Consider the following 57,465-nt stretch of genomic DNA (forward strand, 5'->3'; position numbering starts at 1 on the left):
GGCGAGGTCGACATCCTCGTGGGCACGCAGATGATCGCGAAGGGGCACGACTTCCAGCGCGTGTCGCTCGTTGGCGTGCTGAACGCCGACAATGCGCTCTTTTCACACGATTTCCGGGCGAGCGAGCGCCTGTTCGCGCAGCTGATGCAGGTGAGCGGGCGGGCGGGGCGCGCCGGGCTGGCCGGCGAGGTGCTCGTGCAGACGCGCTATCCGCGCCATGCGCTCTATCACGCGCTGGCGCGCCAGGACTATGTGGGGTTTGCGAATACGCAGGTCGCGGAGCGGCGCGACGCGCACCTGCCGCCGTTCGTCTATCAGGCAATATTGCGCGCCGAAGGGCGCACGCTCGAGGCGGCGCTGGCGTTTCTCGCCCAGGCCGCAGAGGCGCTCACGGCGATTCCAGGCGCCGAGCGTGTCATGGCTTACGACGCCGTGCCGCTCACCATCGTGAAGGTGATGAACGTGCATCGCGCGCAACTGCTAGTGGAAAGCCAGTCGCGTGCCGCGCTGCAGGCCACGCTGCGCGCATGGCAACCCGCGCTGCGCGCCTTGCGCGGCGTGCTGCGCTGGAATCTCGAAGTCGATCCGCTCGACATCTAGCCGCGGACAGCAGCCGGCATGGCCCCGTTGCCGCAACAGCGGGGCCACCGGCACCAACTTCCCGTTACTTCCTTACTGGCCGACCGTATCGGCCACTTCCCTGCGCGCCGCGCGCTTCAAGCTCATGCGGCGTTCATCCGGCGCCGTCGCGCCGCGCATGAACAGCACGGCACACATGGCGCACATCGTCCAGATCCCTGCGATTACCAGCAGCTTTTCCATTTTTCGGTCCCTACGCTCTTTCTTGTGATCAACAACCCCCGCTCTGTTTGTATAACGGCACGGCCGCGGAATCGATTAGGGTTGTCCAGCGTGTTGCTGGGCCAGGGAAAATACCGAGCGCAACCCGCGCGGCCCGGTGGACGGCCATCGGCCGCAAACCCAGGCTGCACAAGGCCTCAACCGTGGTGCAACCATTTTGAGAGAGTGGTTGCACCTTTTTATTGGTAGGGTTACGATTCGCCAACTTTTTGGTCACCGCCGGTGCGGGTCTGCCGGCATACGAAGGAAACATGGCTAGCACCACACTTGGCGTCAAAGTCGACGATCTCCTCCGCTCCCGTCTCAAGGACGCCGCCACGCGGCTCGAGCGCACGCCGCACTGGCTCATCAAGCAAGCCATCTTTGCCTATCTCGAGAAAATCGAGCACGGCCAGCTGCCTCCCGAACTTAACGGTCATGTCGGTGCGACCGATCTCGCGGAAGGTGCTACCGCTGACGACGACGAAGCCGCGTCGCACCCGTTCCTCGAATTCGCGCAGAACGTGCAACCGCAGTCGGTGCTGCGCGCGGCCATCACGGCCGCGTACCGCCGTCCGGAGCCGGAGTGCGTGCCGTTCCTGATCGGCGAAGCGCGCCTGCCGGCCAACCTCACGGGCGAGGTGACGAAGCTCGCCACGAAGCTCGTCGAAACGCTGCGCGCGAAGGGCACCGGCGGCGGCGTGGAAGGCCTGATCCACGAGTTTTCGCTGTCCAGCCAGGAAGGCGTGGCGCTGATGTGCCTCGCCGAAGCGCTGCTGCGCATTCCCGACCGCGCCACGCGCGACGCGCTCATCCGCGACAAGATCAGCAAGGGCGACTGGAAATCGCACGTCGGCCACGCGCCGTCGCTGTTCGTGAACGCCGCCACCTGGGGCCTCATGATCACCGGCAAGCTCGTCACGACGAACAGCGAAACCGGTCTGTCGTCGGCGCTCACGCGCATGATCGGCAAGGGCGGCGAGCCGCTGATCCGCAAGGGCGTGGACATGGCCATGCGCCTGATGGGCGAGCAGTTCGTCACGGGCGAGAACATCTCCGAAGCGCTGGCCAACAGCCGCAAGTTCGAAGCGCGCGGTTTCCGCTACTCGTACGACATGCTCGGCGAAGCCGCGACGACGGAAGCCGATGCCCAGCGCTACTACGCCTCGTACGAGCAGGCGATTCACGCCATCGGCAAGGCCGCGGGCGGCCGCGGCATCTACGAAGGCCCGGGCATCTCGATCAAGCTCTCCGCGCTGCACCCGCGCTATTCGCGCGCGCAGCAGGAACGCACGATGGGCGAGCTGCTGCCGCGCGTGCGCGCACTCGCCGTGCTCGCTCGCCGCTATGACATCGGCCTCAATATCGACGCCGAAGAAGCCGACCGCCTCGAACTCTCGCTCGACCTGCTCGAAGCGCTGTGCTTCGACCCGGAACTCGCGGGCTGGAACGGCATCGGCTTCGTGGTGCAGGCGTACCAGAAGCGCTGCCCGTTCGTGATCGACTACATCGTCGATCTCGCGCGCCGCAGCCGTCACCGCATCATGGTGCGCCTCGTGAAGGGCGCGTACTGGGATACGGAAATCAAGCGCGCCCAGGTGGACGGCCTCGAAGGCTACCCGGTGTACACGCGCAAGATCTACACGGACGTCTCGTACCTCGCCTGCGCGAAGAAGCTGCTCGGCGCGCCGGATGCCGTGTATCCGCAGTTCGCCACGCATAACGCGTACACGCTCTCGGCGATCTATCACCTCGCGGGCCAGAACTACTATCCCGGCCAGTACGAATTCCAGTGCCTGCACGGCATGGGCGAGCCGCTGTACGAAGAAGTCACGGGCCCGCTCTCGCAGGGCAAGCTCAACCGTCCGTGCCGCGTCTACGCGCCGGTCGGCACGCATGAAACGCTGCTCGCGTATCTCGTGCGCCGTCTGCTCGAAAACGGCGCGAACACCTCGTTCGTGAACCGCATCGCCGATGCCTCCGTGCCGGTCGCGGAGCTGGTCACGAACCCGATCGACGACGCCGCCAAGGTCGTGCCGCTCGGCGCGCCGCACGCGAAGATTCCGCTGCCGCGAGAGCTGTATGGCAACGAGCGTTTCAATTCGATGGGCCTCGATCTGTCGAACGAGCATCGTCTCGCGTCGCTGTCGTCGGCGCTGCTGGCGAGCGCGCATCATCCGTGGCGCGCCGCGCCGATGCTCGCCGACAGCGATATCGCCGATGGCGCCGCACGCGACGTGCGCAACCCCGCCGATCATCGCGATCTCGTCGGGACCGTGGTGGAAGCGACGAGCGAGCACGTGAGCGCCGCGCTCTCGCACGCCGTGGCCGCCGCGCCGATCTGGCAGGCCACGCCTGTCGAAGCGCGCGCCGATTGCCTCGCACGCGCCGCCGATCTGCTCGAAGCGCAAATGCATACGCTGATGGGCCTGATCGTGCGCGAAGCGGGCAAGTCGCTGCCGAACGCCGTGGCCGAAATCCGCGAAGCGATCGACTTCCTGCGCTACTACTCGACGCAGATCCGCGAAGAGTTCTCGAATGACACGCACCGTCCGCTCGGCCCCGTGGTGTGTATCAGCCCGTGGAACTTCCCGCTCGCGATCTTCATGGGCCAGGTGGCCGCCGCGCTCGCAGCCGGCAACACGGTGCTCGCGAAGCCCGCTGAACAAACGCCGCTGATCGCCGCGCAAGCCGTGCGCATCCTGCGCGAAGCCGGCGTGCCGGCGGGCGCGGTGCAACTGCTGCCGGGCAACGGCGAAACCGTGGGCGCGGCGCTCGTCGCCGATCACCGCACGCGTGCCGTGATGTTCACGGGCTCGACCGAAGTCGCGCGCCTCATCAACAAGACGCTGTCCGAGCGCCTCGACTCCGAAGGCCGCCCGATTCCGCTGATCGCCGAAACCGGCGGCCAGAACGCGATGATCGTCGATTCGTCGGCGCTCGCGGAGCAGGTCGTGGCCGACGTGCTGCAAAGCGCATTCGACTCGGCCGGCCAGCGTTGTTCCGCGCTGCGCGTGCTGTGCCTGCAGGACGACGTGGCGGATCGCACGCTCGAAATGCTCACGGGCGCGATGAAGGAACTCGCGGTGGGCAATCCCGATCGCCTCTCGACCGACGTCGGCCCCGTGATCGACATCGACGCGAAGCGCGGTATCGATACGCACGTCGCCGGCATGCGCGAAAAGGGCCGCAAGGTCCAGCAGATGCCGACGCCCGACACCTGCGCGCAAGGCACCTTCGTGCCGCCCACGCTCATCGAGCTCGACAGCCTCGACGAACTCAAGCGCGAAGTGTTCGGCCCGGTGCTGCACGTGGTGCGCTATCGCCGCAGCCAGCTCGACAAGCTGCTCGAGCAGATCCGCGCAACGGGCTACGGCCTCACGCTCGGCATTCACACGCGTATCGACGAAACGATCGCGCACGTGATCGGCCGTGCGCATGTGGGCAACATCTACGTGAACCGCAACGTGATCGGCGCGGTGGTGGGCGTGCAGCCGTTCGGCGGTGAAGGCCTCTCGGGCACGGGTCCGAAGGCAGGCGGCGCGCTGTATCTCTCGCGTCTGCTCGCGAAGCGTCCGGCCGGTTTGCCGAAGTCGCTCGCCGATGTGCTCGTCGTCGATGCGCCGCAAGGTGCCGAGGCCAACAACGGCGCGCCGCAATCGGCCCAGGCCGCGCTCACGACGCTGCGCGACTGGCTCATCGCCGAGCGCGAGCCCGCGCTCGCGGCACGCTGCGACGGCTACCTCGAATACGTGCTCGCGGGCGCCACGGCGGTTCTGCCGGGCCCGACGGGCGAGCGCAACACCTACACGCTTTCGGCGCGCGGCACGGTGCTGTGCGTGCCCTCGACGGCCACGGGCGCCCGCGCGCAACTCGCCGTTGCGCTCGCAACGGGCAACCGCGCGCTGTTCCAGGGCGCGGCGGGCGAAGCGCTGGTGAGCGCGTTGCCGGCGGCACTGAAGGCGCACGTAGCGATCAAGAAGACGGCCGACGCCGACTTCGATGCGGTCCTCTTCGAAGGCGACAGCGACGAGCTGCTCGCACTCGTGAAGGAAGTGGCCAAGCGTCCTGGCCCGATCGTCTCGGTGCAGGGCGTGGCAGCCCACGCGCTCGCCAACGGCGACGAAGATTACGCGCTCGAACGACTGCTCGCGGAACGTTCGGTCAGCGTAAATACGGCAGCAGCAGGCGGTAATGCGAATTTGATGACGATCGGTTAAGCACAAGCCATACTGTCGGTCGTCTCAAGACAAGGAAGCGGCAAGGCCCATTGAAATCCGAAGCCGCTCGTTTGATACCTGGTACCAAGGAGAAGCAATGCAACACACGATGAAGCAGCTGGCAGGCGCAACGCTTGTTGCCGCCCTGTCGCTGGCGGGGACTGCGCACGCACAACAAGCCGAAGACGTGAAGATCGGTTTCGCCGGTCCGATGACGGGCGCGCAGGCGCACTATGGCAAGGACTTCCAGAACGGCATCACGCTCGCAGTCGAAGACATCAACGCGACGAAGCCCGTGATCGGCGGCAAGCCGGTTCACTTCGTGCTCGACTCGGCCGACGATCAGGCCGACCCGCGCACGGGCACGACGGTCGCGCAGAAGCTCGTCGACGACGGCATCAAGGGCATGCTCGGTCACTTCAACTCGGGCACGACGATCCCGGCTTCGCGCATCTACGCGAACGCAGGCATCCCGCAGATCGCCATGGCGACGGCGCCCGAGTACACGCAGCAAGGCTTCAAGACGACGTTCCGCATGATGACCTCGGACACGCAGCAGGGTTCGGTCGCAGGCACGTTCGCAGTGAAGAACCTCGGCATGAAGAAGATCGTCGTGATCGACGACCGCACGGCTTACGGCCAGGGTCTCGCCGACGAATTCTCGAAGGCTGCGAAGGCGGCGGGCGGCACCATCATCGACCGTGAATACACCAACGACAAGGCCGTCGACTTCAAGTCGGTCCTGACGAAGGCGAAGGCGATGGCCCCCGACCTGGTCTACTTCGGCGGCGCGGATTCGCAAGCGGCACCGATGGTCAAGCAGATGAAGTCGCTGGGCATCAAGGCCCCGCTGATGGGCGGCGAAATGGTTCACACGCCGACCTTCCTGCAGATCGCGGGTGACGCGGCGAACGGCACGGTGGCGTCGCTCGCCGGCCTGCCGCTCGACCAGATGCCGGGTGGCAAGGACTACGTCACGAAGTACAAGAAGCGCTTCGGCGAAGACGTGCAGACGTACTCGCCGTACGCCTACGACGGCGCGATGGCGATGTTCGACGCGATGAAGAAGGCCAACTCGACGGATCCGGCGAAGTACCTGCCGTTCCTCGCGAAGACCAGCATGCCGGCGGTCACGACGGCGGACCTCGCGTACGACACGCGCGGCGACCTGAAGAACGGCGGCATCACGCTGTACAAGGTTGTCGACGGCAAGTGGACGACGCTGCAAAGCGTGGGCGGCAAGTAAGCGTTTGACGCCGCACCGTAGTTGTCAAAAAGCCCCGCAGGTGTTGAGCCTGCGGGGCTTTTGTTTGTGCGCTCACCTTTAAAGGTGAGCTTGTTCAGGATTCCTTCTCAGTCATTCTCCGCGCATTTTCCTGCCCGCTTCGCGAATCTGTTCGAGCGTCGCCGCAGGCGTGCACGCTTCCTTCGTCACGCGGATCTCGATCAGCGCGGGCTTGCCTGCCGTGAGCGCACGCTCCAGCGCGGGGGCGAATTGCGCCGTGCTCGTGACGACTTCGCCGTGCGCGCCGAACGACTGCGCAAACGCCGCGAAGTCGGGGTTCGTGAGCTGCGTGCCATGCACGCGGTTCGGATAGTGGCGCTCCTGATGCATGCGGATCGTGCCGTAGTGCGCGTTGTTCACCACGATGAACACGACATTCAGGCCGTACTGCATCGCCGTGGCGAGTTCCGACGACGCCATCATGAAGCAGCCGTCGCCCGCGAGGGCGACCACGGTGCGCGAGGGGTATTGCGACTTCGCGGCGATTGCGGCGGGCACGCCGTAGCCCATCGCGCCGCTCGTGGGCGCGAGCTGCGAGCGGAAATGGCGATACGCGAAATGGCGATGCAGCCACGTTGCGTAGTTGCCCGCGCCGTTCGTGACGATCGCGTCGTCGGGCAGGCGAGCGCGCAGCTGCTGCATGACTTCGCCGAGCTGCACGTCGCCGGGCATCGGCAGCGGCTTGCGCCATGCGTGCCACGCCTCGTGCGCTTCGGCGGCGCTGCCGGCCCACGCGGGTTGCGCGGGCGCCGGAAGGTCTGCGAGCAGCGCGGCGATTTCCGCGAGGCCCGAAACGATCGGCAGATCCGCTGCATAGACGCGGCCGAGTTCCTCCGCGCCCTGATGCACATGAATGAGCGTTTGCTTCGTTTTGGGAATATCGAAGAGCGTGTAGCCGCCCGTCGTCGATTCGCCCAGGCGCGGACCGAGTGCGAGCAGCACGTCGGCTTCGCGGATGCGCTTGGCAAGCGCCGGATTCACGCCGAGGCCCACGTCGCCCGCATAGTTCGGGTGATCGTTGTTGAGCGTGTCCTGAAAGCGGAACGCGAGGCCGACCGGCAGTTGCCAGTTCTCGACGAAGCGCTGGAAGTCCGCACAAGCCTGCGGGTTCCAGCCATGGCCGCCCGCGATCACGAACGGCTTCTTCGCGCCCGCGAGCAACTCGCGCACGCGCTCCATCTGCGCAGCGGAAGGCGACGCCTGCACGCGCTGCGCGGGCGGCGCGATGGGCTGCGCTTCGGATGCGGGAATCGCGCCGCTCAGCATGTCTTCGGGCAGCGCGAGCACGACCGGACCCGGCCGTCCCGACATCGCGACATGGAACGCGTGGCTCAGGTATTCGGGCACGCGGCGCGCGTCGTCGATCTGCGCGACCCACTTTGCCATCTGGCCGAACATGCGTCGATAGTCGATTTCCTGGAACGCCTCGCGGTCCATCTGCTCGCGCGCGACCTGGCCGATCAGGAGGATCATCGGCGTGGAGTCCTGGAACGCCGTGTGCACGCCAATCGAGGCGTGCGTAGCGCCCGGCCCGCGCGTGACAAGCGCGACGCCGGGCCTGCCCGTGAGCTTGCCGATCGCTTCCGCCATGTTCGCCGCCGCCGCCTCGTGACGGCACACCACGGTTTCGATCTGCGCGGTTTCGTCGGACAACGAATCGAGCACCGCAAGATAGCTCTCGCCCGGCACGCAGAACACGCGCTCGACGCCATTGGCGACGAGCGCATCGACGACGAGGCGAGCCCCGGTGGTAGTGGCTTCGGTGGTAGCGGATGCGTTCGGCTGCTGCATGGCGGTCAAGTCTCCTTCAATCGTTACGTGATGACGTTCAGATGCTTCAGGCAAGGCGACAGCGCTTCAGCGAATCAGCACTCGACGATGTTCACCGCGAGGCCGCCGCGCGAGGTCTCCTTGTACTTCGTCTTCATGTCGGCGCCGGTTTCGCGCATCGTCTTGATCACCGAGTCGAGCGAGACGTAATGCGCGCCGTCGCCGCGCAGCGCCATGCGCGCCGCGTTCACCGCTTTCACGGAGGCCATGGCGTTGCGTTCGATGCAGGGAATCTGCACCATGCCGCCCACGGGGTCGCAGGTGAGGCCGAGGTTGTGCTCCATGCCGATTTCGGCGGCGTTTTCCACTTGCAGCGGCGTGCCGCCCAGCACGGCGGCGAGCGCGCCCGCGGCCATCGAGCAGGCCACGCCCACTTCGCCCTGGCAGCCCACTTCGGCGCCCGAAATCGACGCGTTGAGCTTGTAGAGAATGCCGATGGCGGCCGCGGTGAGCAGGAAGTCGATCACGCCCTGTTCGTTCGCGCCCGGCGTGAAGCGCACGTAGTAGTGCAGCACGGCCGGGATGATGCCCGCTGCGCCGTTGGTCGGCGCGGTCACCACGCGCCCGCCCGCGGCGTTTTCCTCGTTCACGGCGATCGCGTACAGATTGATCCAGTCGATCATCGAGAGCGGGTCTTGCAGCGCGCGCTCGGGGTTGCTGGTCAGCGCGCGATAAAGCTGCGACGCGCGGCGCTTCACGGCGAAGGGGCCGGGCAGCGTACCGTCGGCGTCGGGATTGTTGATGCCGCAACCGCGCGACACACACGACTGCATCACGTTCCAGATGTGCAGGAGACCTGAGCGGATCTGCTCGTCGCTATGCCAGACGCGCTCGTTTTCGAGCATCAGCTGCGCGATGCTCTTGCCCGTCGAGGCGCACAGCGCGAGCATCTCCGCGCCCGTGGTGAACGGATTCGGCAACTGCTGGGCGGCGGCGAGCACCTTCGTGTTCGGCGCGCCGGCCGTGACGACGAAGCCGCCGCCCACCGAGAGGTAGGTGCTTTCGCGCAGCGTGTCGCCGTTCGCGTCGAGCGCGCGCAGCTTCATGCCGTTCGGGTGCTCGGGCAGCGCCTGGCGGTAGAACGCCACGTGCTCCTTCGCAACGAACGCGATGGGATGGCGGCCGAGCAGCGCGAGCTGGCGCGAGGTGCGCACGGCTTCGAGACGCTCGCCGATGGTGTCGGGATCGACGGTGTCGGGCGCGTCGCCCATGAGGCCCAGCATGACGCCGCGGTCGGTGCCGTGGCCCTTGCCGGTGGCGCCGAGCGAGCCGTACAGCTCGACCTTCACGGCGGCGGTGCTCGCAAGCAGACCGTCGCGCTCGAGTCCTTCGGCGAACATCAGCGCCGCGCGCATCGGCCCGACCGTGTGCGAGCTGGAGGGCCCGATGCCGACTTTGAAGAGATCGAAAACGCTCACTGCCATGGGTACTGCTCCTGCTTGTCTGACTTTGGTTTGTGGGGATGCGGCGTGATTCGCGGCATCGTCCGTGCCGCCGCAACCCGCGCGCGTTTTACCGCGCCGGCAACGGCAGACAGACGGCGAGCCACGCGGGCGGCGTGGGCGCGAGTTTCAGCGCGACTGGCGCAAAGCGGCCGTCGAGTCGCGCCGCGAGATGAAACAGTTCGGCGGCGTTTTTCGGGTCCCACTGGCCGGTGTAGCCCGGCAGGCCCGCTTCGCGCCGCTTCGCGTCGAACGGTACGTTCGAATGCACGAATTCCTCGTGCGTTTTCTGGCCGAGCGCATACGGCGTGAGCCAGTCGAGCGCGCCCGCGAGCGTCGCGCCGTTGGCCGCGCGCTCGGTCAGCCAGTTGCGGTTGTGACGGCGCGCGGCGAGCGCGGCGGTCACGAGCGGCTGCAGATCGTAGGTCACGTAGTGCAGTGCGTCGCGCTCGGAGAAGTCGAGTGTCGAGCCGTCGGGCGCGACGTTGTCGCCGAGATGCTCCACGAAGAGCCGCTGCGCCGTCGCGATCATCTTCCGGTTGTCGAGCGTGAACGCGATCATCGCTATCAGTTTGACCCGATGGCTCTGCCAGTTGTTCGCGAAATTTCCCTTGAGCGGGCGCGGTTGCGCGTCGATCTGCGCGATATAGCCGGTCGCGAAGCTGTTCAGGAACTGCATGGTCGCGTTGCGCGTTTTCACGGGCAGCGCGCTCGCGGTCATGTCGTAGGCGAGTATCAGCCCCTCGAAACGCGTTTCGTCGATGGGATTGAAGCTCGGCTTGTACGTGGTGACCCAGGCGAGCAGAAAGCGGTCCACGAGCTTCAGGAAGCGCTCGTCGCTCGTCGCGCGCCACGCGAGCGCGGCGTTGCGCATGAGGTCGAGTTCCTTCGCGGCCTCGACGCTCTGGTCGTAGATGCCCTCGTGCGGCAGCGTGCCCTCGGTGTGCAGGCGCGGCAGCGGACGCGGCGTGTCGTTCACGTGCGTCAGCACCTCGGCCACGAGCGCCTTGACGCCCGGGTCGGAGTTGGTGCGCTCGCTCGATTGCAGCGCGGGGGCCGCGCAGAAGTTCATGGCCGCATGGGCCGTGCCGGCGAAGGTGCCGGTGAAGGTGGCGCAGGCCAGCGCCAGCGCGGCGGCAAGGCGCTGCGGGCGGCGTTGCAGCGCACCGCGCGCGTGCCGGGTCTGCCGGACCGAATTCCGCGTTGCGGCATGCGGTAAGTCCCGCACCGAGTCCCGCAATGGAACCATTCGCACCTTCCGCGCCATGCGCGACTCCCTGATTCAAGGCTGACAGGTGTGTGATGTTAGCGGTTTGCGGCGGCAAATGTGAGGGGGATGACCGCCGCTGCATTAACCGAAGATAACGCAGCGGCTTCGCAGCGGCTTATTCGCCGGCGGTCGCGTCGGCATGTTCGCCCGCATATTCGCTAAGCGGCACGCACGAGCAGAACAGGTTGCGGTCGCCGTAAGCGTTGTCGGCGCGGCCGACCGGAGGCCAGTACTTGCGCGCGACGAGCGACGCGACCGGGTAGGCGGCCTGCTCGCGCGAGTAGGCGTGCTGCCAGTCGTCGGCGACCACCACGGCGGCCGTGTGCGGCGCGTGGCGCAGCGGGTTGTCCTCCTTGTCCGCGCGGCCGTCTTCCACGGCGCGGATTTCCTCGCGGATCGCAACCATCGCGTCGATGAAGCGGTCGAGTTCTTCCTTCGACTCCGACTCGGTCGGCTCGACCATTAGCGTGCCCGGCACCGGGAAGCTCATGGTCGGGGCGTGGAAGCCGTAGTCCATCAGGCGCTTGGCGACGTCGTCCACGGTGATGCCGCTTGCATCCTTGATGGGGCGCAGGTCGAGAATGCACTCGTGCGCGACGAGCCCGCCCGGGCCGCTGTAGAGCACTGGGAAGTGCGGCGCGAGCTTGTTCGCGACGTAGTTGGCGTTGAGGATCGCGTTTTCGGTCGCAGCGGTCAGGTTGGCCGCGCCCATCATGGCGATGTACATCCACGAGATCGGCAGGATCGAGGCCGAGCCGTAAGGCGCCGCGCTCACCGCGCCGATGCCGTGATCGTCGCGCTTATAGCCCGACGAAAGCTGGTTCGGCAGGAACTGCGCGAGGTGCGCACCCACTGCGACCGGACCGACGCCCGGGCCGCCACCGCCGTGCGGAATGCAGAAGGTCTTGTGCAGGTTCAGGTGCGAGACGTCGCCGCCGAACTGGCCCGGCGCCGCCAGACCCACCATGGCGTTCATGTTCGCGCCGTCCACGTACACCTGGCCGCCCGCCGCGTGCACGATCTCGCAGACTTCGCGCACGTTCTCTTCGAACACGCCGTGCGTGGACGGATACGTGATCATGATCGCCGCGAGCTTCGCCGCGTGCTGTTCGGCCTTGGCCTTGAGGTCGGCGACATCGATGTTGCCTTGCGCGTCGCACGCGACCACGACCACCTGCATGCCGGCCATCTGCGCCGATGCGGGGTTCGTGCCGTGCGCCGAAGCGGGAATCAGACAGACGTTGCGATGCGCTTCGCCGCGCGAGGCGTGGTATGCCTGAATGATGAGCAGACCCGCGTACTCGCCCTGCGAGCCGGCGTTCGGCTGCAGCGAGACGGCGGCGTAGCCCGTTGCGGCCACGAGCATCTGTTCGAGCTGATCGACCATCTCGCGATAGCCCACCGTCTGCTCGGCCGGCGCGAACGGGTGGATGCGGCCGAACTCGGGCCACGTGACCGGCAGCATTTCCGAGGTCGCGTTGAGCTTCATCGTGCACGAGCCGAGCGGGATCATCGAGCGGTCGAGCGCGAGGTCCTTGTCGGAGAGGCTGCGCAGGTAGCGCAGCATTTCCGTTTCCGAATGGTGACGGTTGAACACCGGATGCGTGAGGTACGCGCTTTCGCGAGCCAGCGCGGCCGGGAACGTCAACGCGGCGGCTTGCGTGAGTTCGGCGTCGAGCTTGTCGACCGAGGGCGCTTCGCCGGCGAACGCGGCTTGCGCGAACACGGCGAGCAGGTCGGCCAGATCGGCGCGCGAGGTGGTTTCGTCGACGGACACGCCCACACGCGTCTCGCTCACGTGGCGCAGGTTCATGCCGCGTGCGAGCGCTGCGTCGTGCAGCGCCTGGGTGCGCGGGCCGGCTTCGAACGTGAGCGTGTCGAAGAACGCTTCGGTCACGAGCGTGTAGCCGAGCTGCTTTGCGCCCGCGGCGAGGATCGCGGCGACGCGGTTCACGCGCTGCGCAATGCGCTTCAAGCCTTGCGGGCCGTGGTAGACGGCGTACATGCTCGCCATGATCGCGAGCAGCGCCTGCGCCGTGCAGACGTTCGAGGTCGCCTTTTCGCGGCGGATGTGCTGTTCGCGCGTTTGCAGCGCGAGGCGCAGCGCCGGGTTGCCTTGCGCGTCGACGGTCACGCCGACGAGACGGCCCGGCATCTGGCGCTTGAATTCGTCCTTCACCGCGAGGTAGGCAGCGTGCGGGCCGCCGAAGCCCATCGGCACGCCGAAGCGCTGCGAGTTGCCCACGGCCACGTCCGCGCCCCATTCGCCCGGCGGCGTGAGCATGGTCAGCGCGAGCAGGTCGGCGGCGGCGATCACCGCGCCGCCGGCTGCGTGCACGGCTTGCGCGAGCGCGCGGTAGTCGCGCACGTCGCCGTTGACGCCCGGATATTGCAGCAACACGCCGAAGGCGCCTGCATTTGCTGCCTCAGCGGCTGGGCCGACCTTCACTTCGATGCCGATCGGCTTCGCGCGCGTCTTCACGACTTCGACGGTCTGCGCCAGCACGTCGTCGGCGACGAAGAACACGTTCGACTTCGACTTGCCCACGCGCTGCACGAGCGTCATGGCTTCGGCGGCGGCGGTGGCTTCGTCGAGCAGCGACGCGTTCGAGATCGCGAGGCCGGTCAGGTCGGTGATCATCTGCTGGAAGTTCAAGAGGGCTTCGAGGCGGCCCTGCGAGATTTCCGGCTGGTACGGCGTGTACGCGGTGTACCACGCCGGGTTTTCGAGCACGTTGCGCAGGATGACGGCCGGCGTGTGCGTGTCGTAGTAGCCCTGCCCGATATACGAGCGGAACACCTGGTTCTTGTCCGCGAGCGCGCGCAGGGCGGCGAGCGCCTCGGCTTCCGAGCGCGGCTGCGAGAACGGCCCGAGCGGCAGCGTCTCGTTGCGGCGGATCTTCGCCGGAATCACCGCATCGATCAGCGCGGCGCGCGAGGCGAAGCCGAGCGCGTCGAGCATCGCCTGCTGGTCGGCCGTGTCGGGGCCGATGTGGCGGGCGGCGAAGGCGTCGTGCGCTTCAAGTGCAGCAAGCGAGAGCGGGGAGTTCATCAGACGATCCGGGTGTTCGAGCTTCATAGGGATTCCTGCGGGCGCGGGCGGCGTTCTGGGCGCGCCGCCGCGCCGTGGCGGTTAAGGCAAGGTTGCGATTTAAGCGCCGATCGCCTTTTCGTAGGCGGCGGCGTCGATCAGCGAGTCGAGCTTGGCGTCGGCGGCGGGCTTGATCTTGAAGAGCCACGACTCGTACGGCGCGCCGTTGACCTGGTCGGGCGTGTCGACGAGCGACGTGTTCGCTTCGATGATTTCGCCTGCGACCGGCGCGTAGATGTCCGAGGCGGCCTTGACCGACTCGATCACGGCGACGGCGTCGCCGGCGGTGACCGCGCGGCCCGCTTCGGGCAGTTCGAGGAAGACGATGTCACCGAGTGCTTCCTGCGCGTGGTCGGTGATGCCGATGGTCAGCGTGCCGTCGGCTTCGGTGCGGATCCACTCGTGCGATTCGGTGTATTTCAGATCGGCCGGGATGCTCATGGTTGCTCCAGTGCGTGGTTCGGTTTTTGTTGCTTAAAAGGGGGAGGGCGTACGCGCTAGCAGGACCCTCGCGGATCAGGCGGCGAGCACCTGGCCGTTGCGCACGAACGGCAGTTTTACCACGCTTGCGGGAAGGGCTTTGTCACGGATCTGCACCTGCACGACATCGCCCGGCTGCACGCCCTGCGGCACGCGCGCGAAGGCGATCGATTCCTGCATGCTCGGCGAGAACGTGCCGCTCGTGATCTCGCCCTCGCCGTGCGGCGTGAGCACTTTCTGGTGGGCGCGCAGCACGCCGCCGGCCTTGCCGTTTTCCTTCTGCAGGATCAGGCCGACGAAGGCCGAACGCGAACCGTTCGCCTCGAGCGCCGGGCGGCCGACGAAGTCGCGCGGCTCCTTCATGTCGACAGTCCAGGCGAGGCCGGCGTCGAGCGGCGAGACGCCGTCGTCCATGTCCTGGCCGTAGAGGTTCATGCCCGCTTCGAGGCGCAGCGTGTCGCGCGCGCCGAGGCCGCAGGGCTTCACGCCCTGGCGCTGCAGGGCGTCCCAAAGTTCGCAAACGGCGGCGGCGGGCACCACGATTTCGAAGCCGTCTTCGCCGGTGTAGCCCGTGCGCGCGATCATCAGCTCGCCGAACGGCGTGGCCTCGACCTTCGCGGCGTTGAAGGGTTTGAGAACTTCGGTGGCGCTGCGCGACGAGGGCGCGACCTGCCAGACCTTTTCGCGCGCGTTCGGGCCCTGCACGGCGACGATCGCGAGATCGCGGCGCGGCGTGATGGTGAGGCCGAAGCCGCCTTCGGCGTTGAGCTTCTCGAACCAGGCGATGTCTTTCTCGGCCGTGCCGGCGTTGACGACGGTGCGGAACTGGTCGTCGGCGAAGAAGTAGACGATCAGATCGTCGATCACGCCGCCTTCGGGGTTCAGCATGCACGAGTAGAGTGCCTTGCCCGGCGTGGTGAGCTTGGCGACGTTGTTGGCGAGCGCGCGGGAGAAGAACTCGCGCGCCTTCGGGCCCGAAAAGTCGACGACGCACATGTGCGAAACGTCGAACATGCCGGCGTCGGTGCGCACGGCGCGATGCTCGTCGATCTGCGAGCCGTAGTTGACGGGCATGTCCCAGCCGCCGAAGTCGACCATGCGGGCGTTCAGCGCGCGGTGCGTGTCGTTCAGCGGGGTGCGTTTGAGTTCGGTCATGGGGCCTCAGGCGATCGCGAAAATTCGCGCGAAAACGAAAAAGGCCATGCAGGAAGCGCCGCAGGCACGATGCCCGTGGTCGGTTCTTGCATGGCCCCTCTGTCCTCGGTACCTGAGAGATTGCGCCCTGTTGCGGTTGGCGCGCGCCCCTTCGGTGGGCAGCCTGAACGCGTGGGGGTTACGATCCGCCGCCGCCCGTTCTACTGCCGCTCTCCAGAGTTGCGGACTGTGTGCCGCTTCGCGTCATCTCGCGCAAAAAGCGCAAATGCAGCGAATCAGCGGTCCGGCGCGCACGGTCCTTTTGCCTGAGAGTTTGTGGGTTGCCCCTTCGGCGGCGCCGGTTGCACTAGCGAAAGCAAGCTAAAGCAAACGGCGCGCTCTCCCGGCGCGCGCAGCGATTGTGCGCGACGCCTCGGGGCTATGTCAATGCGGAAAAATTCTGCGCGCGGCGCCAGCAAAGGGGCGTGAGGCTTGCTGGTATTGGCTTGCGCGGATCGGCAGCGCGCCAACCATCGCACAGGGGGAAAAACGGGGGCGGTTCGGATCGGTGGGAAGGCGCGGCACGAACCGCGAGCGCGCGGTCCGTGCCGACAGGCCAAGGCGCGTGGCGCTTACTCGCCGATGGCGCGAGCGGCCGTGTCGAGTTCCTCGTTCAGCACGCGTTGCTCGTCGGGCGAGATGCCGCCGCCGTGCTGCGCGGCCATGTCGTGCGCTTCGCCGCGGATCGTGTCGAGGCGGTGATGGAGCGCGCTGCCCTGGGGCGGCGGGTAGTACCCCTGGCTCACGCGCATGTCGATGCGATGGCCCAGGTTGTCGATGCGGCTGTCGACCTGATGCAGGCGATCGACGGCGACCTCGTGCGGATTCGGGCCGGGCGGGGGCGGCGCAGCAGGGTGGTGCGCCGGCTGCTGGTTGACCACGCACGCTGCAAGGGTCGAGACGAGTGCGCCAGCGGCGATCAGGCTTAGAGCGCGGGTGTAGCGGGTCATTCAGACTCTCCGTTGTCTTGTCGTTGCTGCTTTTTTGGTCTTGCATGTCCACAAACGTCTGGCGATTGCCGCGTGATGACCCTACCGCGGCAACCAGATGTAACCATTTGTATGGACCTTTCAGCGGCGTCGGCGCAATGCAAGGTCGACACCGCAGCCGAAAGCGCGCGCCGGTGCGCTCAGGACTGGCGCACGAACGCGAGCGTGCGGCCTTCTTGCGCGCTTTGCATGGCGAGTTCGATGAGCGTCATGACGTCGATGGCGTCCTGCGGGCTCACGGGGAACGGCTTGCCCTCGCGGATCGCTGCGGCCAGCGCGCGGTACAGATCGGCGTAATTGCCCGCGGCGTTGGGCACGTCGAGATCGGCTTCCTGGCCGTCGTCGCGCAGCACGTGCAGGCGGCCCGTCTCGTTGCCCGCGCCGAAACCGGGCTGACCCGGGCGCAGGCCGTCCTTGAGCTGATCTTCCTGGGTGTCGAGCCCGTTCTTCAGATAGCTGCCGCGCGTGCCGTGAATCGCGAAGCGCGGCGCGTAGGCGGCGAGCGCGCTGGCGTGCAGCACGGCGTCGTGGTGCGGGTAGCGCAGCACGAGGTGCGCGTAATCCGGTGCGCTCGCGTTTTCGCGGCGCGTGTGAACGAACGCGGTGATCGACTCGGGCGCGCCGAACAGCGCGAGCGTCTGGTCGATCAGGTGCGGGCCGAGATCGTAGAGCAGGCCGCCGCCGCGCGTGGCGTCTTCGCGCCAGCGCTGCTTCACTTGCGGGCGGAAGCGGTCGAAATGCGATTCGTAGTGCGTGATGCGCCCGAGTTCGCCGCGCTCGATCAGCTCGCGCACGGTGAGGAAATCGCCGTCCCAGCGGCGGTTGTGGAACGGCGCGAACACGAGGCCGCGCTGCTTTGCGATGGCCGCGAGCGTGCGCGCTTCCTCGGCCGTGAGCGTGACGGGCTTGTCGACCAGCACGTGCTTGCCGCGCTCGAGCGTGCGGCGCGCGAGGTCGTAGTGCGTGTCGTTGGGCGTGGCGATCACGACGCATTCGATGGCGTCGATCGAGAGCAGCGCGTCGAGGTCGGGCACGATCGCGGCATCGGGGTAGTCAGCCTGGGCGCGTCCGGCCTGGCTCGTGGCGATGGCGGCGAGCTGCGCGGCGCCGCTATGCGCGATCACGGGGGCGTGGAAAGTCTGGCCGGCGAAGCCGTAGCCCATCAGGCCGATTTGCAGCGGTTGCGGTGCAGTCATTTAGCGCGTCCTCTTTCCAGCGAGTGCGGGTGGCGGGAGCCCGTTATTGTGGCACGGCGCGTAGAACGAGCGGAACGCGGCGAGGGACGGATGACCGGCGGAAAGGAACATCGGGGGCGCCATCGGCGTATCGCTGTGCCGTGTTAACATCGCACCTCCCGCGTGAGAGGCCGCTGCGACGTTCGCACGCCTCGCGCCGTGCGGCGTCACGAAAGGCCAGGCGCCTCGTCCGCACGCCTCCCAGCCGTACCACCCGTTTTTCCAATCCAGCCAACGATGTCCGCAGGCCTCAATTCCGCCCAGAACGAAGCGGTGCGCTATCTCGACGGTCCCTGTCTCGTGCTCGCCGGCGCGGGCAGCGGCAAGACGCGTGTCATCACGCAGAAGATCGCGCACCTCATCGAAGCGAAAGGCTTCGAGCCGCGCCATATCGCCGCCGTCACCTTCACGAACAAGGCCGCCGCCGAAATGCGCGAGCGCGTGGGCAAACTGCTCGAAGGCAAGACGCTCACCACGCCCGGCAAGGAAGGCCGCAAGGTGCCGACCAACCAGCTGACGGTCTGCACATTCCACTCGCTCGGCGTGCAGATCCTGCGCCAGGAGGCGGAGCACCTGGGCCTCAAGCCCCAGTTCTCGATCATGGACGCCGACGACTGCTTCGCCATGATCCAGGAGCAGGTGGGCTCGACGGACAAAGGCTTCATCCGCAAGATCCAGTCGATCGTCTCGCTCTGGAAGAACGGTCTCGTGATGCCCGAGCAGGCGCTGGCCACGGCCTCGAACGAGGACGAGCACCAGGCGGCCATCGTCTACCGCAACTACATGGCGACGTTGCACGCGTATCAGGCGGTGGACTTCGACGACCTGATCCGCCTGCCCGCCGAGTTGTTCGCGAAAAACGAGCAGGTGCGCGACCGCTGGCAGAACAAGCTGCGCTACCTCCTCGTCGACGAGTACCAGGACACCAACGCCTGCCAGTACGAACTGCTGAAACTGCTGGCGGGCCCGCGCGCGGCGTTTACGGCCGTGGGCGACGACGACCAGGCCATCTACGGCTGGCGCGGCGCCACGCTCCAAAACCTCGCGCAGCTCGGCAAGGACTTTCCGAAGCTGCACGTCATCAAGCTCGAGCAGAACTACCGCTCGACGGTGCGCATTCTCACGGCCGCGAATAACGTCATCGCGAACAATCCGAAGCTGTTCGAGAAGAAGCTGTGGTCCGAGCACGGCATGGGCGACACCATCACCGTCACGCCCTGCAACGACGAAGAGCACGAGGCCGAGTCGGTCGTGTTCCGGCTTTCGGCGCACAAGTTCGAGCGCCGCGCGCAGTTTCGCGACTACGCGATTCTGTATCGCGGCAATTTCCAGGCGCGCATCTTCGAACAGGTGCTGCGCCGCGAGCGCATCCCCTATGTGCTCTCGGGCGGCCAGTCGTTCTTCGACAAGGCGGAGATCAAGGACATCTGCGCTTATCTGCGCCTGATCGCCAATCACGACGACGATCCCGCGTTCATCCGCGCGATCACCACGCCGCGGCGTGGCGTGGGCAACACCACGCTCGAAGCGCTCGGCTCGTTCGCGGGGCAGGCGAAGGTGTCGCTGTTCGAGGCCGTCTACATGGGCGGTATCGAGGCGCGGCTTTCGGCGCGCCAGGTCGAGCCGATGCGCGTGTTCTGCGACTTCATGCAGCGCCTCGCCGAGCGCGCGCAGAAGGACCCCGCGACGGTCGTGCTCGACGACCTCATGGACGCGATTCACTACGAGGCGTATCTCTACGACGCCTTCGACGAGCGCCAGGCGCAGTCGAAGTGGCAGAACGTGCTCGAATTCCTCGAGTGGCTCAAGCGCAAGGGCACCAAGCCCGAGCAGGAGATCGGCGAAGACAGCGAAGCCACCGGTTATGACAACGCCGACGGCCTCGCCGACACCGGCAAGAACCTCATGGGCCTCATTCAAACCGTCGCGCTGATGTCGATGCTCGAAGGCAAGGAAGAGGACCCGGACGCCGTGCGGCTTTCGACCGTGCATGCGTCGAAGGGGCTGGAGTATCCGCACGTGTTCCTGGTGGGCGTGGAAGAGGGGATCATGCCGCACCGCGGCGGCTCGGAAGACGACGTGATCGACGAAGGGCGCATCGAGGAAGAGCGCCGCCTCATGTACGTGGCGATCACGCGCGCGCAGCGCAGCCTGCATCTGAACTGGTGCAAGAAACGCAAGCGGGCGCGCGAGACGGTGGTGTGCGAGGCATCGCGCTTCATTCCGGAGATGGGCCTCGACGACGCGCCGCCGCCGACCGCCGAGGAGGCGCCGATGACGCCGAAGGACCGGTTGGCGAGCTTGAAGGCGTTGTTGCAGAAGGGGTGATGACCCTGGCGTGCAGCGGGTGTTTGCTTGTTTGGGACGCGGGCGGCAGTAGAGTGAACGCCCCTGTCCCGCTCGCTGCCGCCGATGGAAGATCCATTACTGCCGCATTACCGTCACGCGCTCGAAACGTATATCGACGCGAAGGACAACACGAAGCCCGCACGGATTCACGAAGCGTTCGCGCCGGATGCCGAACTGACGTTCTCGTTGGCCACACCGAACATCGCGTTTCCGGCGCGCAGCGTCGGCGCCGAGGCGATCGCGAAGACGCTGGTGAGCGATTTCGGTGAGCGCTATTCGCGCTGTCGCACTTACTACCTGTGCGAAGCCGCTGCGCTCGTTGTGCGCGAGCGCACGATCGACGCGCTGCCCTGGCTCGTCGTGATGCGCGAGGACGCGGCGGGCGCGCTGCGCATCGGTCACGGCACGTATCGCTGGACGTTCGACGCGAACGACAGCGCGCCGCGCGTGTCGGCATTCCACATTCACATTGCCCGGATGGACGTGATCGACGACCCGGACGGTGCGCGGCTCGAGCGCCTGCAAGCGGGCTTGAGCTATCCGTGGCTCGCTCCCGCCGAGCTGGCCGAACGCTACGGCGCGCTGGCCGACGACGCTTCGGGTTCGTTCACCTTCGCCCGCGAATATGCGCATCCCGCGCGCTGACGCGCTAGCGCTTTTTCATCGACGCAAATAAAAATCCCCGCGCCGTATCGCTACGGGCGGGGATCGTTTTGCGCTTTGGCGCGGCTTCGGCGCTTACTTCGCCGCGCTGACCATGTAATCGACGGCGGCCTTCACGTCGGCGTCCGACGCGGTCGAACCGCCCTTGGGCGGCATCTGGCCCTTGCCGTGCAACGCGTAGTTGTAGACGGTGTCCATCGAGTCCGTGAGGCGCGGCGCCCAGTCGGCCTTGTTGCCGAATTTCGGCGCGCCCAGCACGCCCGCGGCGTGACACGCCTGGCAAACCTGCTGATAGAGCGCCTTGCCCGCCTGCGAAGCGTCGGCGCTTTGCGAGCCGCCACCGGCCGCGGGAGCGGACGACGCCTGCGGGATGGCCGCGATCGCCGCCGCGGCGGCTTGCGCCTGGGCGGCGTTCGTATCGGCGGCCGCTGCACCCGAGGCCGGTGCAGCGGCCGCCGCGCCCGACGCCGCGTTGGCAGCATTGGCGGCACCTGGCGCGGGCTTGGGCGGATCCTGGAAGTTCGCGCCGGCGTGGTTCGCCATATAGGCGACGGCGAGGCCGATTTCGTAGTCGCTGTAGTCGTCGGGGCTCGTGCCGCCGCGCGGGGGCATCGCGCCCTTGCCCGAGAGCGCCGTTTTCCAGAGCGTGTCGAAGCCCTGCGCGATGCGCGGTGCCCAGTCGCCCGAGTTGCCGAACTTCGGCGCGCCGGCGGCGCCCGAGGCGTGACACGCCGAGCAGACAGCCTGGAAGACCTGCTCGCCGGTCTTGTAGACGCGCGGCGCATTGGCGTCGCGCACGTTGACCTGCGCTACCGGCGCGATGCGCGCGGCGACCTGCTGGGTGGAGAGTTCGTCGGTGCCCGCGCCGGTGCGCGTCGTGTTGTCGACGTAATAGGCGAGCAGAACGATGATGACGATGGGGACGGCAAACCCGGCGATGACAGCGGCGATCAGCTGGCCGGGCGTTTTGATCGGGGCTCCGTGGGGTGCTTCGCTCATGCTTGTCTCGACTCCCGTTGGTTTTATGGTGAGCGGTACAGCAGGACGGCAATGGCCATGCGGCAGATCAAACACCGACGATTATAGACGGAAGGTTTTCCGGCTGGTGGGTGGGCGCGGGAGTAGTTCAGCGGGCGTTTACCCGGAGCGGACCGGCGGCGGCCTGCGCTGTTTCGCCTGGGTTGTGCCTCGTGGAGATACGACCCTTAATAACCTGTGCGGTGGACGGTTTAACCGAAACCGGTTATCCTCTCGGTCTCTCTTCGGCGCTGCCGTTTCCGTATTCTTCGGTCAGTCGGCGGCGCCAGCAAGTCAACGCGCCCGTAGCTCAATGGATAGAGTACTGCCCTCCGAAGGCAGGGGTTGCTGGTTCGATCCCAGCCGGGCGCGCCAAAAATTCTCACCAGTAGACACAATACTTCTGCGCATCGGCGCGGAAGCCGTTCTTGTTCGCTCATCTACGCCCCACAGGTGGCGTGCCGCTCCCGATCCCAACACAGGCCGGACGTGACCGATCGTCAGCGGACATCCGCCGGTCCGCACCATTTCGTCCGGTCGCCCTACAGGGCTAGGCAACGAAGCAATCCATCAGAGCCGAATTGCGGGGATTAGTCGCGCTTGATCGAACCATTGCGACTTAAGGCGTAGCGCTAGGATCGAATGATCTGGCTGTCCGGGTGTGCTCCCGTCAAGACATTGCGTCGCATCAATGCGCCAAAGGGCGGCTCCGTGTGACAACTGCCGTCTTGACCAGCGTCCCGAGAGGGCTCGAGTCGAGCGTTAACGGTTCGATCAGGTCGTAACTTGCCCATACAGGAAGCGATGAGCGCGCACATTTTTCAGATTTTTCATGACGACGCGACGCGTCAGAAGCTCGATGCGGAGTTCGTCGCACTCGACACGTCCGATAGTCCGCACACCGAGTGGCACGAATATTGGGCTATCCGGCGGTTCTTTCTAAGCACGTCCGTCAACGAAGGCGAACTTTATGGATTTTTCGGCGCTGACTTTACTCAGCGCACCGGCCTTTCCGCGGAGTCCGTTGCGGCCTTCATTCGTGAGCATCCGGGGAAGGATGTCTACACATTCTCGCCGTCTACGCGCGCGAGCGCGTGCTACTTGAACGTCTTCGAACAAGGGAACCGGACCAATCCTGGTCTGATTGAGATTGCCGAAGCCTTCGTGCGCGCCATTCCCCTCGACGTCGATTTGCGCGCCCAGCCCATGGATGGGCGCTCGGCGGTAGCCGGCCACTTCATCGTGGCGCGGCCTTCGTTCTGGAAAACGTGGTTCGCCTTGACGGAGAAGCTCTTTGAGCTATTCGAGAACGATCACGCCGAGTTTCAGCGCTGCATCGCTTCAATCGCACTGGGTGGCGCTCGGCAGTCGGCGCGGACTCTTCTGGTCGAGCGCGTGGCCTCGCTGGTCCTGGCGCTCTGCCCGGACATCGAGGTCGCAGCGTTCGGCGCGTCCGCGATGTCGACGCCCGATACCGCATATCGGCCTTTTGACCGGCAAATCGAGCTGATCAACGAATTGAAGGCCAGTTACGCTGCGAGCGGGGACCGCTCGACACTGAATCTCTTCTACAACTTGCGCGGCGCTGTATTGAAGGCAGTCGAGGGGCCGGAGCTGGAGCGATCAAAGGACGGCTTTCTCGGCACCCAGCTCATCGCTTCGCCGGATCTGCTGTATGTCTGCCTCACACACGTCCCACCGCCGTTTGAGTTTCCGTCGGACGTTTCGATGTTGTGTCTCGGCGCTGAGCAGGGGCCCGGCAAGGCGAATCTACGCGATCTCGCGCCGGAATGGGAGCAGTATCACCCGCAGATCGGCGGCCTGGCCGGATCCTTCGCGCTGAAGAACTATATTGTCAAAAACAATTTGCAGGTCCGTCAGATCGGGATCTGCCAGTACCGCAAGTTCATTTCCAATCGTAAGGTAGGGGGCACGCCGGCCGAAAACTACCCGGTCATGGACGTCGTCAAGCGCGACAGTCTCACTATGGTTCAGATGGCGGAAGCGATGGTCCCAGGCAGGCGTGACTTCCTCGTTGGACAACCGGCCAGGCTACAGGGCGGTCATCTGAATCAATATCAGGAATGCCATATTCCCGAAGACTTCCTGCGCTTTGCCGCGACCGCGCTGGAGTTGGGCGTGTTGGCGCGCCACGAAGCCACCGCGTTCATGGCAGAGATGATTTTTCTGCCTGGTGGCATTGAATTGGGCGTGTTTCCGATGGAGTTCTGGGTTCGTTCGATCACCGCTATCGAGTCGGTCGTACGTGTCTGTTGCGAGCGCTATCCAATTCGGCGCGAAGGTTATCAGGCGCGTTCTTGGGCATTCTGTGCAGAGCGACTGGGTAGCTTTTTGCTCTTGCGCCAACTCACGGCGACTTACGGCTTGAATGCCTGGCAAGCGCAAGTTGTCGGCCAGATGAACCTGTTGACCGAGGCAGCCCAAGCCCTCTACGTGGGTGGGCAATGAGTTCGCTGGGTTCGCTTCACCCTCTGGCCATAGCCGGCGCGTTTGTCGCGCAGAGTACGCCGCGTGGCGACGCCCGCGGGAGCTTCATGCGTTTGTTTTGCGCCGAAGATTTCGCCGATGCGCATGGCTCCCGGCAGATCGTGCAGATCAACTGGTCCCACACGGTTTGTCCGGGCACGGTACGGGGCATGCATTTTCAGCACGGCGACGACGCCGATGCCAAATGGGTCCGTTGCCTCGAAGGCACCGTTTGGGACGTGATCGTCGATCTTCGTCCCGAGTCGGACACGTTCCTGCAATGGCAGGCCGTGGAACTGTCGGCAGCTAACGCCAAGGCCGTATTCATTCCCGAAGGCTGCGCCCACGGCTTCCAGAGCCTCGAGGCTGACAGTCGCCTGCTGTATCTGCATACAGCCTTTTACGAGCCCGCGGCTGAGCGAGGGGTGGCGCACGACGACCCCCAACTCGCCATCAACTGGCCGCGCGACGTCGTGTTGCTGTCAGACAGGGACCGCGCACTGCCGACCGTTCAGGGCTGGCTCGACTCGATCAGCGACTGATCTGTCACGTAGCGCCGAAATCGCGTGTAGCCAGTGCGGAGCGCGCGGCTTCAGTATGCCTTGCGCCCACTGCCTCACCCGATCGCGGCGGCCTCTGGTTTCACGATACCGGGGCCGCTGTGCGAGAGGAGGCGGTCACTAGAGGTAGTGGACCTCTGGCGTGGCTACGGCAAAGCGCACGTGCGAACCAAGAATCGGCCCTTGTTGCGCGATGACTTCGTGTGAAATATTCCACGGCAGGATGAGCACGATTTCCGGCTGCGCCGCCGCGAACTCTGCGGGCGAGACGATCGGGATATGGCTGCCAGGCATGAACTTGCCTTGCTTGGACGGCGCGGCATCGCAAACGTAAGGGAGCAGGTCCGGCTTGACGCCTGCGTAGTTGAGCAGCGTATTCCCTTTCGCCGCGGCGCCGTAGGCGCCGACCCTGATGCCCTTGTCATTGCAATCGAGCAAAAAGCGGAGGAGACCGTTCTTTGCCGTGTCGACGCGGTGCTGGAAGCCTTGATACGTTTGCGGCTTCGTGATGCCGCTCGCCTGCTCGAGGGCGCGGATGGCGTCGACCGAAGCGTCGTCAGCGCGCGGGTCATTGTCATGGCAGCCATACACGCGCAGGCTGCCACCGTGTGTCGTCAATTGCTCAACGTTCCACACGCGCAGTCCGGCCGCATTGAAGATGTGCTCGACGGCATGTAGTGAGAAGTACGAAAAATGCTCGTGGTAGACCGTATCGAACTGCACTTCCGCCAGCAATTTGACGAGATGTGGAAACTCGAGCGTCACCGAACCGCCCGGCTTCAAGACAGCCTTCAATCCGGCGGTGAAGTCGTTCACGTCGGGCACGTGGGCGAAGACGTTGTTGCCGATGATCAGGTCGGCGCGTGATCCGTCCGCCGCAAGCTCGTCGGCGATGGCCTTGCCAAAGAATTCCCGGCGCACCGGAATGCGCAGTTGCTCCGCGCGCGCTGCCGTGCTTGCGGTGGGTTCGATGCCGAGGCAGGGGATTTGGGCCGCAACGAAGTTGCGTAGCAGATAGCCATCGTTGGATGCGACCTCGATCACGAACGAATCGCGATTGAGTGACAGCCGGTCGATGATCGAATCGGCGTACCGCTTGGCATGGGCGAGCCAGCTCTCTGACACCGACGAAAAGTAGGCATACTCAGCATCGAAGAGCGCTTCGCGTGCAGCGTAGTCTTCGGTTTGGACCAGCCAGCAGACGTCGCAGACGAACAGCTTGAGCGGGTAGTAGCGTTCCGCCCGTGTCAGATCGGCGAGCTTTAGGTAAGCGTTCGATGGCGGCGCAAAGCCCAGATCCAGAAACGGAATAGTCAGTGCATGACCACAATGACGGCACTTCAAGGTCTTGCTCCTTATCGTGATTCCGAGGCGGCCGCTAGAGCGGCGGTGCTTCGGAATCGCTCTTCATAGCGCTCAATCTGATCGAGCGTAATCTCTCGCACACCGCGCCCGGCAGCACGCTCGCGATGCCACTGTGCGACCCACGCGAGGGCTTCGTCCAGATCCAGCGCTGAGTTCCAGCGGAGTTCGCGGCGAGCCTTGTCTGCATCGAGCAACAGCAGGCCTGCTTCGTGCGGCGCGCCGGCTTCCGCCTGGACTTCGAAGGAGGCGTGTTCACCGAGAGCCGCCGTCAGCGCGGCCGCGATCTGCTCTACGGGGCGCATGTCGTCGGTCAGCGGACCGAAGTTCCAGGCGCCCGAATAGCGCTGCGGCGACTGGAATAGTTGTTCGGCGAGAAGGAGATAACCGGCTAGCGGAACGAGTACGTGCTGCCACGGACGCACCGCATGTGGCCTGCGCACGATCGCCGGTACGCCATTCTCGAAGGCGCGCAGCATGTCCGGCACCAGCCGGTCGGATGCCCAGTCACCACCGCCGATCACGTTGCCGGCGCGAGCGGTCGCGATGCCTGTTTGCGGCGCCTGCGCTGAGGTGGCATGGAAGAACGATCGACGATACGCGTCGGTGACCAGCTCCGAGCAGGCTTTGCTGTTGCTGTAGGGGTCGTGGCCGCCGAGAGCGTCGGTCTCGCGATAGCGATGTTCGGTCTCCCGATTCTCGTAGCACTTGTCGGACGTGACGTTGACGATCGCGCGTACGCTGTCGAGCCGGCGCGCCGCCTCGAGCACGTGCACGGTGCCCATCACGTTGGTTGCGTAGGTCTCGACGGGCGCCGAATACGAGAAACGCACGAGCGGCTGTGCGGCGAGGTGAAAGACGATTTCCGGGCGTGCCCGTTGCATGGCCGCGTGGACAGCATGCGCGTCGCGCACGTCGCCAAGGGTATGGTCGATATCTTCCGCAACCACGGCTTCGTGAAACAGGGAAGGCTGCGTTGGCGCATCGAGTGCGAAGCCCGATACGTGCGCGCCCATGCGTTGCAGCCAGAGAACGAGCCAGCTTCCCTTGAAACCGGTATGACCGGTCACGAACACGCGCCGGCCAGCCCAGAACTGAGACTGCATCATTGCCAGACCTTCCATGGCGCTTTGCCGCTCGCCCAGATCGCGTCGAGCTGGTGCTTGTCGCGCAACGTGTCCATTGGCTGCCAGAAGCCGTTATGGCGGTAGGTCTGCAACTCGCCGGAAGCGGCGAGTCGCTCCATCGGCGCGGACTCCCACGGAGTAGCGTCGTCGTCGATCAGGTCGAGGACGCGCGGAGATGCGACGAAGTAACCGCCGTTAATCCACGCGCCCCCGTCCTGCGGTTTCTCCATGAAGCCGACCACGGCGTTTTCGTCTTCGGCGAACTGGAGCACGCCGTATCGTCCGGGCGGCTGCACGCCCGTCACCGTGGCGAGGCGGCCGTGAGCCTTGTGAAAGCGCACGAGTTCGGTGATGTTCACGTCGCCGACCCCGTCGCCATACGTGAAGCAGAACGCTTCTTCGTCGCGCAGCAAATGGGCGGCGCGCTTCAGGCGCCCACCGGTCATCGAGTGTTCGCCCGTGTCGATCAGCGTCACGCGCCACGGCTCCGCGTAGCGTTGATGCACCTCCATGGAGTTCGACGCCAGATCGAACGTCACGTCGGACGAGTGCAGGAAGTAGTTGGCGAAATATTCCTTGATGACGTAGCCCTTGTAGCCGCAGCAAATGATGAAGTCATTCATCCCGTGAGACGAATAGATCTTCATGATGTGCCAGAGGATCGGACGGTCGCCGACGGTCACCATGGGCTTCGGGCGCAAGTGGGTCTCTTCTGCGAGTCTCGAGCCGAGCCCGCCAGCCAGAATGACGACTTTCATATCGATGTGCTTCGTTCAGGGGGGACGTAACGCCCGGCGTCTTGCCCCGGGCGTATCCGGGATTAACGAGTGCGTTTCAGGTAACCATGCGGCGCCACCGAGATCAGCAGCCGGTGGTCCATCTCGTGGTCGATCTCGAACTCGGAGTGGGCTTTGACGAAGGACCAGACGGCGGTCTTCGGGTTGTTGCCCACGTCCCAGGGCCGGTCAGGGAAGCTGCCCTGCGGCATGTCCTCGATGACGGTATCGAACGCCACGCAGTAGCTGTCGGGCGTCACGAGCGGTGCATAGGCTTCGAGTTCGGCCAGTACGTGGTCGTGTGTATGGTTGGAGTCGAGGCAAACGAGCACGGTCGGTTTGCCCTCGGCGTGGCGGCGCACTTGCTCGATGACTTCGGGGGCGATCGAAGAGCCCTCGATCATGTCGATGCGATTCGCCAGCGGATGGGCTTCGATCGCCGTCCGGTTATGGGCGCGAATGTCGATGTCCACGCCGACCACGCGACGCTTGGGCTTGGCAGGATCGAGGAGCGTGTTGCTTTCGATGGCGTCGCAATAGTCGAGCATGGCCAGCATCGAGGCGCTGAGGATCAGCGAGCCCCCGTGCGCGATACCGGTTTCGATAATGAGGTCCGGGCGCACTTGCCAGATTAGTTCTTGCATGGCCACCATATCCTGCGGGTACTGGATGATCGGGCGGCCAAGCCAGTGAAAATTGTACGAATACTGTCGAGCTGCGCTGGCAAGGAAGAATTCGCGGCCGGCGTCGAGCAATTCTGCATCATTGCCATACCCGGCTACGCGCCGTACCAGGTCCTGTTGGAAGTCACTCATGATCGATGCCGATATATTGAAAAGTTGGGCCAGCCTGCTCGCGGATCTCGTCCAGATAGTTCGAGTTCATCACGTAGATCGTCGTGCCTTCGCTCAGACGTGGTAGCACATCGTTCGGTGATTCGATCCGCAGGCCGGTTGCGGGAAGATATTTGCCCTGTTTGGCCGGATTAATGTCGATGACGGTGCGGATGGGCGCGCCGCCGCGCATGCGGCGCAACGCAAAGATTACGCCCTTGGAAGCGCCGCCCCAGATGACTGCCTGGTTGGTCTCGGCATGCATGTGCCTTTCACCTGCGCCGAACGTCGCGGGCAGCCGCACACGCTGACCCTCAACGTAAGCCGGCGTTCGGAGGCTACTGAGGTCTGCGACAACGTAGATGTACTGACCGCCGAAAAGATGTCCACTTTCGTGCACCGTGCCGAACATCCGGGTGAAATCCAGCAGCCGGAAGTAGTTGACGTGCTCGTAGAAGACATCGAACCAGGCACCTTGTTCGCAGATCCATTCGAAGCACGGCACTTCGATATAGATGGTGCCTTCGCCCTGATTGGCTTCGCGAAGTTGAGCGAGAAACTCGAGGGGGGCGACGACATGCTCGAGCGCATGACGCAAGATCAGGCCTCGGCCGGTCACGCCCGTGCCGGGAGCGAAATAGCGCTTCTCGATGGCGGGATTCGATCCTTCGTAGGCCGGATCGAATCCCGTGACCTCGCAGCCGCGGCTGGCCAGCATTTCGAGGAAGTAGCCCTTGCCGCAAGCCACTTCGATCAATGCGTGCCGGCCGAGGCCGCGTTCGACAATCGCAGCAACCTCTTCGAGGTGTGCCCGGAATTTCGCGCTTACGGCTTGCTCGTTCTGATAGTGCTGGTCATACACGACCAGTTCCGGGCGAAATGCTGCGTTATAGACGAGGCCCGTGTTCAGGTCCTCGACCAGGCGCACGTCGCCGAGCGGGCAGTTGCGCGCTTCTACCTCGCTTCCATACATGCGGTTCTGGAAAATGGGCAACTGGTTCGCAGAATATAGGTCACGCACGTAGCTCATGTGTTCTCCATCAACCCGGCGAGCTTGCTCCGGTCACCCCAGAACGCGAGCGGTTCATAGTCGGGGTAAGGGTAATGACCGAGTTCCAGTTCGATAGTCTTGCGGTGCTCGAGTAGCCACTGTTCGACGAGGCGACGCACTGATACCGGCGTGCCGGCGCAAACATTCACTGTGCCCGCGCCCTGGCCCCTGAGCGCGAGCGCGACGAGGGCTTTCGCAACCTCGGTAACCGGCAGATAGTCGCGCAGTTGTTCGCCGCCGGACATCGTGAAAGTGGGCAAGCCTTGTTCAACGGCTCTGCTGAGTTGTGGCAGCAACGCAGTCTCTGCCTGACCGTCGCCATACGTGTAGAAGAGCCGGGCCCAGGTGAGATCAAACGCCGCGCTGCAACTTCTCTGCAGGTATTCGAGTTGTCTGCGCAGCGAGTCCTTGGCGAATCCATAGGGCGTGACAGGCTCGGTGAGCAGCGTTTCCGTGAGCGCGCCTTCGCGCAGCCCATACTCGAGGCATGTACCCGTGACCACCAGGGAATTCAGACCTCCGTCGATCAACTGGCGGAGGAACGCGTAGTGCAGCGGCAATTCGACTTCGAAATGTCGTAGCGCCCGGTAGTTGGGCAGCCCGCCCCAGGCCATGTGAATCAGAACGTCCGGGCGGCCGAGTCGGCAGAATGCGTCGCCGGGCGGACTCGCCACGTCGAGCGCCACCCATCTCAGGTTCGCCTGGCATCGAAGGTCGTCGCGTTCGCTACGCGTGGTCGCTACGACTTCCAGGTCGTGGGCGGCAAGTTCTGCAAGCACATGCCGGCCGATAAAGCCAGTGGCGCCGGTAACAGCTACGGTAGTCATTCGTTGGTCGCGTGGCGGATTGAGTTGAGTCGATGCAATTGGAGCAGTACTTGTCTCGCAGTCTATGGGACGACGAGCGGAACAATTTGGCAAACAAGGCTCAAAATCCCGCCTAAATCGTCGGCCCGGAAATCCTGCGGGCGCAGTGCCTACACTCGACCTTCACGCTGCCTTCAATCGCCGTATTTGCGCAGATAGTTTTCGTACCCTTCGCGCCAGTTCGGCGTGCCGAACGCGCCGCCGCTTTCGTGCACGACCGAAATCGGCCAGGTACCCATGCGCAGCCCCTTGAGTTCCGCTTGGCGACAGAAGTCCATGTCGTAGAAGTGGAACTTGAACTGCTCGTCGAAATGCAGGCCAGTTTTCGCGAGCACTTCGCTATCCGCAATCAGCAGCAGACCGTCGAGAAGTTTGCATTCCTGTCCGGAAGGCCCGAAGGTCGACGCGATGTTGCACGGGAACCCCTTGCCGTGGCCGACGGTTCCGCTCAGATACTTGCGCTCGTCCCACTGCAGATCGGGCGTCGCGAAGGCCCATGCGGGCTGGCGCGGCACGCGGCGCAGGTTGCCGGCGAGTCCCACCACCTCGAAACGGGCGAGAGATTCGCGGACGCGCTCGGTCCAGAAGAAGTCGTTGAGCCAGACGTCGTCGTGAACGAAGACGAGGATGGCCGGACGCTGCTTCGCCTCATCGATCGCCGTGTTGTAGATGCTGGACAGCCCGCGCGTGTTGTTGTCGAACAGCTGGAGTTCGATGTTGGGCAGATGGGCGTAGAGCTTTAGAGACTGGCCAAGCGCCGTTTCATTCGAGAACTGTTCACGGGTGCGGCGGGTGCCGCAGACGATACGGATCGGTTTCGTCGCTGCGGGGATGCCGGTCACCGCGTCGATCGACGTGATCGAGCCGGCTGTTGGCGCAATATTCGGTTGTTGCTGCTCGCGCACAGGTTCCACAGCCGGTTCCGCCAACGCGTCTTGCGGCTGAGCCAGGACCTCGAAATGCTCCGGCGCAAGTCCGTCGCACCAGCGCTGCCACATGGTTCGCAGCGCACGCGATACGGCGTTGGCGATCGTGCTCGCGCTGATGATGGGCGACTGCATGCAGTGCTGGCGCAACTCGCGGCGCACCGTTGCGAGCGCCTCGATGTCGTTGCCGAGCGCGACGCACTTGCTCACAAAGTCGTCCTTGTCGTTCGCGACGAACGCTTCGTCGAGCCCGAGGTGCGAGAGCCATCCCGTGCTGCCACGGCTCGCCATCGAAACGCCGGGCAGCGTCATGGTGGGAACGCCCATCCACAGGGCGTGCATGGTCGTGGTCGAACCGGCGAATGGGAACGCGTCGAGACAGACGTCGACCTGCTGGTGCTGTTGCAGGTAGACATCGGTGCCCTTGCGCTGCATGAAGCTGATGCGGTTCACGTCGATGCCTTCGTTCGCGAACAGTCTGGCCAGCTTGTTCATCTGTTCGATCGACGTGATCGCGCCAATGAGCATGCGCGAAGTCGGTATCTCGCGCAGCACGCGCGCCCAAAGCGCCACGACTTCCGGCCCGATCTTGACCAGACGGCTGAAGCTGCCGAATGTCAGGTAGCCGTTTTTCAAGGCGGGCAGCTCGTTCACCTCCGGCGCTTGCGCGTATGGCTTGAACGGCGCGAGAGCCGGCAGGAACACGAGCTTTTCCGAGAAGCGGCTGGCGAACTGTTCGAGCGGCGTGACGAACCGGTCCGACATGTAATAGTCGATGGACGTCAGGCCGGTCGTGGCCGGATTGCCGATCCAGCTCACCTGGATAGGCGCGGGCTTGTGCGCGAGGGCCACGAGACGGTTACGACCGGTATGGCCGGACAGATCGATCATGATATCGATGCCGTCGTCGCGCATTTTTTGCGCGACCGCGGCGTCGGTCATGCCGAAGATTTCGTGCCACGCTTGCGCGTGCTCCCGGATCGTCTTCGTGAACGCATCGGTGACCACGTAGTTCGAATAGACGTGCAGTGACAGGCTTGAGTCGCGGGCCAGATGCTCCACGATCGACTGGAAGAAGTAGGCGACCGGGTGATTGATCAGGTCGCCGGAAACGAAGCCGATCCGCAGGCGTCGCGACGGATTGCGATCGTTGGTGTGTTGCGGCCAGTTTGCACGCAGGGAAGCTTCCTGGCGCTTCCCGTACTCGCTGAACTCTGCAAAGGCGCTTTCTGCATCGAGATCAGTCTTGTGCATCAGGCAGAACAGCATGTTGCTGTGTGTGGCCGCCTGCATGGGCGCGAGTGCGAGCGCCTTGCGAAAGGCGCTTTCCGCTTCATCGTACTGGCCATCCTCGTTCAGTGCGTTAGCCAGCGCGTCGAGTTCGAGAGCATTGTTCGGCTCCAGTTCAACGGCGCGGCGCATCTGGGCGATGCCCTCGCCGGCGCGACCCGTTGCCTGAAGGGCGGCACCCAATGTGCGATGCAGTGCTGCACTCTCGGGATGCTTCTCGAGAGCCTGGATGCAGTGCAAGATGGCTCGCTGGTGCTGGCGCGTGATATGCAGCGCGTCGGCCAGCATCGTCTGGGCGGGGAGGCTGTTGGGCAGCAGGCCGGTGGCACGCTCGGCCGACATCACGGACTCCGCGTACTTGCCTGCGCGCTGCAGGGCGTGCGTGAGCGTCAGCCAGCATTCGCCGTGCGCAGGGTTTTGCTCCGTCAAGCGACGGGCAAGCTTCAGCGCGGCCTCTGTTTTTCCGCCGTTGAAAAGATCGGCAAACTCGCGCAGATCCGTCATGCTTGCGCGGCGCGGGTCGACTATCGCTGCCGGCGTGTCCGAAGTCTTCTGCTGCGGCGCAGCTTCGGGAGCCTCCGCCGCGGCCGCGCGCGAAGGTTCAGTCGACGGCGCCGGTGCCGCCGCGGCGTCCGGCTGGGGCAGACGAGCCTTCAACGTCTCGATGGCATCGCCGGGAACGCCGCATTGCCGCGCCACATCAAGCGCCATCCGCGCGGCTTCAAACTGGTTGCTCGCGGTCAGGGCGTTGAAGTAGTAGACCCAGAGTTGCGCGAAGTTCGGCGTATGGCCGAGCACCGCTTCGAAGTGCGGCACGGCCTCGGCTGGCCGGTCCGTTTGCATGTACAGCACGCCCATATGGTAATTGGCGTCGACATGATCGCTATCCGCTTCCAGCACGATGGCGTAGAGCGCTTCGGCTTCGTCGTATTCCTGCTTGCGATGATGTTCGATCCCGGCTTCCATGACGAGCTGGATGTCGTTCCCCATTTGCGATTGGGGGGCGAGCGCGGTGGTTTCGGTCGGAGTTGGGAAAGCGGTCATGACGAAGGCGTGCTTGCGCCGCAGTTAGCAGAAGTGAGGCAATTATCGAGGGCGCGCACTCGGGACGAATTGCCGAGTTGACGTCAAAACGCCCGCCAATTCGGTGGTGCGAACGAAGGGCGGAGATGGGGTCGGGGTAGTCGGCCGTTGCGGCCATGGCCGTGCGCAATGAGGGCGCACAAAGAAAAGCCCGCACGAGGCGGGCCGAGGTACGCGAATGCGCCCTCGAGGGCGCAATGGTTGCTTGTTATTCCTGTACGCGCTGCAAAGTCCGTACTTCAGAACTGCGCGACGCGCTGATACTGGTTCACGTTGCGCGTGGCCTGCATGGCGGAACGGTATTCGGCGCTCAGCGCCGACTGTGCCGAACCTGCCGTTGCGGCGATACGCGCGTCGATAGCGTGAACCTGCTTGAGCACGTCGAGCGCGGCGTCCGTTTGCTTCGCGGAGAGCGACATGAGCAACGGCGAGCGCTCGTTCGCGAGCGCGGCCGCCTTTTCCCATTCGCCGACGGCTGCCGCCTGTTCGATGTCTTTCGTGATCTGCCAGATGCGATCGATGGGCGCTGCGAATTCCATGTCGTCTCTCCTGCTGGATGCGCTCAGCTCTTGTTGGTGGCCAGCGCGCCTGCGCTGTTCGTACCGCCGAAGAGCTGCGTGAGGTATTGCTGGTTGTTGTTCATCGTCGCCATCAGCGTGTTGAGCGCGGTGAATTGCGCGGTGTACATGCTGGTGAGCTGCGACTGGTATTCCGCGAGATTCGACTGCTGCGTCGAGAGGTTCGTCAGGTCAGTCTGGATCGAGTTGGTACGCGTCGTGATGACGCCCGTGCTCGACGAATAGCTCGTGATGTTGTTATTCAACTGGGCGGCGACGCCGTTGGTCGAATTGAACAGCGCTGCCACGGTCGACTGATTGTTTTGCAGTGCCGTATTCAGCGTGTCGCTGTCGACCGAGAGCGAGCCGTCCGAATTCAGCGTGACGCCAATCGACGCCAGGCTGGTCGTCGTATTGCCGCTCTTCACGCCGGTTGCCACGATCGTCGCCAGCTGGTTCTGAATCATGTTCAGCGTCGAGTCGCCGAGCAGCACGCCCTGCGACGTCGACGTCGAACTGAACGACGTGAGCGTCGACATCGTCGTCACGAGCGTGTTGTACAGCGTGACGAAATTGTTGATCGCGCTGGATTCCGCGCTGGTGTTCTGCGCAACCGTAAGCGTTTGTGCGCCGCTGCCCGTGCTCGACGTGTCGACCGCCGCTGCGGTGAGGGTCAGCGTGACGCCAGACAGCGCGGTTTTTACGGTGTTCGTCGTGCTGGTCGCGCCCGTGCCGTCGATCGTGAAATAGGCGTCCTGTGCGGCCGTGGACTGTGTCCAGTTGGTCGTGTTGGAGATCGTCGACTGGTTGGCGGTGAGGTTGGCGGAAGTCGCGCTCGCGCTCGTGATCGCCGTGCCTGCTGTGGTCGTCACGGCAAGGTTGTTCAAGGCATCGCTGGAATTCGAGTCGCTGATCGCGATGCTGATGCCGTTCGATGCGCCGGTCGAGGTGGCGTGCAGCACAAGGTGCGCGCCATCGGCGCCGTTGACGACCGTTGCCGTCACGCCCGGATTGTTGGTGGCCGAGTTGATCGCCGATGCAATGCCTGCGACGGTGCTGTTGGTGCTGTCGAGCGAGATCGTGGTGCTGGCGCCGTTGACCGTCAGCGTCATCGTGGACGAGCCCGAGGCGAGCGCCGTTGTTGCGCCGTAGCCGGTCGAGGTGAGCACCTGAGCTTGTGCCACTTGCTTGACGTCGAGCGAATACGTCCCTGCTGCCGCGCCGCTGCCTGCGGTGGCCGTAATGCCGGTGCCGCTGAGCGTCGTGCTGAACGCACTGAGGGTCGTGCCGTCCGAGAGCGGCGAGAGACCTGCCTGGAGCGCGGAGAGCGCGGCGGAAAGCGCGCCGTACGCGGAGATTTCGGTGTTGTCCTGCGTCTGCTCGGCGCTGATCGTGGCGGCCTGGCCGGCGATCTTGGAGTTGACGAGCGCCGTGACGAGCGAATTCACGTCCATCGACGAGTTGCCGGTCGAGCCGCTGACGATCGACTGGGCTGCTTGCTGCAGAGCGGCGTTGCTCGCTGCGGTCGTAGCGGCGACGCTACTTGCGATCGTGCTGGCTGTCGAGCTGGTTACGGTGGACATGAAGGGGCTCCGTGCGTCGGCGTTGCAGTTTGAATCGGTTCAAGTCTGGAAAACGCCAATCGGGAGGCGATCCTCCCGATTGGCTTGCGTTGCGCTCACGGGTATGGCGGCCGGGCGCAACGCTTGGGCTACAGAAGCTCGTATTACTGGAGGAGCTTCAGGATCTGCTGCGGCTGCGAGTTCGCTTGTGCGAGCACCGAGATACCGGCTTGCTGCAGCACTTGAGCCTTCGAGAGGTTCGCCGTTTCTTCCGCGAAGTTAGCGTCCTGGATCGACGACTGGGCGGTCGACAGGTCGGTCGACTGAGCTTGCTGCGTCGTGCCGATTGCCGTGAAGCGGTTCTGTGCTGCGCCGAGCGTTGCCTGCAGGTTGTTCAGCGTGTTCAGTGCGTTGTCGATCGACTCCATGGCCATGCTTGCGCCGCTTGCCGTGCCGATGTTGACGTTTGCAACATCCGTCGGTGCGTTGTAGGAGCCAATCTGAGCGGCCACAGCGGTGGCAGCAGCGGAGCCTGCCGAGCCCGCATCCGCGATGAGGTTGGTGGCGGTAAGCGTGACAGCCGTGCCTGAACCCTGGACGGCGTTGCCGCTGGAGCCGGAGGCACCCGTGGCGGTGAACAGGGCGCCGACCGCGGTCGAGGTCAGTGCCTGGTTGTTCTGGTCCGTGAAGGTGAAGCCGCCGCTGCCGTCGGAAACCACATTGACGGAGGTGACGGTTGCAGCCGAGGCGGCGACCGTAGCGCCAGCCGAGTTCAGGCTCAGGCCGGAGAACGTGCCAAGCGTTTGGCCAGCTTGCGGCACGCCGCTGCCGATCGAAGCGGCCGACATGTTTTGGTTCAGGTTCAGGCTGATCGTCTGGCCGACGTTCGCACCGACCTGGAACGACACGGTACCGAGCGAGCCGTTCAGCACGTTCATGCCGTTGTACGTCGTTTGCGACGCGATACGGTTGATTTCCGAAACTTGCTGGTTCACTTCCTGCTGCAGTGCTGCGCGGTCGTCCGAGGTCATCGAGCCGTTGGCCGCTTGCGTGGCCAGCTGGCGGATACGCTGCAGGCTGCTCGTCAGCGACGACAGACCGCTCGATGCCGTTTGAACCAGCGAAACGCCATCGTTCGAGTTCGACACGCCCTGATTCAGACCGTTGATCTGGGTCTGCATGATGTTCGAGATCGCGAGGCCTGCTGCATCGTCAGCTGCGCTGTTGATGCGCTTACCCGACGACAGGCGCGTGATCGCTTGCGACAGCGCGCTGCCCGAGCCCGTCAGGTTCTGTTGCGCGACGAGCGAGTTGATGTTGCTGTTAATTCCGAGCATGGAAATTCTCCTAAGCGGGCTGAAAGCCCGTTACAAGCCACTATGGCCGCGGCGGGTGCAATCTTTCATTGCTGGCCGCCTCAGTGAAGGTTGTCGGCGTGGGTAAAAAAAACTTGAGGGGAAGCACCGACAATCGAGACCTCATTTGCGCGGTGCATAAAAAGTCCTGTTGCGCCGCGCTCTGTGCTTCCCGCTTCCCTCACGCATTCCTGCGTCTTGCAGTTTGCAAGCGTGTTTACGGCAGGTATCGCGCGTGGTTTAGTGCAGTGACGCCGGCCGCGCGCCCGTGCCCGCTGCAGCGCGCCGCGAGGCGGCGTATGCTCAGCGGTTCCCCGTCCGCCCTTTTTCTGGAGGCCCCATGGAACTACGCAGGATCGGCACTTCCTCGTTGCAGGTCGCCCCGCTCATGTTCGGCGGCAACGTCTTCGGCTGGACCGCAGACGAAGCCACCTCGTTCTCGATCCTCGACGCCTTCACCGACGCCGGCCTCAACTTCGTCGACACCGCCGATGTGTATTCCGCGTGGGTGCCCAGCAACCAGGGCGGCGAGTCGGAGACGATCATCGGCAAGTGGATCGCGAAAAGCGGCAAGCGCGACAAGGTGGTGATCGCAACGAAGGTCGCAAAAGATGCGCGCCGCCCGGGACTTTCCGCCGCCAACATCGCGGCTGCCGTGGAAGATTCGCTGCGTCGTCTGCAGACCGATTACATCGATGTGTACTTCTCGCACGAGGACGACCAGAAGGTCCCGCTCGAGGAAACGCTCGGTGCCTACCAGCGGCTGATCGAGGCCGGCAAGGTGCGTGTGATCGGCGCGTCGAACTACACGGGCGCGCGCGTCGAGGAAGCGCTCGCGGTTTCGACGAGGTCCGGCCTGCCCCAGTACCAGATCATCCAGCCCGAATACAACCTGTACGACCGCGCCCGCTACGAGGCCGATCTCGAACCGGTGGCGATGGCGCAGAAGCTCGCGGTCGTGCCCTATTACAGCCTCGCGAGCGGCTTTCTCTCGGGCAAGTACCGCTCGCGCGAGGATCTCGCGAAGAGCACGCGCGGCTCGCGCGTCGAGAAGTACCTCGATCACCGCGGTATCCGGATCCTCGCGGCGCTCGATTACGTGGCCGAGCGCCACGGCAGCACGCTTGCGGCGGTTGCGCTGGCGTGGCTGATCACGCGCCCGAGCATTACCGCGCCGATCGCGAGCGCGACCTCGCTGGATCAGCTGGAGAGCCTGGCTGCCGCGGTACGGCTGAAGCTCGATCCGGCCGACATCCAGGCGCTCAACGACGCGAGCGCCTGACGGCAAAGGCATTAACCCAGGTGTCCTAATTGACAGGGCGGGCGCGGCGGCCGTGGCAAGCCGCGCAAGTCCCTGACTAGAATCAAGAAACCCTGGTCAGGCGGATCTTTTCCTGATATCATTGGGAGTGAATTGAGATCTTTGCCTGTTTTGTTGCCGTGTTCGTTACTGTTGGCGGCCGCAAACCGGCGGTCAGGTGTGTTGCAGCAAGGTCGACCTGATCGCGTTCCGCTGTGAACCCCCTACTTCTCTTTTCCGGCCTCCGTGGCCGCCTTGCCTCTCGTTTAGCCCCAGCGTGGCGAACGACCGGAGGGCCGGCGCGTGAGCGGCTTTGACGCTCGCGCCTTTGAACCGTATTAAGCGATTTGAGTTAGGAAATACATGACGACGATTCTTCTGAAGGAAAACGAGCCGTTCGAAGTGGCGATTCGCCGCTTCCGCCGTGCAATCGAAAAGAACGGCCTGATCGCCGAGCTGCGTGAGCGTCAAGCTTACGAAAAGCCGACGGCAGTTCGCAAGCGCAAGAAGGCAGCTGCTGTGAAGCGCCTGCACAAGCGCCTGCGCAGCCAGATGCTGCCGAAGAAGCTCCACTAAGCTTTTTCGCTTTTCGGTGTTCCGCCAGACGGCGGCGCATGCTTCGCAAGAAGCTGCGCCGCCGTTTGCGTTTGCGCGTGTTCGTGCGTAGCACTACGCGCCTAAGCGCGGCGCGCGTTGTGCGCGCCGGCCGATTTCAGGCGGCGTCCTTCAGCTGCTCGGGCGATAAGCCGAACTGCGCGGCGATCGAGCAAAGGCGTTCGCGCCATTCCCACACGCCAAACACGTCGTGCACGTTCTGCAGGCAACTCAGCAGATTGATCGTAGCGGGGTCGTATACGTTGATATGGGCGCGCAGCAGCGCCTTTTTCAGCGCGGCAACGCCCACGTCCATATAGAGCGGCACGTCGTTCGTTTCACGGCCGATGAAGCGCACGGGTATGCCTTCCATGGCGCTCATGTAGTCGCGTGGCCGGATGAAGCTGCCGACCGGACATCCGCCGTAGCAGTGCGCGCTGCCGGAGCCGCCGCCGCAGCCACCGCCCCGGTAGGCGCCGCCGCCGCGTGGAAGAAGTGCCGCGCGCCCCTGGCCAAACAGATGGGCCACTGCGCGGTCGAAGATCTCCTGATGACTCAGGAAGTGGACGTTTTTCATTTCAACCCCCTGTTGCCCAGGTGCCAGGCACAGGTTAATTCCCTTCTAATGCGGCGCCGCCGGCCTCCCAGCCGGCATCACTACCCGTTCCCCTGACGCGCCTGCATTCACTCCCGTTATAACGGCACGCCAGCGGAAAACCGTGGGGCGGCGCACGGTAGCGATCAAAAATCAGGTTGGCCGGCGCAGTCGCTCTGGCGTGTCACAAAGCCATGCGGGACAAGAGTTTGCACGGCGTCCCGCTCCGCTCGGGAGTTACCCGAGTCGCACGAGCTTCGCTGCGCTCAGGCGCGGCGCTTCTTTTTGCCAAGCGCTGCGCAAGCCTTGCGGCACATGCAGTCGCGCTCATGGTCGTTGACCATGCCGACTGCCTGCATGAACGCGTAACAGATCGTCGTGCCAACGAATTTGCAGCCGTACTTTTTGAGCGCCTTGCTAAGCGCGTCCGAGACTTCGGTAGAGGCCGGTGCGTCGCGATACGAGGCGAGGTCGTTCTGGATGGGCGTGTCGTCCACGAACGACCAGACAAATTTCGCGAGCGTGCCGTGATCGGCCTGGATCTGCTGCACGGCGCGCGCGTTGGCGATGGCGGCCTCGATCTTGGCCCGGTTGCGCACGATCGAGGCGTCCTGCATGAGCGTTTCGACTTGGTTGGGCGTAAAGCGCGCAACCTTGGCGATGTCGAAGTTGGCGAAGGCGCGGCGATAGCCTTCGCGCTTGTTGAGTATCGTGGACCACGAGAGTCCTGCCTGCGCGCCTTCGAGCACGATCATTTCGAACAGATGCTGGTCGTCCCGCGACGGCACACCCCACTCCTCGTCGTGGTATTGCACATACTGCGGCGACGCGCCGGCCGATACCCAGTTGCAGCGGTGTGTCACGGTAAGTTCCCCTTGCGAGACGTCGTTCGAGCCACGCAAGCATAGCGGATCGGTGCCGCGCCGCCACCCTGGCCGGATGGCCGATTGTGCGAAGCCTGGGAAGCCGTTAGTCTCTGCGGCACGACAAAAATTTTGGCTTTCGAACCGGACTCTCAGGCGCGCGCAGCGCGGCGGACATCATGCAGAAATACACCTGGTTGATTGGCGTGGACGGCGGCGGCACCGGCACGCGCATCGCGCTTGGCGACACGAACGGCGTCGAACTCGCGCGCGCGGCTGCGGGGCCGTCGGGGCTCGGGCTAGGTATCGAACGGGCCTGGCAATCGATCGAGGAAGGCTGCCGCGCGGCGTTTGCCCAGGCGGGGCTCGCGTTCGACTGGTCGCAATGCGTGCTTGGCTGCGGGCTCGCAGGCGTGAACAACCCCGACTGGCTGGCGCCGTTTCTCGCTGCCGCGCCCCCGGCGGCCGGGCTCGCGGTGGAAAGCGACGCCTACACGACACTGCTGGGCGCGCACGGCGGCGCGCCGGGCGTGGTGGTCGCCCTCGGCACGGGCAGCATCGCGGCGGTTCTCGGTGAGGACGGTCAGTGCCGCATTGCGGGCGGTTTCGGCTTTCCCTCGGGCGACGAAGCGAGTGGCGCCTGGTTCGGCCTGCGTGCGATCGTCTGGGCGCAGCAGGCGCTCGATGCCCGCGTGCCCATGGACGACTTCGCACGGGCCCTGCTCGCACACGCGTGCGCCACCGATCGAGACAGTCTCATTGTGTGGCAGTGCGCGGCCAACCAGACGGCGTATGCCAGCCTCGCGCCGGTCGTCCTCGCGCATCGCGAACATCCGTTCGTCGCCAGGCTGCTCGCCGAAGCCGGCGTGGAAATTGCGAAACTCATCACCGCGCTCGATCCTTCGGGCAAGCTGCCGGCCGCGCTCTCGGGCGGCCTTGGGCAGCCGCTGCGCGAATGGGTGCCGCAAGCGGTGCGCGATCGCCTGCGCGCGCCGCTCGCCGATTCCACCACCGGTGCGCTGCGGCTCGCGCAGATGGAGGCCCAGCGGCTGGCAAGCGCCGCCGCGGACAGCTGAGTGGCTGTGAGAAGGGGCACGAACGTAGGTCAACGGCATAGCCATGCCGCAGATGCTACGATTCAACGTTTCCCGCTAGCTGTGTGATCACCATGTACAAGGTCATTGCAACCGATCTCGACGGAACGCTGCTCAATAGCGACCATCAGGTCGATCCGTTCACGGTTGCCACGCTGGGCGCGCTCGATGCGCAAGGGCTGCCGTTCGTGATCGCGACCGGCCGCCACTATTGCGACGTGGCCGGCATTCGCGACGTGCTCGGCATCCGACCGTATCTCATCACCGCGAACGGCGCGCGCGTGCACGCACCCGACGACACGCTGATCCACGCGAGCAATCTGGGCGCGCCCATGGTCGAGCGTCTCGTGGCTGCCGACACCGTGGGCGAGCACGGCCGCGTGATCGTGAGCATCTACACCGACGACGCCTGGCTCATCGACCGCGATGCCCCCGAACTGCTCGCATATCACCAGGACTCGGGCTTCGAGTACCGCGTGGCGGATCTGCGCGACTACGCGGGCGCAGGCATTGCCAAGGCGCTCTATATCGGCGATCCGGCAGATCTCGCACACGTCGCGCAAAATCTCGCGCGCGAGTTCGGCAACGCGCTCTACGTCACCTACTCCCTGCCCGATTGTCTCGAAGTCATGGTGGCCGGCGTTTCGAAGGGCCGCGCGCTGCGCGTCGTGCTCGACCGGCTCGGCGTGGACGCGGCGGGTTGCGTCGCGTTCGGCGACAACATGAACGACATCGATCTGCTCGAAACGGCGGGCCATCCGTTCATGATGAACAACGCCAATCCCGATCTCATCAAGCGGCTGCCTCGGGTGCCGCGCATCGGCAACAACTTCGAAGCCGGTGTCGCGCATCATCTGCGCAAGCTGTTCGCGCTCGACGACGAACTCGCGTCGTAATTCACGCGGGCGCGGTCGTTAGCACCGCCACCGCTGTCGCGATTCCATGCGAACGGTTACCGCGGGACGGTTACTGCGCCGCGGGCAATTGCGCGCACGGGCAGTCGTCCGCACGTGCGTCGAGCCCTTCGCGCTCGTGGGAGAAACGCGCACGCGCGGCGCCGCCGCTCCAGTCGATGCGCACCACATAGATGCTGTCGAAGTCCGCGCTCTCCCAGCGCGGCACATCGCTCGCGCTGCCGCCGTGCGCGGCGACGATGCGGCGCACGAGCGTCTCGATTTCCCGGTGTTCCCACGCAACGAGCACGGTGCGGCCGCGCCACTGCGGATCGACGAGCGTGGTTTGCAGCGCGTCGATCTTCGAGTAGCCATACGGCGTCTGGATCGGCATGCCGAACTGGATCGCAGTCGGCTCGATCGTCGCGAGCGGGCGCACGTAGTAGTAGGAATGCCCGTTGTCTTCCTTTTGCTCGCCGGGGTCGGGCGCATAGATGGCGTCGGGCTTGCCGTACTTGGCCGCGATCACGGCTGGCAGCGCAAGCGCGCGGTTCAGCCCCTTGCAGTTGAGCTGGCCGAATCCCTCTGGCGGCTTTTCGCCATGCCTCACGAAGATGAGTGTTTCGACGTTGCGCGCGGCTGGCGCGCTGCTCGCATTCGTTTGCGCTGTCTCGCCGGCGTTTGCGGGTCCGTTGGCGTGCGGCAGCGGCGCACAGGCGCATAGCAGTGCGCTCAGCGCGGCGGCGAGCGTCGAGGCGATCCGGCCTGGCCGGGGGCGTAAGCGCTTCATGCTGGGCGTGCTGCTCCAGGTCGCAAGACAATGGGAAGGTCGCCCGATTCTAGCAGCGCAGCCATCACGGGCCCGGCCAGCAGCGCACCCGGAGCGCGCCGCGGCCAGCAAGACAAACGGGCGCCGAAGCGCCCGTTTGCAACTGCACGGAGAACGTGTCGCAATGCGGCGCGGCTCGGGCCGCGCGGACGTGTCAGCGCGCGTCAGAGGCCGTCAAGCCGTCTCGCGCACGGCGACCGCCGCCACCGCTTCGCGCCGCCCCGCCACCGCCGGGTACACGATGCCTGCGATCACTGCGCCGGCGATCGGCGCGACCCAGAACAGCCACAGCTGCGAGATCGCCTCGCCGCCCACGAACAGCGCGGGGCCGGTCGAGCGAGCCGGATTCACCGAGGTATTGGTGACGGGAATCGAGATCAGATGAATCAGCGTGAGGCACAGGCCGATGGCGATCGGCGCGAAGCCTGCGGGTGCGCGCTTGTCGGTTGCGCCGAGAATGACGAACAGGAAGAACGCGGTCATGACGGCTTCGCACACGAACGCGGCGCCCATGGCGTAGTGGCCCGGCGACTGCCCGCCGTAACCGTTGGTCGCGAAGCCGCTCGCGACGAGGTCGAAGCCGGGCTTGCCCGTCGCGATGAGCGCAAGTACGAAAGCGCCGATCACCGCGCCCACCACCTGTGCTGCGATATAGGGCACGAGGTCGCGCGCCGGGAAGCGGCCCGCCACGGTCAGGCCCACGCTCACGGCGGGATTCAGATGGCAGCCCGAAATGTGGCCGATGGCGTAGGCCATGGTGAGCACGGTCAGACCAAAGGCGAGCGACACGCCCACGAACCCGATCCCGAGTCCGTGAACCGGCCCGGCGAAGTTGGCCGCGAGCACCGCGCTGCCGCAGCCGCCCAGAACGAGCCAGAAAGTGCCGATCAGTTCGGCGATGAGCCGCCTGGATAAGTGCATTGCGTGACACCTCGAAAAGTCGATTTTTGAAGGGGCCGCGTAAAGCACCGGCACCGGGAAATGCCAGATTCTAGGCAGTCGCCCTTTTCGATGCTGTCAAGGATTGTCAATTTGGACGTAATTGATCGAATTATTGCGATCGATGTGTACGCAATTGCGCTGGAGCCGGTCGATCGTTAAATCGAAGAATAGCGTGAAAAAACAGTATTAATAGCGATTGCGAATTCCGTTATTTGCGTCTAATCTCCGATCGAGCCGGTTTCAAGAGCAATGAAGGGGGAATAGAAATGTCGCAATATACAGAAATCAAGGCGCAGATCGCAAAACTCCAGGCTCAGGCCGAAGAGGCGCGGCGCACCGAGATCGCGGACGTCATCGCCGCGATCCGGGAAAAGATCGCCGAGTATGGCCTTTCCGCCCAGGACCTGGGCTTTGCCGAGGCCGCGCGCCGCGGACGCCCGCCGAAAAAGGCGCCGCTGCCCGCGCGCTATCAGGACCCCAAGTCGGGCGCGACCTGGAGCGGGCGCGGCAAGCCGCCCAAGTGGATCGCGGGCAAGAATCGCGAACGCTACCTGATCGCCTGACGCATGCCGCCGGAGAACAGCCCGGCCGCCATACCGGCGTAACTGCAATGCAATAAAAGAGCCGCATGTTTCATGCGGCTCTTTTTTGTGCGTCTTCTGTAATCAGCGCGTAATGGCGCTATTCGACGACTCGCAAACGATTCACGTCGTGCATTCGTCTGGATTTATCGCGAAAACCGGAATGCTTCGCACTCAGCCGGCGGCGACGCGACGCAGTACCGGACGCTGTGCGGCTTCGATCAGCGCCGTATAAGTGTCGACATAATTCCCCGCCATGATGTGCGACGTGAAGCGGTGTTCGAACTGGTTGCGAATCGCCACGCGCGAAAGCGAATCGATATTCTGCAGCGCGGCCACGGCGCCTTGCACGTCCTCGACGACATAGCCCGTGACGCCCGGGTCGATCACCTCCGGCACCGAACCGCGATTGAAGGCGATCACCGGCGTGCCGCATGCCATCGCCTCGATCATCACGAGGCCGAACGGCTCGGACCAGTCGATCGGGAACAGCAGCGCCTTCGCCCCCGAAAGGAACGCGGGCTTCTGCTCTTCGTTGATCTCGCCGACGAACTCCACGTGGGCCTGCGAAAGCAGCGGCTCGATCTCGGTCTTGAAGTAGTCCTGGTCGACCTTGTCGACCTTGGCGGCGATCTTCAGCGGCAGGCCGGAGAGCGCGGCGATCTTGATCGCCGTATCTACGCGCTTTTCCGGGCAGATCCGGCCGAGGAACGCGAGGTACTCGGGCTTGCGGTCGGCTTGCGGCGTGAGCAGGTTCTTTGGCAGTCCGTGATAGATCGTGTTCTGCCATGCGGCCTGGGACAACGGCTGGCGCTGCGAGTCCGAAATCGAGATCACCGGTGCGTTCGGGAACTGCTCGAACACCGGTTGCAGCTCCGGCAGGTCGAGACGGCCGTGGAGCGTCGTGACGAACGGCGTGTCCATGGTCGTGAAAAGCGGAAACGGCAGATAGTCGAGGTGGAAGTGCAGCACGTCGAATTCGTGCGCGACGCGGCGCACGCGCTCGAGCAGCACCATGTGCGGGGCCAGCGCGTCGCGGATCGTCGGGTCCAGACGCAGTGCGCGCGGCCAGGCGGCTTCGAGGTTTGCCGAGGTGACCGAATCGCCGCTGGCGAACAGCGTCACGTCGTGGCCGAGGTCGACCAGCGCTTCGGTCAGGTAGGACACGACGCGCTCGGTGCCGCCATAAAGCTTGGGCGGAACGGCTTCATAAAGTGGCGCAATTTGTGCGATTCGCATTGTTCGATCTCCTGGGCAAAAAGCCCAAAAAGGCCGCGTGTGCAACGAACTCGGTGATGCGGCACTGCGGCGGTACAACGGTATCGGGTTATCCCTGAGACCGATTATGGCCATTTCGCGGCCCGATACACGCGGTTTTGCAAACGCTTAAAGTTGTTACAGCGGGATACAGCAGGTGTAAGAGGCCATTGCAAAGCGTGACGCGGCTTGCGCGCGCACTGCGCAAGCCGCGTGCCCGGACGCCAGAACAAGGGTCAAAGGCCCGGGTGAGTCGGTCGAGCGCGCGCTAGTTAGCACGCACGCGTGACGCATCCATGAAAAAGCCTATAATCGACAGATAATTTCGCGGCTTATGCGCATGACATGACGCGCCCCGCCTCCCGCCGCTGCTCCTGCCTCTGTGTCAGAAAAATTCCTACACGTTTGCGAAACTTTTTCTCGCAACGCGTCGCGGCATCCGTCCGATTTCCATTTGTTCCCGCCCCAGCCACAATGGACCCACGACCATAAACAGGCCGTTCGGATGCACTCGGGTTGCATCTGGGCGAGCAAACGTTTTCCGCGGGCGGTCTGACCAGCCGCCGCGATTTGATTCGGGGGAATCCATGAGCGCGACGACGCACAGCGACATGCTCAATGAGATCAAGGAAGTGAACCTGTCATACCTGTTGCTCGCGCAACGTCTTTTGCGCGAAGACAAGCCGACGGGTATGTTCCGCATGGGCATCTCCGAGCAGTCTGCCGAGGTGCTCGCCAATCTCACTTTCGCGCAGACCGTACGCCTTGCCGCATCGAACCAGCTGCTTTGCCGCTTCCGGTTCGACGACCACGCCATCCTGAGCGCGCTTGCCGACAAGGGCAAAACCGCGCTGACGCACTCGGCGATCATCATGGCGGGCCAGGACGTCGAGCAGATCGGCTGAACCGCTTCGCCCCGCGCCGCAGCGCGCGGCCGCGCATTGCACGCCTGCTGCCCGCGAACGGCGGCAGGCGCCACGCGCATTCCATTGCGGCTTTCAACGGGTGTCTATGGCGACAAAGAGTGTGGTGCAGGAGGTAAAAGAGATCGCGCTCGCGATCGAGCTGATCGAACTGGGCGCGCGTCTGCAACTGCTCGAGGCGGAGACCTCGCTCTCGCGCGACCGGCTCATCCGGCTTTACAAGGAAGTGAAGGGCGAGTCCCCGCCCAAGGGCATGCTGCCGTTTTCGACCGACTGGTTCATGACCTGGCAGCCGAACGTCCATTCCTCGCTGTTCTACAACACGTTCATGTTCATGAGCCGCCACGCGCGCTGCGAGCCGATCCACGCGATCGTGAAGAGCTACCGACTCTATCTCGAGCACTTGCGGCTGCACGACGAAACGCCCGCGTTGAGCCTCACGCGCGCCTGGACGCTCGTGCGCTATTTCACCTCGGGCCTGCTGCAGATGACGCCGTGCAGCCGTTGCGGCGGCCGCTACGTGGCGCATGCGCACGACCCGCAGCGCGGCTTCGTCTGCGGGCTGTGCCAGCCGCCGTCGCGGGCGGGGCGCACGCGACGCAGCGCGCTTGCCTCGCAGATCGCCGCTTGAGGCAGATCAACCCGGCTTCACCTCGATCGATGCGGCTTGCTGCCGTTCATGCAGGCCGGGACTCCGGATAAACCCGGCTCGTCCCGGCGCAGAGGCCGCGCGGCTGCGCCGGATGGCGCCTGCCGCAGCGGGGCCGCATCGTCACACGCAGCCGCAGGCACGAACTGCAACCCCTTCCCGCGCGGCTTTGCGAACCGGCCCCAGATTCCTCCGTCATGCCGATGCCAGGCAGACGGCAGATGCCCGGCCGGCTTGCGATCCGCGCCCATTCAAACCCAAAGTTTTTCGCGCCGTTGCCGTAAACCCAGCTAAGGGCGCGGGCCGACGGCGGTTCGCGGCGCATTTCTAGTGAGGACCCGGCAGTGCTGATTATCGTTGGAACCCTCTTGACGATCCTTTGCGTCTTCGGCGGCTATGCACTCGAGGGCGGCCATCTGGGCGCGCTCATGCAGCCGATGGAACTGCTCATGATCGGTGGTGCTGGCGTCGGCGCGTTCATCCTCGGCAACGGCATCAAGACCATCAAGGCCACCTTGCGCGTGCTTCCCACGCTGTTCAAGGGCGCCAAATACAACAAGGACGTGTACATGGAGCTGCTCGCGCTGCTCTATGTCCTGCTCGCGAAGGCGCGAAAGGAAGGCACGCTCACGCTCGAAGCGGATATCGACGATCCGCAGAAGAGCCCGATCTTCACGCAGTATCCGAAGATCCTGGCCGACCACCACATCGTCGAATTCCTCACCGACTACCTGCGCCTCATGGTGGGCGGCAACATGAACGCCTTCGAGATCGAAAGCCTCATGGACGAGGAAATCGAAACCCACCACGCCGAAGGCGAGGCGCCCGCTCATGCGCTCGCGAAGGTGGGCGACGCGATGCCGGCGTTCGGTATCGTCGCGGCGGTGATGGGCGTGGTTCACACCATGGCGTCCGCCGACAAGCCGCCCGCGGTGCTCGGCGAGATGATCGCCCAGGCGCTGGTCGGCACCTTCCTCGGCATTCTGCTTTCGTACGGCCTGATCGGACCGCTATCGAGCCTCGCGGAGCAGCGCGTGACCGAGTCGACCAAGATGTTCCAGTGCATCAAGGTGACGATCCTCGCGAGCCTGAACGGCTACGCGCCGGCGATTGCCGTGGAGTTCGGCCGCAAGGTGCTGTTCTCGACCGAGCGTCCGTCGTTCACGGAACTCGAAGAGCACGTGCGCCGCGTGAAGGCGAAGTAAGGGACGGCCCATGAGCAACAACAAGGACCGCGCAATCGTTGTCAAGCGCGCCGCGCCGAAGAAGGCCGGCCACCATGGCGGCGCATGGAAGCTCGCGTACGCGGACTTCATGACCGCGATGATGGCGTTCTTCCTGCTGATGTGGCTGCTGTCGTCGGCTTCGACGGTGCAGTTGAAGGGCATCGCCGACTACTTCAACCAGCCGATGAAGATCACGCTCTGGGGCGGCGATCGCAGTGCGGAAGACTCGAGCATCCTGAAGGGCGGCGGCCGTGACATCTCGTCGCAAGACCAGGGCGTCACGCGCCGCAGCGACGGCGCGACCGAGCGCTCGGAGCGCAACCAGTCGAAGCACAACGACGACGACGCCACGAAGCAGCTCGAAGGCTCGCTCGAACGCAAGGAGCAGGTGCGCCTGCACGACCTGCAGGTGAAGCTGATGGCGGCGATCGAGGCGAACCCGGTGCTGCGCCAGTTCAAGCAGCAGATCCGCATCGACTCCACGCTGCAGGGCCTGCGCATCGAGATCGTCGACTCGCAGAAGCGCCCGATGTTCGCCACCGCGCGCGACGTGGTCGAGCCGTACATGCGCGACATCCTGCAGGCGATCGGCAAGACACTCAACGACGTGCCCAACCGCATCGTCGTGCAAGGCCACACCGACGCCGTGCCGTACGCCGGCGGCGAGAAGGGCTACAGCAACTGGGAGCTTTCCGCCGATCGCGCGAATGCCTCGCGGCGCGAGCTGATCGCGGGCGGCATGGACGAATCGAAGGTGTTGCGCGTGCTCGGCCTCGCTTCCACGCAGAACCTGAACAAGGCCGATCCGCTCGACCCGGAGAACCGCCGCATCAGCATCATCGTATTGAACAAGAAGTCCGAAGACGCGCTCATGCACGACGACTCGACCACCACCACGCTCTCCGACGACGCGGCGGGTTCGGGCAAGAGCCTGCCCGCGCTCACGCCGGACGCTGGCATGGGCCGGGCGGCGCCGGCGCCGGTGGCGATCGCGCCGAAGGTGGCAAACACGGTGGCGCCGGCGGGGCCGGCCGTCGCCCCAGCCGTCGCGCCGGCAGCGCAATGACAACGAGGAACGGATGATCAGGAACATTCTGGCGATCGACGATTCGGTGTCCATGCGGGAGATCCTGCAGGCGGCGCTCGGCTCGGCAGGCTACGAGGTGACGGTGGCGAGCGACGGCGAAGAAGGGCTCGAGCATGCGCTCGCCCAGCGCTTCGATCTCGTGCTCACTGACCTTTACATGCCGCGCATGGGCGGACTCGACCTGATCAAGCAGTTGAGGGCGAATCCTTCGTACTTCGAAACGCCCATCCTCGTGCTGACCACGGAATCGGACGAAGGCTTCAAGGCAGCCGTACGCGACGCAGGCGCGACTGGCTGGATCGAAAAACCGGTGGACCCCGAGCTGCTCGTCGATCTGGCGAGCGCACTCGGCGAGGCCCACCCTTGAGGTGCCGTGCGGCGAACGACCAGGCACCCCCCAGGCAATTAACGCGGTGAAAGAGCAATGACTCTCGACATCACTCAGTTCTATCAGACGTTTTTCGACGAGGCGGACGAGCTGCTCGCGCAGATGGAGCAGCTTCTCCTGAACCTGAACGTCGGTCGCCCGGATCCCGAGGATCTGGCGGCGATCTTCCGCGCGGCGCACTCGATCAAGGGCGGCGCGGCGACGTTCGGCTTCACGGCCTTGACCGAGACGACCCACATTCTCGAATCGCTGCTCGACCGCGCTCGCAACAACGAGCTGGTGCTGCGCAAGGACATGATCGACACGTTCCTCGAAACGAAGGACGTGCTTTCCGACCAGCTCGGCGCCTACCGCGCGAGCGCCGAGCCCGACGCGCAGGCGGCTGCCGCCGTGCGCACGAAGCTCGAGCGCCTCTACGCGGAAAGCCGCGGCGTACCCGCGCCCGAACCCGCACCGGCGCCGGCCCCCGCGCCCGCACCGGCTCCGCAGGCGAGCGCCGGCGATTCGGAAGAAGATCTCGAAGCCGCTTTCGAAATGCACAGCACGCTGGCGGCGGCAGGCGCGGGTGCGCCCGAGCACGTCGTGAGCGAAGCGATCGAAGCGGCAGCCGCGGCGCCCGCCGGTGGCGCTGAGGCCGCAGCCGAAGGTCCGCACCTGCGCGTCACGCTGCGCGCCGTCGACGCGAAGGACCAGGACCTGCTCGTCGAAGAGCTCGGCAACCTCGGCCGCATTCTCGGCCAGGTGAAGACCGGCGACGACCTCACGCTGTGGCTCGAAACCGATGTGACCTCCGACGACATCATCGCGGTGTGCTGCTTCGTGATCGACGAGAAACAGATTTCGATCGGCCGTGGCGCCGCGCCGCAGGGCGACGCGCAACCGGCTGCCGCCGCACCGGCCGCAGCACCTGCGGCTGCACCGGCCGCGCCTCCCGCTGCTCCGGTGGCGGCCCCGGCGGCGAGCGCCGTGATTCCGGCCGCGCCGCCCGCTGCGCAAGCCGACCACGACATGCCGCGCCCGCCCGCGAGCGCCCCGGCGCCCGCGCAAGCCGAGGGCGAGCGCAAGGCGCGTCCGGCCGCCGCCGCTGCATCGGCGGAAGGCAGCTCGATTCGCGTGGGCGTCGAAAAGGTCGACCAGCTGATCAACCTCGTGGGCGAACTCGTCATCACGCAGGCCATGCTGGCGGAAACCACCAGCACGTTCGACCCGGCGCTGCACGACCGCCTCTACAACGGCATGGCGCAGCTCGAGCGCAACGCGCGCGACCTGCAGGAAGCGGTGATGTCGATCCGCATGATGCCGATGGACTACGTCTTCAGCCGCTTCCCGCGCCTCGTGCGCGATCTCGCGGCGAAGCTCGGGAAGGAAGTCGAGCTTGTCACCTTCGGTCAGGCGACCGAACTCGACAAGAGCCTCATCGAGCGCATCATCGACCCGCTCACCCACCTCGTGCGCAACTCGCTCGACCACGGCATCGAAACCGTGGAAGCGCGCCGCGCCGCGGGCAAGGACGCCACGGGCCAGCTCGTGCTGTCCGCCGCGCACCACGGCGGCAACATCGTGATCGAGGTGAGCGACGACGGCGCGGGCCTGCGCCGCGACAAGATTCTCGCCAAGGCGATCAAGCAGGGCATGCAGGTGAGCGACAGCATGTCCGACGACGAGGTCTGGAACCTCATCTTCCTGCCGGGGTTCTCGACCGCCGAGCAGGTGACGGACGTGTCGGGCCGCGGCGTGGGCATGGACGTGGTCAAGCGCAACATCCAGGCGATGGGTGGCCACGTGGAGATCACCTCGCACGCGGGCAAGGGCAGCACCACGCGCATCGTGCTGCCGCTCACGCTGGCGATTCTCGACGGCATGTCGGTGAAGGTGGGCAGCGAGATCTTCATCCTGCCGCTGAACTTCGTGATGGAGTCGCTGCAGCCGCGCCACGAAGACATCTACACGGTCACCAACGGCGACCGCGTGGTGCGCGTGCGCGGCGAGTATCTCCCGCTCGTGGCGCTGCATCAGGCGTTCAACGTCGAAGGCGCGCGCACGGACCCGACCCAGGGCATCGTCACGATCATGGAAACCGAGGGCCGTCGCTTCGCCATGCTGATCGACGAGCTGGTCGGCCAGCAGCAGGTCGTGGTGAAGAACCTCGAAACGAACTACCGCAAGGTGCACGGCATTTCGGCGGCGACTATTCTCGGCGACGGCAGCGTCGCGCTGATCGTCGACGTGGCCGCGCTCAATCGCGAGACGCGCGCCACACATGGCGTAAGCGCCAGCGCAAATTCGGGTGCGTTCGCCGAATTCGCGTAATCGTTATGAAGTCCGGACGCACTCAACCAATCATCTCCCAACCGTTCAGGGGCTAACGTGGCAGAAGTCCAATCGATTCAAGGCAACGGCGCGCACGGCGCGATTGCCGGCGCGCAACGCCGCGACGCGCTGCAGGCCGACGCAGGCGGCCAGGAATTCCTCGTCTTCACCCTCGGCGCGGAAGAGTACGGCATCGACATCCTGAAGGTGCAGGAAATCCGCGGCTACGACAGCGTGACGCGCATCGCGAACGCACCCGATTTCATCAAGGGTGTGATCAACCTGCGCGGCATCATCGTGCCGATCGTCGACATGCGCATCAAGTTCCATCTGGGCCGTGTCGAGTACGACCACCAGACGGTCGTCATCATCCTGAACGTCGCGCATCGCGTGGTCGGCATGGTGGTGGACGGCGTCTCCGACGTGCTCACGCTGCAGATGGAGCAGATCATGCCGGCGCCCGAATTCGGCGCGACGCTCACGACCGAGTACCTCACGGGCCTCGGCACCGTGGAAGGCCGCATGCTGATCCTGATGGACATCGAAAAACTGATGACGAGCCGCGAAATGGCTCTGATCGAGGCGCTGGTTTAACGCGCCGAAAGTTAAACCGGGGGGCCGCGAGGCCAGCGTGAGAGAGAGCGGAAAAGCCGCCGCCAAAGAGCGGCAAGCCGCCTTCGTTTTCGCGCGCGCTTCGTGCAGGGTCCCGGGCGTCGCCGCGTCTTGCTGGCCGCCTGCGCCCGCCCACATAGCCCGCCCCGATTCGCACAGGACAGGAGCAAACGAGATGCAAAGATGGTCGATCCGCACGACGCTCACGGGCGTCGGGGTCATTCTGGTTGCGCTGACCGTGCTGGTCGGCGCACTCGGGCTCGTCGCGCTCGGGCGTGCGAGCGATGCGTTCACCGAAATCGTGCGAGGCGATCTCGTGGCGATGCATGCGCTGAACGACGCGTCGTCGTATCTGCTGCGCACGCGCGTCGCGATCGACCGCGCCAGCGCGCTCACGGCAGCAGGCCAGGCCGACGATGCGAAGAAGGTGATCGATCGCGCCCAGGAATTGCTCGGCAAATCCAACGAAGCCTGGCAGGCCTTCCAGAACGCGCCGAAGAGCGGCCTCGACGCCGCCACGCTCGACGCGCTCGCGGCCAAGCGTGCCACGCTCATGCAAGACGGCGTGCAGCCCGAATTCGCGGCCCTGCGCGCAAACGATCAACCGGCCTATCACGCCATCGCCGACACGAAGATCAGCCCGATGTTCGTCGACTACGACAACGTCGCCGGGCCGCTCGCGCAGGCGCTGGAAGACAGCGCACAGGCGCGCGAGGTCGGCGCCCACGACAAGATCGCCGTGATGCGCATCGCGATCGGCGTGGTGATCGCCGTGGCGCTCGTGCTCGTGGTGGCGATCCGCTTCGCCATGCGCGGCCTCATCGTGCAGCCGCTCGAGGATGCGGTGTCGTGCTTCGAGCGCATCGCCCACGGCGATCTCTCGCAGCCGGTCACGGTCTACAGCGACAACGAGATCGGGCGTCTGTTCGGCGGCATCAAGCGCATGCAGGAAAGCCTCGTCACGCTGGTGAGCGCGGTGCATACGGGCGCAAGCTCGATCGACGTGGGCGCGCGCGAGATCGCGATGGGCAACACCGATCTCTCGCAGCGTACCGAGCAGCAGGCCGCCTCTCTGCAGGAAACGGCGTCGAGCATGGAGCAGCTCACCGGCACGGTGCGCCAGAACGCCGAGAACGCGCGCCAGGCGAGCCAGCTGGCCGTCAACGCGTCCGATATCGCGACGCGCGGCGGCGAGGTGGTCGGCGAAGTCGTGAACACGATGCAGGGCATCGCGGTGAGTTCCGCGAAGGTCGTCGACATCATCAGCGTGATCGAAGGCATCGCGTTCCAGACCAACATTCTCGCGCTCAATGCGGCCGTGGAAGCGGCGCGCGCGGGCGAGCAGGGCCGCGGCTTCGCGGTGGTGGCCGGCGAAGTGCGCAGCCTCGCGCAGCGCAGCGCCAGCGCGGCGAAGGAAATCAAGGAACTCATCAACGACTCGGCCGAGAAAGTGCAAAGCGGCTCGCAGCTCGTGGGCCGCGCAGGCACGACGATGGAAGAAATCCTTCAGGCCGTGCGTCGCGTGACCGACATCATGGGTGAGATCAGCGCGGCGTCCGAGGAGCAGTCGGGCGGCATCGAGCAGGTCAATCGCGCCGTCACGCAGATGGACACCGTCACGCAGCAGAACGCGGCGCTGGTGGAGCAGGCGGCCGCCGCGGCGGCGTCGCTCGAAGAGCAGACGCGCCAGCTGCAGAACGTGCTCGGCACGTGGACGACGGGCAGTGCTGCGGCGCGCAGCGTGGGTGCAAGTCCTGCACGCGTCACGCCGGCAGCGCCGGTTGCCGCGAAACGCACGACGCCGTCTTCGGCTGCGGCGGGAACGAAGGCCGCGGTGGCGGCAACGTCGGCGGCGTCAGTGGCACCTGCGGACACTGCGAAGGCTGCGGCAAAGCCCGCGGCACAACCGGCAGCAAAGGTGTCGGCAAAGCCCGCAGCGAAACCGGCCGCGCCTGCGCGCGCCGAGACGTACGTGAGCACGGCGGCATCCGCTTCGGACGATTCGGACTGGGAAACGTTCTGATCGAACGCGGCATAGAAGAGTAGTGAAGTACTGAACACGACGAGCAACTGCAATGCACATGAGCGCTACACAACGGCAAGACCTGCCGCGCCGGGCCCGCAAGCCCGCGCGCGCTGCGCAGGCCGCCCATGCGCCGCACGCATTGCAACCGGGCAGGCGCGGCGCGCAGCAGTCCTGCGCCGCGGTATCCCATGCAGTGGGCGGCGCGCAATGCGAAGGAGCATCAGCATGAAAGCGCTGCGAAATACGCGCCAGGACGCCGGAGAGCCGGGCGGTTCGGGCGTGGAGAGCAACCGCGATTTCGATTTCACCTCGGCGGACTTCGAGCGCATTCGCGCGCTGATTCACCGCCGCGCGGGCATCTCGCTCTCGGACCACAAGCGCGACATGGCGTACAGCCGCCTCGCGCGGCGTCTGCGCACGCTCGGCCTCGACAGTTTTCGCGAGTACCTCGACCAGCTCGAAGCGCGCAACGACGCGACCGAGTGGGAAGCGTTCACGAACGCGCTCACCACGAACCTCACCGCGTTTTTCCGCGAGGCGCATCACTTCCCGATCCTCGCGGATTTCGTGAAGCGGCGGGCGGGGGGCGCAGGTGCGCAGCCGGTCTCGGTGTGGTGTTCGGCGGCCTCCACGGGCGAAGAGCCGTACTCGATCGCGATGACGCTCGTCGAAGCGCTCGGCGACCGCGCCGCGCGCGAGGCGCGCGTTCTCGCGACCGACCTCGATACCCAGGTGCTCGCCAAGGCCGACGCGGGCGTCTACTCGTTCGACCAGGTGAAGCATCTGTCACCGGAGCGTCTGAAGCGCTTCTTCTTCAAGGGCACCGGCTCGCATTCGGGACTCGTGAAGGTGCGCCCGGAGCTGCGCGCGATGATCAAGTTCGAGCAGCTCAATCTCACCGACGCGGACTACGGCTTGCGCTCGACGTTCGACGCGATCTTCTGCCGCAACGTGATGATCTATTTCGACAAGCCGACCCAGGCACAGGTCCTCACGCGCTTCGAGCCGCTCATGAAGCCCGACGGCCTGCTGTTCGCGGGCCACTCGGAGAACTTCACCTACGTCACGCAGGCGTTCCGTCTGCGCGGCCAGACGGTGTACGAACTCACGCGCGGCGCCGCTGCCAGTGCCGCGCCGCGCCGCGCGAACGACGCGCTCGGAGTGCCCGCATGAGCGCCCGCCTTCCGATCGCGACGAACCGCTATTTCGACGCGCATTTCCAGCGCCCCGGCGTCAAGCTGCTCCCCAACGAGTTCTACACGACGGGCGAGGACATGGTGCTCGTCACCGTGCTCGGCTCGTGCGTGGCGGCCTGCATTCAGGACCGCACCGCGGGCATCGGCGGCATGAACCACTTCATGCTCCCCGACGACGGCGCGGACTCCGCCCACGCGCTCACCGGCGCCTCCGACGCGATGCGCTACGGCGCCTACGCGATGGAAGTGCTCATCAACGAGCTGATCAAGGCGGGCGGCCGGCGCGAGCGTTTCGAGGCCAAGGTGTTCGGCGGCGCGGCGGTGCTCGCGGGCATGACGACGATGAACATCGGCGACCGC

At 65.1% G+C, this 57,465-nt stretch carries 47 protein-coding genes, 1 tRNA gene and 2 riboswitches (2 of these 50 only partly in view); of the genes, 23 read left to right on the plus strand and 25 right to left on the minus strand.

What is annotated here, in order from left to right; translation table 11 throughout:
* Positions 1-600: the end of a primosomal protein N' gene (locus AB4Y42_RS19500; RefSeq protein WP_368695047.1), read on the plus strand. Its footprint begins 1,656 nt before the window's first position; 600 of the gene's 2,256 nt are visible here — the last part of the coding sequence; the start codon falls outside the window, past its left edge; the stop codon is at positions 598-600.
* Between the two features lie 72 nt (positions 601-672).
* On the opposite strand, the gene AB4Y42_RS19505 is transcribed toward AB4Y42_RS19500, so the two are convergent.
* On the minus strand, positions 673-822 hold the full coding sequence (locus tag AB4Y42_RS19505) for a hypothetical protein (RefSeq protein ID WP_165979378.1): 150 nt from the start codon (positions 820-822) through the stop codon (positions 673-675).
* Positions 823-1,112: 290 nt separating this feature from the next.
* Here AB4Y42_RS19505 and putA point away from each other — a divergent pair, with 290 nt between their 5' ends.
* A complete protein-coding gene (gene putA / locus AB4Y42_RS19510; RefSeq protein WP_368695048.1) occupies positions 1,113-5,060 on the plus strand; it encodes a trifunctional transcriptional regulator/proline dehydrogenase/L-glutamate gamma-semialdehyde dehydrogenase in 3,948 nt (1,315 codons plus the stop codon).
* Positions 5,061-5,157: 97 nt separating this feature from the next.
* Positions 5,158-6,306, plus strand: coding sequence for a branched-chain amino acid ABC transporter substrate-binding protein (locus AB4Y42_RS19515; RefSeq protein ID WP_368695049.1), 1,149 nt, complete (start codon positions 5,158-5,160; stop codon positions 6,304-6,306).
* 111 nt (positions 6,307-6,417) lie between these two features.
* On the opposite strand, the gene AB4Y42_RS19520 is transcribed toward AB4Y42_RS19515, so the two are convergent.
* The 8 genes from AB4Y42_RS19520 to AB4Y42_RS19555 all read right to left on the minus strand — a co-directional run bounded on the left by AB4Y42_RS19520 (position 6,418) and on the right by AB4Y42_RS19555 (position 17,837).
* Entirely contained in the window at positions 6,418-8,136 is a 1,719-nt protein-coding gene (locus AB4Y42_RS19520; RefSeq protein ID WP_368695050.1) for a thiamine pyrophosphate-binding protein, read from the minus strand.
* A 74-nt stretch (positions 8,137-8,210) separates the two neighbouring features.
* Positions 8,211-9,599 carry an L-serine ammonia-lyase gene (locus AB4Y42_RS19525; RefSeq protein WP_368695051.1) on the minus strand — a complete coding sequence of 463 codons (1,389 nt, stop codon included), beginning with the start codon at positions 9,597-9,599 and terminating at the stop codon, positions 8,211-8,213.
* 88 nt (positions 9,600-9,687) lie between these two features.
* Positions 9,688-10,866, minus strand: coding sequence for an alginate lyase family protein (locus tag AB4Y42_RS19530; RefSeq protein ID WP_368689537.1), 1,179 nt, complete (start codon positions 10,864-10,866; stop codon positions 9,688-9,690).
* Between the two features lie 136 nt (positions 10,867-11,002).
* Complete coding sequence (gene gcvP / locus AB4Y42_RS19535) at positions 11,003-13,966, minus strand: aminomethyl-transferring glycine dehydrogenase (protein ID WP_368689538.1); 2,964 nt, start codon at positions 13,964-13,966, stop codon at positions 11,003-11,005.
* A gap of 72 nt (positions 13,967-14,038) precedes the next feature.
* Positions 14,039-14,419, minus strand: a complete 381-nt coding sequence (gene gcvH / locus AB4Y42_RS19540) for a glycine cleavage system protein GcvH (protein ID WP_028203325.1) — start codon at positions 14,417-14,419, stop codon at positions 14,039-14,041.
* A 75-nt stretch (positions 14,420-14,494) separates the two neighbouring features.
* Complete coding sequence (gcvT, locus tag AB4Y42_RS19545) at positions 14,495-15,613, minus strand: glycine cleavage system aminomethyltransferase GcvT (protein ID WP_368695052.1); 1,119 nt, start codon at positions 15,611-15,613, stop codon at positions 14,495-14,497.
* Positions 15,614-15,702: 89 nt separating this feature from the next.
* A riboswitch (glycine riboswitch) is annotated at positions 15,703-15,840 on the minus strand.
* A gap of 57 nt (positions 15,841-15,897) precedes the next feature.
* A riboswitch (glycine riboswitch) is annotated at positions 15,898-16,008 on the minus strand.
* Positions 16,009-16,224: 216 nt separating this feature from the next.
* The gene (locus tag AB4Y42_RS19550; protein ID WP_368695053.1) at positions 16,225-16,602 is read right to left on the minus strand and encodes a hypothetical protein; all 378 of its coding nucleotides are present in this window, start codon (positions 16,600-16,602) and stop codon (positions 16,225-16,227) included.
* A 179-nt stretch (positions 16,603-16,781) separates the two neighbouring features.
* Positions 16,782-17,837: an oxidoreductase gene (locus AB4Y42_RS19555; RefSeq protein WP_368689541.1), complete on the minus strand. Its 1,056-nt coding sequence runs from the start codon at positions 17,835-17,837 to the stop codon at positions 16,782-16,784.
* A 276-nt stretch (positions 17,838-18,113) separates the two neighbouring features.
* On the opposite strand from AB4Y42_RS19555, the gene AB4Y42_RS19560 reads away from it, so the two are divergent.
* Positions 18,114-20,204 (plus strand): UvrD-helicase domain-containing protein, encoded by a 2,091-nt coding sequence (locus AB4Y42_RS19560; protein ID WP_368695054.1) that lies wholly within the window; start codon positions 18,114-18,116, stop codon positions 20,202-20,204.
* Between the two features lie 84 nt (positions 20,205-20,288).
* Entirely contained in the window at positions 20,289-20,870 is a 582-nt protein-coding gene (locus AB4Y42_RS19565) for a hypothetical protein (RefSeq protein ID WP_368695055.1), read from the plus strand.
* Positions 20,871-20,963: 93 nt separating this feature from the next.
* Here AB4Y42_RS19565 and AB4Y42_RS19570 read toward each other — a convergent pair whose 3' ends face one another.
* A complete protein-coding gene (locus AB4Y42_RS19570) occupies positions 20,964-21,887 on the minus strand; it encodes a cytochrome c5 family protein (RefSeq protein WP_368695056.1) in 924 nt (307 codons plus the stop codon).
* Between the two features lie 317 nt (positions 21,888-22,204).
* Here AB4Y42_RS19570 and AB4Y42_RS19575 point away from each other — a divergent pair.
* The 3 genes from AB4Y42_RS19575 (at position 22,205) to AB4Y42_RS19585 (ending at position 24,934) form a co-directional block, all read left to right on the plus strand.
* Positions 22,205-22,280: transfer RNA gene (locus tag AB4Y42_RS19575), tRNA-Arg, on the plus strand.
* A gap of 429 nt (positions 22,281-22,709) precedes the next feature.
* Positions 22,710-24,374 carry a hypothetical protein gene (locus tag AB4Y42_RS19580; protein ID WP_368695057.1) on the plus strand — a complete coding sequence of 555 codons (1,665 nt, stop codon included), beginning with the start codon at positions 22,710-22,712 and terminating at the stop codon, positions 24,372-24,374.
* On the plus strand, positions 24,371-24,934 hold the full coding sequence (locus AB4Y42_RS19585; RefSeq protein WP_368695058.1) for a dTDP-4-dehydrorhamnose 3,5-epimerase family protein: 564 nt from the start codon (positions 24,371-24,373) through the stop codon (positions 24,932-24,934). Before AB4Y42_RS19580 ends, AB4Y42_RS19585 begins: the two co-directional genes overlap by 4 nt.
* Positions 24,935-25,072: 138 nt before the next feature.
* Here AB4Y42_RS19585 and AB4Y42_RS19590 read toward each other — a convergent pair whose 3' ends face one another.
* The 10 genes from AB4Y42_RS19590 to AB4Y42_RS19635 all read right to left on the minus strand — a co-directional run bounded on the left by AB4Y42_RS19590 (position 25,073) and on the right by AB4Y42_RS19635 (position 37,722).
* Positions 25,073-26,296, minus strand: a complete 1,224-nt coding sequence (locus AB4Y42_RS19590) for a class I SAM-dependent methyltransferase (RefSeq protein ID WP_368695059.1) — start codon at positions 26,294-26,296, stop codon at positions 25,073-25,075.
* A gap of 11 nt (positions 26,297-26,307) precedes the next feature.
* Positions 26,308-27,423 (minus strand): CDP-glucose 4,6-dehydratase, encoded by a 1,116-nt coding sequence (gene rfbG / locus AB4Y42_RS19595; RefSeq protein WP_368695060.1) that lies wholly within the window; start codon positions 27,421-27,423, stop codon positions 26,308-26,310.
* Positions 27,420-28,199 carry a glucose-1-phosphate cytidylyltransferase gene (rfbF, locus tag AB4Y42_RS19600; RefSeq protein ID WP_368695061.1) on the minus strand — a complete coding sequence of 260 codons (780 nt, stop codon included), beginning with the start codon at positions 28,197-28,199 and terminating at the stop codon, positions 27,420-27,422. Before rfbF ends, rfbG begins: the two co-directional genes overlap by 4 nt.
* Before the next feature lie 62 nt (positions 28,200-28,261).
* Complete coding sequence (locus AB4Y42_RS19605; protein ID WP_368695062.1) at positions 28,262-29,032, minus strand: cephalosporin hydroxylase family protein; 771 nt, start codon at positions 29,030-29,032, stop codon at positions 28,262-28,264.
* Positions 29,025-30,080, minus strand: coding sequence for a class I SAM-dependent methyltransferase (locus AB4Y42_RS19610; RefSeq protein WP_368695063.1), 1,056 nt, complete (start codon positions 30,078-30,080; stop codon positions 29,025-29,027). The genes AB4Y42_RS19605 and AB4Y42_RS19610 overlap by 8 nt, the downstream gene beginning before the upstream one ends.
* Positions 30,077-30,928, minus strand: coding sequence for an NAD-dependent epimerase/dehydratase family protein (locus tag AB4Y42_RS19615; protein WP_368695064.1), 852 nt, complete (start codon positions 30,926-30,928; stop codon positions 30,077-30,079). The genes AB4Y42_RS19610 and AB4Y42_RS19615 overlap by 4 nt, the downstream gene beginning before the upstream one ends.
* A 173-nt stretch (positions 30,929-31,101) precedes the next feature.
* Positions 31,102-34,227 (minus strand): tetratricopeptide repeat protein, encoded by a 3,126-nt coding sequence (locus tag AB4Y42_RS19620; RefSeq protein ID WP_368695065.1) that lies wholly within the window; start codon positions 34,225-34,227, stop codon positions 31,102-31,104.
* Between the two features lie 278 nt (positions 34,228-34,505).
* Positions 34,506-34,805: a flagellar protein FliT gene (gene fliT, locus AB4Y42_RS19625; RefSeq protein WP_324142778.1), complete on the minus strand. Its 300-nt coding sequence runs from the start codon at positions 34,803-34,805 to the stop codon at positions 34,506-34,508.
* 23 nt (positions 34,806-34,828) lie between these two features.
* Positions 34,829-36,406 (minus strand): flagellar filament capping protein FliD, encoded by a 1,578-nt coding sequence (gene fliD, locus AB4Y42_RS19630; RefSeq protein ID WP_368695066.1) that lies wholly within the window; start codon positions 36,404-36,406, stop codon positions 34,829-34,831.
* A gap of 143 nt (positions 36,407-36,549) precedes the next feature.
* A complete protein-coding gene (locus tag AB4Y42_RS19635; RefSeq protein ID WP_368695067.1) occupies positions 36,550-37,722 on the minus strand; it encodes a flagellin in 1,173 nt (390 codons plus the stop codon).
* Positions 37,723-38,080: 358 nt separating this feature from the next.
* Between AB4Y42_RS19635 and AB4Y42_RS19640 the strand changes: the two genes are divergently transcribed.
* Together AB4Y42_RS19640 and rpsU are read left to right on the plus strand one after the other, a co-directional pair.
* Positions 38,081-39,022 (plus strand): aldo/keto reductase, encoded by a 942-nt coding sequence (locus AB4Y42_RS19640; protein ID WP_368695068.1) that lies wholly within the window; start codon positions 38,081-38,083, stop codon positions 39,020-39,022.
* Positions 39,023-39,403: 381 nt separating this feature from the next.
* Positions 39,404-39,616: a 30S ribosomal protein S21 gene (rpsU, locus tag AB4Y42_RS19645; RefSeq protein ID WP_004198205.1), complete on the plus strand. Its 213-nt coding sequence runs from the start codon at positions 39,404-39,406 to the stop codon at positions 39,614-39,616.
* A 136-nt stretch (positions 39,617-39,752) separates the two neighbouring features.
* Here the strand turns inward: rpsU and AB4Y42_RS19650 are convergent, their stop codons facing one another.
* Together AB4Y42_RS19650 and AB4Y42_RS19655 are read right to left on the minus strand one after the other, a co-directional pair.
* The gene (locus tag AB4Y42_RS19650; protein WP_368695069.1) at positions 39,753-40,211 is read right to left on the minus strand and encodes a hypothetical protein; all 459 of its coding nucleotides are present in this window, start codon (positions 40,209-40,211) and stop codon (positions 39,753-39,755) included.
* Between the two features lie 284 nt (positions 40,212-40,495).
* Positions 40,496-41,092 (minus strand): DNA-3-methyladenine glycosylase I, encoded by a 597-nt coding sequence (locus AB4Y42_RS19655; protein WP_368695070.1) that lies wholly within the window; start codon positions 41,090-41,092, stop codon positions 40,496-40,498.
* A gap of 179 nt (positions 41,093-41,271) precedes the next feature.
* Here AB4Y42_RS19655 and AB4Y42_RS19660 point away from each other — a divergent pair, with 179 nt between their 5' ends.
* Positions 41,272-42,168, plus strand: a complete 897-nt coding sequence (locus tag AB4Y42_RS19660) for a BadF/BadG/BcrA/BcrD ATPase family protein (RefSeq protein WP_368689553.1) — start codon at positions 41,272-41,274, stop codon at positions 42,166-42,168.
* A 92-nt stretch (positions 42,169-42,260) separates the two neighbouring features.
* Positions 42,261-43,082: a Cof-type HAD-IIB family hydrolase gene (locus AB4Y42_RS19665; RefSeq protein ID WP_368689554.1), complete on the plus strand. Its 822-nt coding sequence runs from the start codon at positions 42,261-42,263 to the stop codon at positions 43,080-43,082.
* Positions 43,083-43,152: 70 nt separating this feature from the next.
* On the opposite strand, the gene AB4Y42_RS19670 is transcribed toward AB4Y42_RS19665, so the two are convergent.
* Complete coding sequence (locus tag AB4Y42_RS19670) at positions 43,153-43,869, minus strand: histidine phosphatase family protein (RefSeq protein WP_368695071.1); 717 nt, start codon at positions 43,867-43,869, stop codon at positions 43,153-43,155.
* Between the two features lie 213 nt (positions 43,870-44,082).
* The gene (gene aqpZ / locus AB4Y42_RS19675; protein WP_368689556.1) at positions 44,083-44,829 is read right to left on the minus strand and encodes an aquaporin Z; all 747 of its coding nucleotides are present in this window, start codon (positions 44,827-44,829) and stop codon (positions 44,083-44,085) included.
* A gap of 287 nt (positions 44,830-45,116) precedes the next feature.
* Here aqpZ and AB4Y42_RS19680 point away from each other — a divergent pair, with 287 nt between their 5' ends.
* A complete protein-coding gene (locus AB4Y42_RS19680; protein WP_368689557.1) occupies positions 45,117-45,413 on the plus strand; it encodes an H-NS family nucleoid-associated regulatory protein in 297 nt (98 codons plus the stop codon).
* A 192-nt stretch (positions 45,414-45,605) separates the two neighbouring features.
* Here the strand turns inward: AB4Y42_RS19680 and AB4Y42_RS19685 are convergent, their stop codons facing one another.
* Positions 45,606-46,670 carry a glycosyltransferase family 4 protein gene (locus AB4Y42_RS19685; protein WP_368689558.1) on the minus strand — a complete coding sequence of 355 codons (1,065 nt, stop codon included), beginning with the start codon at positions 46,668-46,670 and terminating at the stop codon, positions 45,606-45,608.
* Positions 46,671-47,275: 605 nt separating this feature from the next.
* Here AB4Y42_RS19685 and flhD point away from each other — a divergent pair.
* The 10 genes from flhD to cheD form a co-directional block, all read left to right on the plus strand.
* Positions 47,276-47,593, plus strand: coding sequence for a flagellar transcriptional regulator FlhD (gene flhD / locus AB4Y42_RS19690; protein ID WP_069264381.1), 318 nt, complete (start codon positions 47,276-47,278; stop codon positions 47,591-47,593).
* Positions 47,594-47,699: 106 nt separating this feature from the next.
* Positions 47,700-48,242 carry a flagellar transcriptional regulator FlhC gene (gene flhC / locus AB4Y42_RS19695; protein ID WP_133183381.1) on the plus strand — a complete coding sequence of 181 codons (543 nt, stop codon included), beginning with the start codon at positions 47,700-47,702 and terminating at the stop codon, positions 48,240-48,242.
* Between the two features lie 362 nt (positions 48,243-48,604).
* On the plus strand, positions 48,605-49,465 hold the full coding sequence (gene motA, locus AB4Y42_RS19700; protein WP_028203346.1) for a flagellar motor stator protein MotA: 861 nt from the start codon (positions 48,605-48,607) through the stop codon (positions 49,463-49,465).
* Between the two features lie 10 nt (positions 49,466-49,475).
* Positions 49,476-50,552 (plus strand): flagellar motor protein MotB, encoded by a 1,077-nt coding sequence (gene motB, locus AB4Y42_RS19705; protein ID WP_368689559.1) that lies wholly within the window; start codon positions 49,476-49,478, stop codon positions 50,550-50,552.
* Between the two features lie 13 nt (positions 50,553-50,565).
* Positions 50,566-50,940 (plus strand): response regulator, encoded by a 375-nt coding sequence (locus tag AB4Y42_RS19710; RefSeq protein ID WP_069264375.1) that lies wholly within the window; start codon positions 50,566-50,568, stop codon positions 50,938-50,940.
* A gap of 57 nt (positions 50,941-50,997) precedes the next feature.
* Entirely contained in the window at positions 50,998-53,271 is a 2,274-nt protein-coding gene (cheA, locus tag AB4Y42_RS19715; RefSeq protein ID WP_368695072.1) for a chemotaxis protein CheA, read from the plus strand.
* A 57-nt stretch (positions 53,272-53,328) separates the two neighbouring features.
* Positions 53,329-53,865 carry a chemotaxis protein CheW gene (gene cheW, locus AB4Y42_RS19720; protein WP_028203349.1) on the plus strand — a complete coding sequence of 179 codons (537 nt, stop codon included), beginning with the start codon at positions 53,329-53,331 and terminating at the stop codon, positions 53,863-53,865.
* Between the two features lie 193 nt (positions 53,866-54,058).
* Positions 54,059-55,906 (plus strand): methyl-accepting chemotaxis protein, encoded by a 1,848-nt coding sequence (locus tag AB4Y42_RS19725; protein ID WP_368695073.1) that lies wholly within the window; start codon positions 54,059-54,061, stop codon positions 55,904-55,906.
* 228 nt (positions 55,907-56,134) lie between these two features.
* On the plus strand, positions 56,135-57,082 hold the full coding sequence (locus AB4Y42_RS19730; protein ID WP_368695074.1) for a CheR family methyltransferase: 948 nt from the start codon (positions 56,135-56,137) through the stop codon (positions 57,080-57,082).
* On the plus strand, positions 57,079-57,465 hold the start of the coding sequence (cheD, locus tag AB4Y42_RS19735) for a chemoreceptor glutamine deamidase CheD (protein ID WP_368689563.1). It continues 432 nt past the right edge of the window; 387 of the gene's 819 nt are visible here — the first part of the coding sequence; it begins with the start codon at positions 57,079-57,081; its stop codon lies beyond the right edge, outside the window. The genes AB4Y42_RS19730 and cheD overlap by 4 nt, the downstream gene beginning before the upstream one ends.

This window comes from Paraburkholderia sp. EG286B, from assembly GCF_040965655.1.
Lineage (GTDB): Bacteria > Pseudomonadota > Gammaproteobacteria > Burkholderiales > Burkholderiaceae > Paraburkholderia.

Excerpts from the sequence above, each read along its gene's own strand:
- AB4Y42_RS19610 (WP_368695063.1), bottom strand. The coding sequence starts at position 30,080 with ATGAGCTACGTGCGTGACCTATATTCTGCGAACCAGTTGCCCATTTTC.
- AB4Y42_RS19570 (WP_368695056.1), bottom strand. The coding sequence starts at position 21,887 with ATGAGCGAAGCACCCCACGGAGCCCCGATCAAAACGCCCGGCCAGCTG.
- AB4Y42_RS19640 (WP_368695068.1), top strand. The coding sequence starts at position 38,081 with ATGGAACTACGCAGGATCGGCACTTCCTCGTTGCAGGTCGCCCCGCTC.
- gcvP (WP_368689538.1), bottom strand. The coding sequence starts at position 13,966 with ATGAAGCTCGAACACCCGGATCGTCTGATGAACTCCCCGCTCTCGCTT.
- gcvH (WP_028203325.1), bottom strand. The coding sequence starts at position 14,419 with ATGAGCATCCCGGCCGATCTGAAATACACCGAATCGCACGAGTGGATC.
- AB4Y42_RS19550 (WP_368695053.1), bottom strand. The coding sequence starts at position 16,602 with ATGACCCGCTACACCCGCGCTCTAAGCCTGATCGCCGCTGGCGCACTC.
- AB4Y42_RS19525 (WP_368695051.1), bottom strand. The coding sequence starts at position 9,599 with ATGGCAGTGAGCGTTTTCGATCTCTTCAAAGTCGGCATCGGGCCCTCC.
- rfbF (WP_368695061.1), bottom strand. The coding sequence starts at position 28,199 with ATGAAAGTCGTCATTCTGGCTGGCGGGCTCGGCTCGAGACTCGCAGAA.
- fliD (WP_368695066.1), bottom strand. The coding sequence starts at position 36,406 with ATGTCCACCGTAACCAGCTCGACAGCCAGCACGATCGCAAGTAGCGTC.
- AB4Y42_RS19605 (WP_368695062.1), bottom strand. The coding sequence starts at position 29,032 with ATGAGTGACTTCCAACAGGACCTGGTACGGCGCGTAGCCGGGTATGGC.
- AB4Y42_RS19660 (WP_368689553.1), top strand. The coding sequence starts at position 41,272 with ATGCAGAAATACACCTGGTTGATTGGCGTGGACGGCGGCGGCACCGGC.
- AB4Y42_RS19730 (WP_368695074.1), top strand. The coding sequence starts at position 56,135 with ATGAAAGCGCTGCGAAATACGCGCCAGGACGCCGGAGAGCCGGGCGGT.
- AB4Y42_RS19520 (WP_368695050.1), bottom strand. The coding sequence starts at position 8,136 with ATGCAGCAGCCGAACGCATCCGCTACCACCGAAGCCACTACCACCGGG.
- AB4Y42_RS19680 (WP_368689557.1), top strand. The coding sequence starts at position 45,117 with ATGTCGCAATATACAGAAATCAAGGCGCAGATCGCAAAACTCCAGGCT.
- motB (WP_368689559.1), top strand. The coding sequence starts at position 49,476 with ATGAGCAACAACAAGGACCGCGCAATCGTTGTCAAGCGCGCCGCGCCG.
- AB4Y42_RS19725 (WP_368695073.1), top strand. The coding sequence starts at position 54,059 with ATGCAAAGATGGTCGATCCGCACGACGCTCACGGGCGTCGGGGTCATT.
- fliT (WP_324142778.1), bottom strand. The coding sequence starts at position 34,805 with ATGGAATTCGCAGCGCCCATCGATCGCATCTGGCAGATCACGAAAGAC.
- AB4Y42_RS19650 (WP_368695069.1), bottom strand. The coding sequence starts at position 40,211 with ATGAAAAACGTCCACTTCCTGAGTCATCAGGAGATCTTCGACCGCGCA.
- AB4Y42_RS19565 (WP_368695055.1), top strand. The coding sequence starts at position 20,289 with ATGGAAGATCCATTACTGCCGCATTACCGTCACGCGCTCGAAACGTAT.
- flhD (WP_069264381.1), top strand. The coding sequence starts at position 47,276 with ATGAGCGCGACGACGCACAGCGACATGCTCAATGAGATCAAGGAAGTG.
- AB4Y42_RS19670 (WP_368695071.1), bottom strand. The coding sequence starts at position 43,869 with ATGAAGCGCTTACGCCCCCGGCCAGGCCGGATCGCCTCGACGCTCGCC.
- AB4Y42_RS19560 (WP_368695054.1), top strand. The coding sequence starts at position 18,114 with ATGTCCGCAGGCCTCAATTCCGCCCAGAACGAAGCGGTGCGCTATCTC.
- AB4Y42_RS19620 (WP_368695065.1), bottom strand. The coding sequence starts at position 34,227 with ATGACCGCTTTCCCAACTCCGACCGAAACCACCGCGCTCGCCCCCCAA.
- AB4Y42_RS19635 (WP_368695067.1), bottom strand. The coding sequence starts at position 37,722 with ATGCTCGGAATTAACAGCAACATCAACTCGCTCGTCGCGCAACAGAAC.
- putA (WP_368695048.1), top strand. The coding sequence starts at position 1,113 with ATGGCTAGCACCACACTTGGCGTCAAAGTCGACGATCTCCTCCGCTCC.
- AB4Y42_RS19685 (WP_368689558.1), bottom strand. The coding sequence starts at position 46,670 with ATGCGAATCGCACAAATTGCGCCACTTTATGAAGCCGTTCCGCCCAAG.
- AB4Y42_RS19505 (WP_165979378.1), bottom strand. The coding sequence starts at position 822 with ATGGAAAAGCTGCTGGTAATCGCAGGGATCTGGACGATGTGCGCCATG.
- AB4Y42_RS19580 (WP_368695057.1), top strand. The coding sequence starts at position 22,710 with ATGAGCGCGCACATTTTTCAGATTTTTCATGACGACGCGACGCGTCAG.
- cheA (WP_368695072.1), top strand. The coding sequence starts at position 50,998 with ATGACTCTCGACATCACTCAGTTCTATCAGACGTTTTTCGACGAGGCG.
- AB4Y42_RS19585 (WP_368695058.1), top strand. The coding sequence starts at position 24,371 with ATGAGTTCGCTGGGTTCGCTTCACCCTCTGGCCATAGCCGGCGCGTTT.
- AB4Y42_RS19515 (WP_368695049.1), top strand. The coding sequence starts at position 5,158 with ATGCAACACACGATGAAGCAGCTGGCAGGCGCAACGCTTGTTGCCGCC.
- gcvT (WP_368695052.1), bottom strand. The coding sequence starts at position 15,613 with ATGACCGAACTCAAACGCACCCCGCTGAACGACACGCACCGCGCGCTG.
- AB4Y42_RS19665 (WP_368689554.1), top strand. The coding sequence starts at position 42,261 with ATGTACAAGGTCATTGCAACCGATCTCGACGGAACGCTGCTCAATAGC.
- AB4Y42_RS19555 (WP_368689541.1), bottom strand. The coding sequence starts at position 17,837 with ATGACTGCACCGCAACCGCTGCAAATCGGCCTGATGGGCTACGGCTTC.
- AB4Y42_RS19530 (WP_368689537.1), bottom strand. The coding sequence starts at position 10,866 with ATGGTTCCATTGCGGGACTCGGTGCGGGACTTACCGCATGCCGCAACG.
- rpsU (WP_004198205.1), top strand. The coding sequence starts at position 39,404 with ATGACGACGATTCTTCTGAAGGAAAACGAGCCGTTCGAAGTGGCGATT.
- rfbG (WP_368695060.1), bottom strand. The coding sequence starts at position 27,423 with ATGATGCAGTCTCAGTTCTGGGCTGGCCGGCGCGTGTTCGTGACCGGT.
- aqpZ (WP_368689556.1), bottom strand. The coding sequence starts at position 44,829 with ATGCACTTATCCAGGCGGCTCATCGCCGAACTGATCGGCACTTTCTGG.
- AB4Y42_RS19615 (WP_368695064.1), bottom strand. The coding sequence starts at position 30,928 with ATGACTACCGTAGCTGTTACCGGCGCCACTGGCTTTATCGGCCGGCAT.
- AB4Y42_RS19710 (WP_069264375.1), top strand. The coding sequence starts at position 50,566 with ATGATCAGGAACATTCTGGCGATCGACGATTCGGTGTCCATGCGGGAG.
- flhC (WP_133183381.1), top strand. The coding sequence starts at position 47,700 with ATGGCGACAAAGAGTGTGGTGCAGGAGGTAAAAGAGATCGCGCTCGCG.